56 protein-coding genes (2 of these 56 only partly in view) are annotated in these 54,850 nt (G+C 72.9%); 32 read left to right on the top strand and 24 right to left on the bottom strand.

Going from position 1 to position 54,850, the window contains the following annotated elements:
* From ACIP98_RS27540 to ACIP98_RS27530, 3 genes are all read left to right on the top strand, one after another.
* Positions 1–396 carry the 3' portion of a hypothetical protein gene (locus ACIP98_RS27540; protein ID WP_401978461.1) on the top strand. Its footprint begins 1,371 nt before the window's first position, so the window shows 396 of its 1,767 coding nt (coding positions 1,372–1,767); its start codon lies off the left edge, out of view; it ends in the stop codon at positions 394–396.
* A 25-nt stretch (positions 397–421) separates the two neighbouring features.
* A complete protein-coding gene (locus tag ACIP98_RS27535) occupies positions 422–2,395 on the top strand; it encodes a phosphocholine-specific phospholipase C (RefSeq protein ID WP_401978459.1) in 1,974 nt (657 codons plus the stop codon).
* Between the two features lie 156 nt (positions 2,396–2,551).
* A complete protein-coding gene (locus ACIP98_RS27530; protein WP_319663991.1) occupies positions 2,552–3,331 on the top strand; it encodes a GntR family transcriptional regulator in 780 nt (259 codons plus the stop codon).
* A 299-nt stretch (positions 3,332–3,630) separates the two neighbouring features.
* On the opposite strand, the gene ACIP98_RS27525 is transcribed toward ACIP98_RS27530, so the two are convergent.
* Positions 3,631–5,268 carry a phosphonate degradation HD-domain oxygenase gene (locus tag ACIP98_RS27525; RefSeq protein WP_401978457.1) on the bottom strand — a complete coding sequence of 546 codons (1,638 nt, stop codon included), beginning with the start codon at positions 5,266–5,268 and terminating at the stop codon, positions 3,631–3,633.
* 125 nt (positions 5,269–5,393) lie between these two features.
* On the bottom strand, positions 5,394–5,840 hold the full coding sequence (locus tag ACIP98_RS27520; RefSeq protein ID WP_319663989.1) for a MarR family transcriptional regulator: 447 nt from the start codon (positions 5,838–5,840) through the stop codon (positions 5,394–5,396).
* Positions 5,841–5,938: 98 nt separating this feature from the next.
* Between ACIP98_RS27520 and ACIP98_RS27515 the strand changes: the two genes are divergently transcribed.
* Positions 5,939–6,916, top strand: coding sequence for a zinc-binding dehydrogenase (locus tag ACIP98_RS27515; protein WP_401978456.1), 978 nt, complete (start codon positions 5,939–5,941; stop codon positions 6,914–6,916).
* On the opposite strand, the gene ACIP98_RS27510 is transcribed toward ACIP98_RS27515, so the two are convergent.
* The 3 genes from ACIP98_RS27510 to ACIP98_RS27500 form a co-directional block, all read right to left on the bottom strand.
* On the bottom strand, positions 6,906–7,610 hold the full coding sequence (locus ACIP98_RS27510) for a TMEM175 family protein (RefSeq protein ID WP_319663986.1): 705 nt from the start codon (positions 7,608–7,610) through the stop codon (positions 6,906–6,908). The two genes, ACIP98_RS27515 and ACIP98_RS27510, sit on opposite strands and share 11 nt — an antisense overlap.
* A 93-nt stretch (positions 7,611–7,703) precedes the next feature.
* On the bottom strand, positions 7,704–8,843 hold the full coding sequence (locus ACIP98_RS27505; RefSeq protein ID WP_401978454.1) for a homoserine O-acetyltransferase: 1,140 nt from the start codon (positions 8,841–8,843) through the stop codon (positions 7,704–7,706).
* Between the two features lie 5 nt (positions 8,844–8,848).
* The gene (locus tag ACIP98_RS27500) at positions 8,849–10,210 is read right to left on the bottom strand and encodes a bifunctional o-acetylhomoserine/o-acetylserine sulfhydrylase (RefSeq protein WP_319663985.1); all 1,362 of its coding nucleotides are present in this window, start codon (positions 10,208–10,210) and stop codon (positions 8,849–8,851) included.
* 648 nt (positions 10,211–10,858) lie between these two features.
* On the opposite strand from ACIP98_RS27500, the gene ACIP98_RS27495 reads away from it, so the two are divergent.
* The 3 genes from ACIP98_RS27495 (at position 10,859) to ACIP98_RS27485 (ending at position 12,679) form a co-directional block, all read left to right on the top strand.
* Positions 10,859–11,209, top strand: coding sequence for a hypothetical protein (locus ACIP98_RS27495; RefSeq protein ID WP_401978452.1), 351 nt, complete (start codon positions 10,859–10,861; stop codon positions 11,207–11,209).
* A 281-nt stretch (positions 11,210–11,490) separates the two neighbouring features.
* Positions 11,491–12,492: a hypothetical protein gene (locus ACIP98_RS27490; RefSeq protein WP_401978450.1), complete on the top strand. Its 1,002-nt coding sequence runs from the start codon at positions 11,491–11,493 to the stop codon at positions 12,490–12,492.
* Between the two features lie 55 nt (positions 12,493–12,547).
* Positions 12,548–12,679 carry a hypothetical protein gene (locus ACIP98_RS27485; RefSeq protein ID WP_401978449.1) on the top strand — a complete coding sequence of 44 codons (132 nt, stop codon included), beginning with the start codon at positions 12,548–12,550 and terminating at the stop codon, positions 12,677–12,679.
* Positions 12,680–12,727: 48 nt separating this feature from the next.
* Here the strand turns inward: ACIP98_RS27485 and ACIP98_RS27480 are convergent, their stop codons facing one another.
* A complete protein-coding gene (locus ACIP98_RS27480) occupies positions 12,728–13,012 on the bottom strand; it encodes a helix-turn-helix domain-containing protein (RefSeq protein WP_401978447.1) in 285 nt (94 codons plus the stop codon).
* 77 nt (positions 13,013–13,089) lie between these two features.
* Here ACIP98_RS27480 and map point away from each other — a divergent pair, with 77 nt between their 5' ends.
* A complete protein-coding gene (map, locus tag ACIP98_RS27475; protein ID WP_319663977.1) occupies positions 13,090–13,857 on the top strand; it encodes a type I methionyl aminopeptidase in 768 nt (255 codons plus the stop codon).
* A 27-nt stretch (positions 13,858–13,884) separates the two neighbouring features.
* On the opposite strand, the gene ACIP98_RS27470 is transcribed toward map, so the two are convergent.
* A complete protein-coding gene (locus ACIP98_RS27470) occupies positions 13,885–16,227 on the bottom strand; it encodes a glycosyl hydrolase family 65 protein (RefSeq protein WP_319663976.1) in 2,343 nt (780 codons plus the stop codon).
* Positions 16,224–16,967 carry an HAD family hydrolase gene (locus ACIP98_RS27465; RefSeq protein ID WP_401978445.1) on the bottom strand — a complete coding sequence of 248 codons (744 nt, stop codon included), beginning with the start codon at positions 16,965–16,967 and terminating at the stop codon, positions 16,224–16,226. Before ACIP98_RS27465 ends, ACIP98_RS27470 begins: the two co-directional genes overlap by 4 nt.
* 152 nt (positions 16,968–17,119) lie before the next feature.
* Here ACIP98_RS27465 and ACIP98_RS27460 point away from each other — a divergent pair, with 152 nt between their 5' ends.
* Positions 17,120–17,722 (top strand): GNAT family protein, encoded by a 603-nt coding sequence (locus tag ACIP98_RS27460; protein WP_319663974.1) that lies wholly within the window; start codon positions 17,120–17,122, stop codon positions 17,720–17,722.
* Positions 17,723–17,746: 24 nt separating this feature from the next.
* On the opposite strand, the gene ACIP98_RS27455 is transcribed toward ACIP98_RS27460, so the two are convergent.
* The 4 genes from ACIP98_RS27455 to ACIP98_RS27440 all read right to left on the bottom strand — a co-directional run bounded on the left by ACIP98_RS27455 (position 17,747) and on the right by ACIP98_RS27440 (position 20,669).
* Entirely contained in the window at positions 17,747–17,941 is a 195-nt protein-coding gene (locus ACIP98_RS27455) for a DUF4236 domain-containing protein (RefSeq protein ID WP_319663972.1), read from the bottom strand.
* Positions 17,942–18,425: 484 nt separating this feature from the next.
* The gene (locus ACIP98_RS27450; RefSeq protein ID WP_319663971.1) at positions 18,426–18,896 is read right to left on the bottom strand and encodes a VOC family protein; all 471 of its coding nucleotides are present in this window, start codon (positions 18,894–18,896) and stop codon (positions 18,426–18,428) included.
* Positions 18,897–19,015: 119 nt separating this feature from the next.
* On the bottom strand, positions 19,016–19,900 hold the full coding sequence (locus tag ACIP98_RS27445; RefSeq protein ID WP_401978442.1) for a DUF3626 domain-containing protein: 885 nt from the start codon (positions 19,898–19,900) through the stop codon (positions 19,016–19,018).
* A gap of 76 nt (positions 19,901–19,976) precedes the next feature.
* Positions 19,977–20,669: an FCD domain-containing protein gene (locus ACIP98_RS27440; RefSeq protein ID WP_319663969.1), complete on the bottom strand. Its 693-nt coding sequence runs from the start codon at positions 20,667–20,669 to the stop codon at positions 19,977–19,979.
* Between the two features lie 207 nt (positions 20,670–20,876).
* Here ACIP98_RS27440 and ACIP98_RS27435 point away from each other — a divergent pair, with 207 nt between their 5' ends.
* From ACIP98_RS27435 to ACIP98_RS27410, 6 genes are all read left to right on the top strand, one after another.
* The gene (locus ACIP98_RS27435; protein WP_319663968.1) at positions 20,877–21,461 is read left to right on the top strand and encodes a hypothetical protein; all 585 of its coding nucleotides are present in this window, start codon (positions 20,877–20,879) and stop codon (positions 21,459–21,461) included.
* Positions 21,462–21,463: 2 nt separating this feature from the next.
* Positions 21,464–22,135, top strand: coding sequence for a DUF5987 family protein (locus ACIP98_RS27430; protein WP_401978441.1), 672 nt, complete (start codon positions 21,464–21,466; stop codon positions 22,133–22,135).
* Positions 22,132–23,784: an FAD-dependent oxidoreductase gene (locus ACIP98_RS27425; protein ID WP_401978439.1), complete on the top strand. Its 1,653-nt coding sequence runs from the start codon at positions 22,132–22,134 to the stop codon at positions 23,782–23,784. The genes ACIP98_RS27430 and ACIP98_RS27425 overlap by 4 nt, the downstream gene beginning before the upstream one ends.
* Before the next feature lie 308 nt (positions 23,785–24,092).
* Positions 24,093–24,629 (top strand): GNAT family N-acetyltransferase, encoded by a 537-nt coding sequence (locus ACIP98_RS27420; RefSeq protein WP_319664023.1) that lies wholly within the window; start codon positions 24,093–24,095, stop codon positions 24,627–24,629.
* A gap of 33 nt (positions 24,630–24,662) precedes the next feature.
* Entirely contained in the window at positions 24,663–25,616 is a 954-nt protein-coding gene (locus ACIP98_RS27415; protein ID WP_401978437.1) for a MerR family transcriptional regulator, read from the top strand.
* 169 nt (positions 25,617–25,785) lie between these two features.
* Positions 25,786–26,709, top strand: coding sequence for an SAM-dependent methyltransferase (locus tag ACIP98_RS27410; RefSeq protein ID WP_401978436.1), 924 nt, complete (start codon positions 25,786–25,788; stop codon positions 26,707–26,709).
* A gap of 39 nt (positions 26,710–26,748) precedes the next feature.
* Here the strand turns inward: ACIP98_RS27410 and ACIP98_RS27405 are convergent, their stop codons facing one another.
* Together ACIP98_RS27405 and ACIP98_RS27400 are read right to left on the bottom strand one after the other, a co-directional pair.
* A complete protein-coding gene (locus ACIP98_RS27405) occupies positions 26,749–28,428 on the bottom strand; it encodes a glycosyltransferase family 39 protein (protein ID WP_401978434.1) in 1,680 nt (559 codons plus the stop codon).
* A 97-nt stretch (positions 28,429–28,525) separates the two neighbouring features.
* Positions 28,526–29,806 carry a M48 family metallopeptidase gene (locus ACIP98_RS27400; RefSeq protein WP_401978432.1) on the bottom strand — a complete coding sequence of 427 codons (1,281 nt, stop codon included), beginning with the start codon at positions 29,804–29,806 and terminating at the stop codon, positions 28,526–28,528.
* 146 nt (positions 29,807–29,952) lie between these two features.
* On the opposite strand from ACIP98_RS27400, the gene ACIP98_RS27395 reads away from it, so the two are divergent.
* From ACIP98_RS27395 to ACIP98_RS27385, 3 genes are all read left to right on the top strand, one after another.
* Positions 29,953–30,201 (top strand): hypothetical protein, encoded by a 249-nt coding sequence (locus ACIP98_RS27395; RefSeq protein ID WP_401978430.1) that lies wholly within the window; start codon positions 29,953–29,955, stop codon positions 30,199–30,201.
* A gap of 157 nt (positions 30,202–30,358) precedes the next feature.
* Positions 30,359–30,706 (top strand): hypothetical protein, encoded by a 348-nt coding sequence (locus tag ACIP98_RS27390; RefSeq protein WP_401978428.1) that lies wholly within the window; start codon positions 30,359–30,361, stop codon positions 30,704–30,706.
* 9 nt (positions 30,707–30,715) lie between these two features.
* Positions 30,716–30,982 (top strand): DUF4235 domain-containing protein, encoded by a 267-nt coding sequence (locus ACIP98_RS27385; protein WP_401978427.1) that lies wholly within the window; start codon positions 30,716–30,718, stop codon positions 30,980–30,982.
* A 28-nt stretch (positions 30,983–31,010) separates the two neighbouring features.
* Here the strand turns inward: ACIP98_RS27385 and ACIP98_RS27380 are convergent, their stop codons facing one another.
* Positions 31,011–31,769, bottom strand: a complete 759-nt coding sequence (locus ACIP98_RS27380; protein WP_401978426.1) for an MBL fold metallo-hydrolase — start codon at positions 31,767–31,769, stop codon at positions 31,011–31,013.
* A 143-nt stretch (positions 31,770–31,912) separates the two neighbouring features.
* Here ACIP98_RS27380 and ACIP98_RS27375 point away from each other — a divergent pair, with 143 nt between their 5' ends.
* Positions 31,913–33,184 (top strand): heparan-alpha-glucosaminide N-acetyltransferase domain-containing protein, encoded by a 1,272-nt coding sequence (locus ACIP98_RS27375; protein WP_401978424.1) that lies wholly within the window; start codon positions 31,913–31,915, stop codon positions 33,182–33,184.
* A gap of 98 nt (positions 33,185–33,282) precedes the next feature.
* Here the strand turns inward: ACIP98_RS27375 and ACIP98_RS27370 are convergent, their stop codons facing one another.
* A complete protein-coding gene (locus ACIP98_RS27370) occupies positions 33,283–33,951 on the bottom strand; it encodes a response regulator (RefSeq protein WP_401978423.1) in 669 nt (222 codons plus the stop codon).
* A gap of 213 nt (positions 33,952–34,164) precedes the next feature.
* Here ACIP98_RS27370 and ACIP98_RS27365 point away from each other — a divergent pair, with 213 nt between their 5' ends.
* Positions 34,165–35,235 (top strand): PP2C family protein-serine/threonine phosphatase, encoded by a 1,071-nt coding sequence (locus ACIP98_RS27365; protein WP_319663954.1) that lies wholly within the window; start codon positions 34,165–34,167, stop codon positions 35,233–35,235.
* 31 nt (positions 35,236–35,266) lie between these two features.
* On the opposite strand, the gene ACIP98_RS27360 is transcribed toward ACIP98_RS27365, so the two are convergent.
* Entirely contained in the window at positions 35,267–36,727 is a 1,461-nt protein-coding gene (locus tag ACIP98_RS27360) for a dihydrolipoyl dehydrogenase family protein (RefSeq protein ID WP_401978421.1), read from the bottom strand.
* Between the two features lie 222 nt (positions 36,728–36,949).
* Here ACIP98_RS27360 and ACIP98_RS27355 point away from each other — a divergent pair, with 222 nt between their 5' ends.
* Positions 36,950–37,405 carry a DUF3662 domain-containing protein gene (locus ACIP98_RS27355; protein WP_401978420.1) on the top strand — a complete coding sequence of 152 codons (456 nt, stop codon included), beginning with the start codon at positions 36,950–36,952 and terminating at the stop codon, positions 37,403–37,405.
* Here the strand turns inward: ACIP98_RS27355 and ACIP98_RS27350 are convergent.
* Complete coding sequence (locus tag ACIP98_RS27350; RefSeq protein ID WP_401978418.1) at positions 37,332–38,273, bottom strand: YihY/virulence factor BrkB family protein; 942 nt, start codon at positions 38,271–38,273, stop codon at positions 37,332–37,334. The two genes, ACIP98_RS27355 and ACIP98_RS27350, sit on opposite strands and share 74 nt — an antisense overlap.
* A 199-nt stretch (positions 38,274–38,472) precedes the next feature.
* On the opposite strand from ACIP98_RS27350, the gene ACIP98_RS27345 reads away from it, so the two are divergent.
* On the top strand, positions 38,473–38,742 hold the full coding sequence (locus tag ACIP98_RS27345; RefSeq protein WP_319663949.1) for a hypothetical protein: 270 nt from the start codon (positions 38,473–38,475) through the stop codon (positions 38,740–38,742).
* Between the two features lie 157 nt (positions 38,743–38,899).
* On the top strand, positions 38,900–39,043 hold the full coding sequence (locus ACIP98_RS27340) for a hypothetical protein (protein ID WP_319663947.1): 144 nt from the start codon (positions 38,900–38,902) through the stop codon (positions 39,041–39,043).
* Between the two features lie 168 nt (positions 39,044–39,211).
* On the opposite strand, the gene ACIP98_RS27335 is transcribed toward ACIP98_RS27340, so the two are convergent.
* Positions 39,212–40,039: an aldo/keto reductase gene (locus ACIP98_RS27335; protein ID WP_401978416.1), complete on the bottom strand. Its 828-nt coding sequence runs from the start codon at positions 40,037–40,039 to the stop codon at positions 39,212–39,214.
* A gap of 296 nt (positions 40,040–40,335) precedes the next feature.
* Here ACIP98_RS27335 and ACIP98_RS27330 point away from each other — a divergent pair, with 296 nt between their 5' ends.
* Both ACIP98_RS27330 and ACIP98_RS27325 read left to right on the top strand, forming a co-directional pair.
* Positions 40,336–41,559: an MFS transporter gene (locus ACIP98_RS27330; RefSeq protein WP_319663945.1), complete on the top strand. Its 1,224-nt coding sequence runs from the start codon at positions 40,336–40,338 to the stop codon at positions 41,557–41,559.
* A 94-nt stretch (positions 41,560–41,653) separates the two neighbouring features.
* The gene (locus ACIP98_RS27325) at positions 41,654–42,661 is read left to right on the top strand and encodes an aldo/keto reductase (protein ID WP_401978414.1); all 1,008 of its coding nucleotides are present in this window, start codon (positions 41,654–41,656) and stop codon (positions 42,659–42,661) included.
* 87 nt (positions 42,662–42,748) lie between these two features.
* Here ACIP98_RS27325 and ACIP98_RS27320 read toward each other — a convergent pair whose 3' ends face one another.
* The 4 genes from ACIP98_RS27320 to ACIP98_RS27305 all read right to left on the bottom strand — a co-directional run bounded on the left by ACIP98_RS27320 (position 42,749) and on the right by ACIP98_RS27305 (position 45,549).
* Positions 42,749–43,168, bottom strand: coding sequence for an SRPBCC family protein (locus ACIP98_RS27320; RefSeq protein WP_401978412.1), 420 nt, complete (start codon positions 43,166–43,168; stop codon positions 42,749–42,751).
* 66 nt (positions 43,169–43,234) lie between these two features.
* On the bottom strand, positions 43,235–44,254 hold the full coding sequence (locus ACIP98_RS27315) for an aldo/keto reductase (RefSeq protein WP_319663942.1): 1,020 nt from the start codon (positions 44,252–44,254) through the stop codon (positions 43,235–43,237).
* A gap of 160 nt (positions 44,255–44,414) precedes the next feature.
* Positions 44,415–44,879: a MarR family transcriptional regulator gene (locus ACIP98_RS27310; protein ID WP_319663941.1), complete on the bottom strand. Its 465-nt coding sequence runs from the start codon at positions 44,877–44,879 to the stop codon at positions 44,415–44,417.
* Positions 44,880–44,964: 85 nt separating this feature from the next.
* A complete protein-coding gene (locus ACIP98_RS27305; protein ID WP_401978410.1) occupies positions 44,965–45,549 on the bottom strand; it encodes an ester cyclase in 585 nt (194 codons plus the stop codon).
* Between the two features lie 126 nt (positions 45,550–45,675).
* Here ACIP98_RS27305 and ACIP98_RS27300 point away from each other — a divergent pair, with 126 nt between their 5' ends.
* Complete coding sequence (locus tag ACIP98_RS27300; RefSeq protein ID WP_319663939.1) at positions 45,676–46,290, top strand: TetR family transcriptional regulator; 615 nt, start codon at positions 45,676–45,678, stop codon at positions 46,288–46,290.
* Positions 46,291–46,504: 214 nt separating this feature from the next.
* Entirely contained in the window at positions 46,505–47,605 is a 1,101-nt protein-coding gene (locus ACIP98_RS27295) for an NADH:flavin oxidoreductase/NADH oxidase (RefSeq protein WP_319663938.1), read from the top strand.
* A gap of 420 nt (positions 47,606–48,025) precedes the next feature.
* On the opposite strand, the gene ACIP98_RS27290 is transcribed toward ACIP98_RS27295, so the two are convergent.
* The gene (locus tag ACIP98_RS27290) at positions 48,026–48,820 is read right to left on the bottom strand and encodes an SDR family NAD(P)-dependent oxidoreductase (RefSeq protein ID WP_401978408.1); all 795 of its coding nucleotides are present in this window, start codon (positions 48,818–48,820) and stop codon (positions 48,026–48,028) included.
* 304 nt (positions 48,821–49,124) lie between these two features.
* On the opposite strand from ACIP98_RS27290, the gene ACIP98_RS27285 reads away from it, so the two are divergent.
* The 5 genes from ACIP98_RS27285 to ACIP98_RS27265 form a co-directional block, all read left to right on the top strand.
* Positions 49,125–50,420, top strand: a complete 1,296-nt coding sequence (locus ACIP98_RS27285) for an extracellular solute-binding protein (protein ID WP_319663935.1) — start codon at positions 49,125–49,127, stop codon at positions 50,418–50,420.
* On the top strand, positions 50,417–51,319 hold the full coding sequence (locus ACIP98_RS27280) for a sugar ABC transporter permease (RefSeq protein ID WP_319663933.1): 903 nt from the start codon (positions 50,417–50,419) through the stop codon (positions 51,317–51,319). Before ACIP98_RS27285 ends, ACIP98_RS27280 begins: the two co-directional genes overlap by 4 nt.
* A gap of 53 nt (positions 51,320–51,372) precedes the next feature.
* Positions 51,373–52,137 (top strand): carbohydrate ABC transporter permease, encoded by a 765-nt coding sequence (locus tag ACIP98_RS27275; RefSeq protein ID WP_401978475.1) that lies wholly within the window; start codon positions 51,373–51,375, stop codon positions 52,135–52,137.
* Positions 52,138–52,311: 174 nt separating this feature from the next.
* Entirely contained in the window at positions 52,312–54,588 is a 2,277-nt protein-coding gene (gene yicI / locus ACIP98_RS27270) for an alpha-xylosidase (protein WP_319663931.1), read from the top strand.
* A 45-nt stretch (positions 54,589–54,633) separates the two neighbouring features.
* Positions 54,634–54,850, top strand: the 5' portion of a protein-coding gene (locus tag ACIP98_RS27265; RefSeq protein WP_319663928.1) for a LacI family DNA-binding transcriptional regulator. It continues 794 nt past the right edge of the window; 217 of the gene's 1,011 nt are visible here — the first part of the coding sequence; its start codon is at positions 54,634–54,636; its stop codon lies off the right edge, out of view.

The following is a 54,850-nucleotide window of genomic DNA, read 5'->3' as shown; positions in this document are numbered from 1 at the left end:
CCGGTCGTCCTCGCGGCCGGCCTCGCCTCGCCCTCCCACCTGGACTGGACAGCCAGGACGGCCGACCAGCACGGGGGAGTGGGCCGCCTGCGCTGGCCCGTCACCGGGACCCTGGAGCAGGCCGGACTCGTCGACGCCTTCCGCGCCGTCCACTCCGACCCCGTCGCCGTGCCCGGCACCACATGGTCCCCCGTCAGGCCGCAGCGCGACGGCGGCACCGGAGCCGAGCCGCAGGACCGCGTCGACCAGGTCCAGTACGCGGGCCCGCTCCGCGTCGTCGAGGCGCACAGCCTCGTCACCGGCTGGCCCCGGCCCGTGCCCGGCACGGCCGCCAACGGCTGGCCCTCCGACCACGCCGCCGCCGTCGTCACCTTCTCGCTGTCCGCCCGCGGCTGACCCGAACGAACCGAAGGACCACCCCATGACCCAGTTCAGCCGCCGCGCCTTCATCGGCACCGCCGCCGCCGGGGCTGCCGCCGCAGCCGTCGGACTGCCCGGCACGGCCGAGGCCGCGAGCCACGACGACCGGGACGGCAGCATCGCCGACGTCAAGCACGTCGTCATCCTGATGCAGGAGAACCGCAGCTTCGACCACTACTTCGGCACGCTGGGCGGTGTGCGGGGCTTCGGCGACCGCCAGGCCGTCGTGCTCCCCAACGGCGACTCCGTGTTCCGCCAGCCGGACCGCAGCCGCTCCGAGGGCTACCTGCTGCCCTTCCGGATGGACACCACCAAGTACAACGCCCAGAACGCGGGCGGCCTCCCGCACGACTGGGACACCGGCCACTCCGCCGTCAACAACGGCTCCATGGACAAGTGGGTCTCCGCCAAGGGCGAGCGCACCATGGGCTACTTCAACCGCGAGGACATCCCCTACCAGTACGCCCTCGCCGACGCCTTCACCCTCTGCGACGGCTACTTCTGCTCCTTGAACGGCCCCACCGACCCCAACCGCCTCTACCTGTGGACCGGCACCGCCGGCCCCGGCGTCGACGGCACCACGGGCCCGTGGACCGACAACACCCCGGTCACCGGCAACCCGGTGGCCGACTGGACGACGTACGCGGAGCGGCTGGAAGAGGCCGGCGTCAGCTGGCGTGTCTACCACAACCCGGACGGCTCCGACGACCGCTACGGCGACTACGACGACAACGCGCTGTCGTACTTCAGGCAGTTCCACGCGTTCCCCAAGGACGACCCGCGCTACATCAACGCCATGACCAAGTTCGACCCCACGGCGTTCGACAAGCACTGCAAGGACGGCACCCTGCCCACCGTCTCCTGGCTGGTGGCGCCCTACCTGTTCAGTGAGCACCCGTCGGCCGGCCCCGACTACGGCGCCCACTGGGTCGACACCGCGCTCCAGTCGCTGTTCTCCAACCCCGAGGTCTGGAAGCACACCGTCTTCCTGGTCATGTACGACGAGAACGACGGCTACTTCGACCACGTCATCCCGCCGATGCCCGAGCCGGGCACCAAGGACGAGTTCGCGAACGGCAAGCCGATCGGCCTGGGCAGCCGGGTGCCGCTGTGGGTCGTCTCGCCCTGGTCGCGCGGCGGCTGGGTCAACTCCCAGGTCTTCGACCACACGTCGGTGGTGCAATTCCTGGAGCGCGTGACCGGTGTGCGGGAGCCCAACATCTCCGAGTGGCGGCGCACCGTCTGCGGCGACCTCACCAGCGCCTTCGACTTCACCAAGCCCGACTACAGCATCCCGGCCCTGCCGGACACCGTCGCGCTGATGGCGAAGGCGGACGCCGGCAACTCCCTGCCCGGCGTCAAGATCCCCACCGCGCAGGCCATGCCGGTGCAGGAGGAGGGCGAGCGTCCGCACCGCCCGCTGCCCTACCTGCCGTGGGCCGACGTCACCGTCGACCGGGCCACCGGCAAGGTCACCTGCACGCTGACCAACGACGGCACCGTGGGTTACCACTTCACCGTGCTGCCCAACGTCGCCCTGCCGCGCGTCGGCACCCCGTTCACGGTCCAGCCGCACTCGTCCCGCACCTATGTGTGGGACGCGGCGGCCACCGACGGCCGCTACGACTTCTCCGTGCACGGCGCCGACGGCTTCGTCCGCCGCTTCGCGGGGATCGTCGTCCGCGACGGCCAGGACGACGTGGCCGCGCCGCTCGTCGCCGCGACCCTGCGCCGCGCCGACGACCCGGGGCACACCACGGTCGAGCTGGAGCTGCGCAACGAGGGCGGCTCCGACGTGGCCTTCACCGTCACGCCCAACGACTTCTCCGGCGAGGAGGAGACCGTCTGGGTCCGGGCCGGCCACAACGACACCGTGAAGTGGCGCACCGACGAGGGCCGGTACGACGTGACCGTCACCGCGGGCACCGGCACCCGCTTCGTCCAGCGGTACGCGGGCACCGTCCACGCCGTGTGACGCGACTCCGCAGGGGGCCCGTCCGGGGCGGTCGCCCCGGACCGGCCCCGCGGCACGCCCCACCTGGGCCCGGAGCCGCGGGTCCGGCCGGATAGGGTCGGTCCGTGGCCGGCCGCACTGCCGGTCCGGTGGACACGAGACCGGCCGGGAGACACGTTGCGTGAGGACCACGGCGGCGGCGACAGCGACCTGCGGTACCGGAGGGTCGCCGCCGAGCTCCGCGCGGCGATCATCACCGGTGAGTACGCCTCCGGCGCCAAGCTGCCCCCCGAGGGCACGCTGGCCGAGCGCTACGGGGTCTCCCGCGGCACGGTGCGGCACGCGCTGGCCGTACTGCGCTCGGACGGCCTGGTCACCTCCCGGCGCGGCACCCCGCGCACGGTGCTCGGCGGCCCGCGGTCGCAGAGCTTCTCCGAACTGCTGAGCTTCACCAACTGGGCGCGTTCCCTCGGCGAGACGCCGGGCGGCCGGGTCGACCGGGTCGTGCGGCGCCCGGCCGAGCCCGAGGAGGCCGCGCAACTGGGCCTGGAAGCGGGGGCGGAGGTCTACCTCGTGCTGCGGGTGCGGACCCTGTCCGGAGAACCGGTGATGGTCGAACGGTCCGTCTACCCCGCCCGAGTGGGCGCCCTGGTGGCCGAGCTGGCGCCCGACGTCGTGTCGCACACCGAGGCCCTGGTGGGTCACGGGGTGCTCTTCACGGACGCCGACCACACCATCGACATCGCATGGGCCGACGAGGACGACGTCCGGCTCCTGCAGTGCCCGACCGGCCAGGTCCTGCTGCGCGAACGGCGCCGCACGACCGATCCGGCGGGCGCGCCGGTGGAGTGGTCGGAGGACCGCTACCTGCCCGGCACCATCGCGTTCACGGTGCACAACTCGGTGGCCGCCTCGACCCTGGGCCGCCAGCACAGCCCGCGCACCGAGAAGGCCTGATCGCCCCCCGCCGCCCCGGCCCCGCGAGGGGCGTCTGCCGTGGGGCCCCGTAGGGGCGCGGGGAACTGCGCGCTCAGCCCGCGCGGACCCGTACGCGACCCACGGGCCCGGCCCCGCGAGGGGCGTCTGCCGTCGGGCCCTGAAGGGGAGCGGGGAACTGCGCGCTCAGCCCCCGCCGACCCGCACCCGGCCCACGGGCCCGGCCCCGGAAGGGGCGTCCGCCGTCGTGCCCCGTAGGGGAGCGGGGAACTGCGCGCTCAGCCCCCGCGGACCCGCACCCGGCCCACCGGCCCCGCGGTCTAGCCGCGCACCAGCGCGGCGAGCAGAGGGACGAAGTGCTCGAACGGCGGGGTGAACGCGTCGGGGTCCTTCGCGGCCTCGTCCCAGCGGCGGACGGCGACCGCGTCGGCCGCGCCCGGCAGCGCGGCGAAGGCGGCCGCCTGCTCCGGCGCCATCGGGCCGCCCTGGACGGCCAGCGTGTGCTTGGACGCCTCCGACAGCCGGTCGTGGTACCCCGGTTCGACCGCGCACAGGTAGCGCTTGGCGGCGACGTGCAGCCGCACCGGCTCGGTGACCTCCGGTCCGAACCACCGGGCCAGCAGGTCGGCGCCGGTGTGGCTGTGCCGGTTGTCGGTGCCGTCCATCAGGTCCTGCCCGGTGACCTCGCCCGCGAAGTGCCCGACGTCGTGCAGCATCGCAGCCGCCACCAGGTGCGGCGCGGCGCCGGCGGCCTCGGCCCGGGCGCCCGCCTGCAGCATGTGCTGGGCCATGGAGACCGACTCGCCCAGGTACTCCGCCGATCCCGCGCCGGCGAACAACTCGGCCAGCGGCTCCAGGGTGTCCGCGCGCCGCAGCACGGCCAGGCTGCCGGCGAGGCCGTCGAGGTCGGCGTAGCAGCCCTGCAGGTGACGTGCCCCGTCCGCGGCGAAGGCGGTACGGGCGTGCAGCAGACGGGTGTTGTCGAACACCAGGCAGTCGCCGGGCGAAAGGCGCAGGTCCAGCTGCAGTTCCGGTCGGAGCAGCAGCTCCGCGAAGGTCCGGTACGCCGCGTAGAAGGCCTCGAGCTCGGCGGCCGGAAGCCGCAGGGCGCCGATGGAGCGGTTGTTGAAGCGCACCTCCCGCACCCGGCCGAGGGCGTCCGTGCCGATCAGGGGGCGGTCGGCGCGCAGCTCGGTCCCCGCGTCGCGGAAGACGAACGGCACGGGCGTCCGGCTGAGGACGGCGAACGCCTCCGGGTCCTCGCGGCGCAGCATCGCGGCCGCGGCGAAGCCGTCGACGAGGCCGGAGTCACCGCCCTCCGCGTCGTTGACCAGGCAGTGCAGCAGCTGGATCGTCGGGACGGGGTCGCGGTACGGGTTGTCGGTGTGCGGCGTGATGGCGACCGAGGTGAAGGCGAGGTTGTTCGGGTCGGGCTCGACGCGGACGTCGAAGAGCTTGCCGTAGTTGGTCTCGCGGACGAAGCCGAAGGTCTCCGCCACGGCGAGCACCTGCCCCTCGCGCTCCGGCACCCGGTGCAGCAGCATGAAGCCGAGCCGCAGGACGGACTCCAGCAGGCGTGCGCGCAACCCCGGTTCGCCCAGGTAGGCGTCCCAGTCCGCCTCGGGCAGCCGGCCGGACAGATCGCGGGCCCGCCACAGCTCCTTGCCGTGCTCGGTGCGCCGGTCCCCGTACGAGGTGCCGCCGGGCCGGTGGGCGGCGAGCCAGGCCACGGGGTAGGCGGACCGGTGACCGTCGGGCGCCCAGACGACCTCGACCGCGGGCCCGGCGGCGTCGCCGGTGACGTCGGTCGCCGTCTCGACCCGCAGCCCGTCGGGCAGGGCGCCGATCTGGAAGAGCTTCTGGCCCGACCGCGGGTCGCGGCAGTCCGTGCAGGGGCAGTTGTCGCGCAGCCACATCGCGGGCAGCTCGTCGACCGGGAAGGCGGTCAGGGGGGTCATGTCTCTCTCCTCGGCAAAGTTGTATAGCCAACTTCTCCGACCGTCACAGGGCGACGCGACCGGGGAGTGGCCATTGGGTGGCCGGGGGGCGAACCCCCGCCGACTCGCCGTGCGCGGTCGCCCGGTCACTGTCCGGCGGCGTCCAGGAGCTTGGTGGCCACGATGCGGAGGAGGGTGTGCTCGACGGGTGTCAGGCCGGCCGTCAACGCCGCGACGTGCTGCTCCATCTCGTCGGTGCACCGGCTGCCGAGCTCCCGCCCGAGCGGTGTGAGGCCGACCAGGACGCCGCGCCCGTCGTGGGGCGAGGGCAGTCGTTCGACCAGCCCGCGCTTCTCCGCGCGGCTGACGAGTCCGGTCATCGAGGACTTGTCCAGGCCCAGATGGCGGGCGAGTTCGAGCATGCCGGGCCGGCGGTCGCGCAGGATGCCGAGCAGCCGGACCTGGGGGAGCGAGAGGTCGTGCTCCGCGGCGACGCGCGACAGGGCGCCCTGGATCAGGAACGACAGCTGGGCGAGGGCGTCCAGCGTGTTCTGCGGTCCCTCGGTGAGGTCCGGTTCGCGGTTCTGGGTCATGGGCTGCCTTCGCTTGACATGGTACGTGGCGCAAACTAAATTCAAAGTAGTACGTGCAACAAACTATCAGTGCCCGCTGGCCGTCCAGGAGGTTTTCCATGCGCGCCGCCGTCGTCCACTCCTTCGACGCACCGCCCCGCTACGGCACCGTCGCCACCCCAGAGCCGCGCGGGGAGCACGAGATCCTCGTCGACGTCCTGGCCGCCGGGCTCCACCCCCGGGTGCGCTCCGGCGCCGACGGCAGCCACTACACCTCGGAAGGCGTCCTGCCCCTGGTCCCGGGCATCGACGCGGTCGGCCGCACCCCGCGGGGCGAACTGTTCTACTTCGTGGCCCCGGACGGCGCGACGGGCACCATGGCCGAACGGGCCGTCGTCGACCGCCGCCGCGCCGTCACCCTGCCCGCGGGCACCGACCCGGTCGCGGTGGCCGCCGCCATGAACCCCGCCATGTCCTCGTGGGTCGCTCTGCGCCGGCGCGCACCCCTGCGGCCCGGCGCCTCCGTCCTGGTCCTGGGCGCCACCGGCAGCGCCGGACGGCTCGCCGTCCGGATCGCCCGACACCTCGGCGCCGCCCACGTCGTGGCCGCCGGCCGAGACCCCGAACGTCTCGCGCTGCTCCTCGGCCTCGGCGCCGACGAGACCGTCCCCCTCCGCGGCGACCCCGAGAAGACCGCAGACCACCTCGGGCGCGCCGCCGGTGACGTCGACATCGTCCTGGACTACGTCTGGGGGCCGGCCACCGAGCACGCCCTGCCCGCTCTGCTGACCGCTCGCGCCGAACGCGCCAGGCCCCTCGCCTGGGTCCAGATCGGCTCCGTCGCCGGGCCGGACATCACGTTGCCCTCGGCCTTCCTGCGCGGCGCGAACCTCCAGCTCATGGGGAGTGGCCAAGGCTCGGTCAGCACCGCCGGCATCCTCGCCGAACTCCCCCTGCTCGCCGAACTCATCACCTCTGGCACCCTCGCTGTCGACACCCTTCCCGTCCCGCTCTCCCGGGTCGAGCAGGTCTGGACCGCGCCGGAGGCGCCCGGGCAGCGTGTCGTGCTCACCCCGGACGGGGGACTCAGCGCTTGAAAACGCCGAAGAGGCGGCCGGCCGGTCCTTGGTGAAGGCCCTCACTGGTGAGGGCGTGATAGAGGATCACCACGCCGATGCAGACCATCCCGACGACCGGGCCGACGAACCACCCGCCCACCCCGCAGACCACGTAGAGGACGAGGCCGGTCAGCGGCCGGATCCGCTGCGCCCGGAGGTAACGGGGCGGAACGCCGGGCTCCACCAGGGCAGGACGGTGGCACAGATACGTGAACACCCCCCACCACGGCGCCGACATGACGGCGGCGACCAGGGCGTACAGGACCACCGCGACCCGCTGGTCGTCCGCGCCTCCGCCCTTGGCCAGGGCGTCCCCGAGAACCGCGGTGGGAAAGGGCACGATCACGGTGCTGAACAGGATCGCGAGGTTGATCCACAGCAGGCCGCAGTCCATCCGGCGGATCCGCCGGAAGAGCGCGTGGTGGTTGAGCCAGATCACGCCCACATAGACGAACGAGACGACGAATGCCACATAGGCGGGCCACTGCGCGACCAGGGCCGACGCGAGGTCACCGGACCGGAAGTCGTGGTCGTAGAGGTCGAGCACGAGCAGCGTGATCACGATGGCGAACACGCCGTCGCTGAAGGCCTCGACCCGTCCGGTGTCCGTCAGCCGCGTGCCGTCGTCGTCGGACGCGCCCGACGGCTGCTCACGATCCGCTGCACTTGCCACATAGCGGATCTTACGGACCGTGCGGACCAGGACACCGTGCACCGCGCGGTGCGAAGGCCGCGGACCGGCGCCGCAGGCCGGGGCCGGCGGGGACTAGCCGAGCAGTTCCCGGACGAGCGCGGCGACCTGGTCCGTGGCGATGAGGAAGCCGTCATGGCCGTGCGGGGAGTCGATCACCCGCAGGCGGTCCGCGGCCGGGATGCCGGAGGCGAGTGCGTGCTGCTGGGGGAGGGGGTAGAGGCGGTCGGAGGAGACTCCGGCGACGAGGGTGTCGGCGGTGACGCGGCGCAGGGCGGAGGCGATGCCTCCGCGGCCGCGGCCGACGTCGTGGGAGTTCATGGCCTGCGTCAGGACGACGTAACTGGCCGCGTCGAAGCGCTGGACGAGCTTGGCGGCGTGATGGTCGAGGTAGGACTCGACCTGGTAGCGGCCGCCGCGCGACGGGTCTTCCGCCTCCTGAGGGGAACGCCCGAAGCGGACGGTCAGCTCCCGCTCGCTGCGGTAGGTGACGTGTGCGAGCCGACGGGCCAACCCCAGCCCCGCGTGCGGACCTTGGCCCGGGGCGGCGTCGTGGTAGTCGCCGCCCCGCCAGTGCGGGTCGTCGCGGATGGCGTGCAACTGGACGTTCGCCCAGGCGATCTGCTCCGCGCTCGCCGCCGGCGGGCAGGCGAGCAGCAGCAGCGATCGGGTGCGTTCCGGATACGACACCGCCCACTCCAGCGCCCGCATCCCGCCCATGGAACCGCCCACGACGAGGGCCCACCGGCCGATGCCCAGCGCGTCCGCCAGATCCGCCTCCGCGGCGATCTGGTCGCGCTGCGTCAGGTACGGGAAGGCCCCGCCCCAGCGCCGGCCGTCCGGCCGGAGGGAGGAGGGCCCGGTGCTGCCCTGGCACCCGCCCACGACGTTGGGCGCCACGACGAACCAGCGGCCGGTGTCCAGCGCCGCGCCGGGCCCGATCAGCCCGTCCCACCAGCCGGGTGTCGGGTGCCCGGGCTCCGCGGGTCCCGCGGCGTGGCTGTCCCCTGTGAGGGCGTGCAGCACCAGCACCGCGTTGGAGCCGTCCGGCGCGAGGCGCCCCCATGTCTCGTACGCGACGCGCACCCCCGGGAGTTCGCCGCCCGACTCCAGCGGCAGCGGCTTCTCCCGTGCGTGCCACCTGCGGCGGCCGGGCGGGTCCCCCTCCCGCCAGGCCCCGGAGGCCGGCGGGAGGGGGACCGCGGTGTCGGTCACGGCGTTCAGGACGCGGCCTTGGCCGCGCGGAAACCGGCCTCCAGGTCGGCCTTGAGGTCGGCGAGGTTCTCGATGCCGACGGACAGGCGCACCAGGCCCGGCGAGGTGCCGGTGGCCGCCAATTGCGTGTCGTCCAGCTGGCTGTGGGTCGTGGACGCCGGGTGGATGATCAGGCTGCGCACATCGCCGATGTTGGCGAGGTGGCTGAAGAGTTCGACGGCGTCGACGAACCGCTTGCCCGCCTCGACCCCGTCCCGCAGCTCGAAGGCCAGCACCGCGCCCGCGCCGCGCGGCAGATAGCGCTGCCCCGCCTCGTACCAGCGGTTCGACGGCAGTCCCGGGTAGTGCACCGCGGCCACCTCGTCACGCCGCTCCAGCCACTCGGCCAGGGCCTGGGCGTTGGCGGAATGGCGCTCGATGCGCAGGCTCAGCGTCTCGATGCCCTGGAGCAGCAGGAAGGCCGAGTGCGGGGCGATCGCCGGGCCGAGGTCGCGCAGCAACTGCACGCGCAGCTTGACGGCGTAGGCCCCCGGGCCCAGCGCCGGCCAGTAGCGCAGGCCGTGGTAACTGGGGTCGGGCTCGCTGAAGTCGGGGAAGCGCCCGGCGTGGGCGCCGAAGTCGAAGGTGCCCCCGTCCACGACGACCCCGCCGATGGTCGTGCCGTGTCCGCCGAGGAACTTGGTCGCCGAGTGCACCACGATGTCCGCGCCGTGCTCGATCGGCCGCAGCAGGTACGGCGTGGGCACCGTGTTGTCCACGATCAGCGGCACGCCCGCCTCGTGCGCCACGTCCGCGACACCCCGCACGTCGAGCACATTGCCGCGCGGATTGCCCAGCGTCTCGGCGAACAGCGCCTTGGTTTCGGGGCGGATCGCCGCGCGCCAGGCGTCCAGGTCGTCCGGGTCGTCGACGAACGACACCTGGATGCCGAACTTCGGGAGCGTGTGCCGGAAGAGGTTGTACGTGCCGCCGTACAGCGAGGTGCTGGAGACGATGTGGTCCCCGGACGAGGCCACGTTGAGGATCGCCAGCGTCTCCGCCGCCTGACCCGACGACAGCGCGACCGCCGCCACGCCGCCCTCCAGCGCCGCGACGCGCTGTTCGAGCACGTCCTGGGTCGGGTTGTGGATCCGGGTGTAGATGTTCCCCGGCTCCGCGAGCGAGAAGAGGTCGGCGGCGTGCTGCGTGTCGCGGAAGACGAACGAGGTCGTCTGGTAGATCGGCGTGGCGCGGGCCCCGGTGGCGGGGTCGGGCGCGGCGCCGGCGTGGATCTGCTTCGTCTCGAACGACCACGCCGAGGTGTCCGGCCCCGCCGGGGCCTCCTCCGGGGTGTGCCCCGCGGTCACGGAGTCGATGGGCTGGCTCATGATTCTCCCTTGGTGCGCGTACGGGAATGTGCGGGCGTGCGGGCATGCCGACGGCGTACGCGAACGCGGGAATCGTCCCGGGACGGGCAGCCGAAGGCCCGGATGATCAGCGGCCGGAAGGGAAGCGGCGGCAGGACGCCGGAAAGCGCGGCGTCAGCGCGCGGCGCGACAACTCATGCTGGTGACGCGCACGTAGTCCACGTGGCGTCGGCTCACAAGCACGGTCATGACGCCAGGTAACCACAACGCGGAGCAGCGCACCAGCGAATCGCCTGTGTTGTACCGGCCCCGTGGCTTCGCGTGCGGGCGGAATGCCGGGCTTCGGCAGAGCCGGATGTCGCCACAGGCAGGCGGACGCCCTCCGCGTTGACAGGCCGCGGCCGCCAGTGCTCTTATTGCTTGCGCACGCACTAAAAGTCAGGTGGACGAGGTCCTCCTCGGCAACCGCCTCCTCTGCTCCATGGGTCCCGGAGCCGAGGCCGGTGCACGCGAACGGCCGGCCACGGGCGACTCGCGGCGCACCGGAACCCCGACGGGCCGCCCCGGCCCGGGGCAGTTCCCCGCAAGCCTCCTCCCGGCTCCCCCTCGCTGCACAGTCACGTGCGGTCCGACAGAGCCGTGCACTCTCCGATGAAAAGAAGGAAGAACATGAAGCGCGCCCTCACCTCACTCGTCCTGGCAGCTGGTCTCGCCGCCGGCGCCGGCCTGGCCGCGGTCGCGCCGGCCTCCGCGGCCTCGGCGGCTGACAGCCGCTCGTACTGGTACACCGGCCAGAACTTCTCCGGCACCCAGATCGCCCTGAACCCGGATAATGAGGAAACTGCCTGGCTGCCCGCGATCCACTCGGTGATCAACCACACCAGGGTGAACTACCTGGGCTGGAACGGCAGCGGCGGCAGCTACTGCTTCTGGAGCGGAGGCTCGTGGGGCTACGTCGGGCAGCCGTTCTCCGACGCGTCTTACCACCAACTCGCCGCCGCCCGCTCGTACGGCTGCTGACCCGACACGACACCCCGTGCCGCACGGCCACGGGTCTCTCCCACCGCGCCGGTGAGGGGCGTCCGCAGTCGGGAGCCGCTCCTGTCCGGAAGGCTCCCGGCTGCTCCACGCCACCACCGCACTCCGATGAACCACCTACTGGAAACCTCATGGCTGAACGAGCAACCGATACCCTGCGAGGGACCCGGCGCCTCCCGAGGATCCGCGGATCGCGAAAGGCCGTCGTCCCAGCCGCACTGTTCGTCGTGGGCGCGGCTGCCGGAGTGCCGCTCTGGGGCGCCGTGACCCATGCTTCCGACGTTGCGCCCGCCGCCGTCACGCAGGCCGAACTGCGGCGCACGGTGGCATCGTTGCTGCCCGCCGGCGACATCTCCTGGGAGACCGCGCCGGTCGCCTCCGGCCGCGGCCGGAACCCCTCCGCGTCGCCCGTCGTGACGCTGCGGTTCGACGACGGCAAGGGCGCGGCCAGGCTGATCGTCGGCCTGGACCGCCTGCCGGCACCCCGGCCGACGGGCACTTTCGACTGCCCCGACCGCGCCCACCACCCGTACGGCACATGCGCCGTACGCCGCCTCGACAACGGCGCTCGTCTCGTCTTGACCCAGGACCGTAGCGGCCTTGGCTCCTATGGTGTGGAGATGCGGGACGCCTCGCTGGTCACGGCCGACGAAAGCGGCCGGGTTCGCATCCACGAGCTGAACGCCGCGCCGGGAGCCGGCGACGTCCCCACCCGCCGGCACCCACCGCTGGACCTCGACCGCCTGGCGGCCCTCGCGTCGTCCTCCGTCTGGGAACCGCTGTTGGAGCGACTGCCACGCCCCGCCGGGCTCGCCGCCTCCCCCTCCGAGCCGGTGCGGACCCGTCGGGACATTCTCGCCGTGCTTCTGAAGCACCTTCCCGCCGGCGTACGCGCCCTGTGGACCGCGGGGGCGGAGAAAGGGTACGCCGAGGCACTGCTGGATGACGGGCACGGACAGGCCCTGATAGACGTCACCGTACAGAAGTGGGCCGGAGACCAGGGAGCGTTGACGCCGATCTTCGCGAACGCCCGCCGGGAAGCGGACGGCACCAGGATCGCTACGCGCCGATTCACTCCCGCCGGCGGAGGCGAGAACTGCGTCGAATGGGACACCGACATCATCACCGCCGACGGACTCCGAGTCGTCGTCAGTCAGTTGAACGCGCCGGCGTACGGACTGCCTGCGAACAGGAAGACTTCCCCGCTGTCCCCGCGGGACTCGCTCAGGATCGCCATCGACCCGGAGTTCACCGGTGACCGCTGACCACCGCCGCTGCACGGGCCCGATGGTGAACGCCACGAAGAGTCCCTCATCGCACGTGGACAGACCGCCACCGGCACCAGCCGCGCCCGTCCGGCACGCCGAGATCGCCACCGAATGGGCAGGCCACATCCCCCAGCAGATCGTCTTCCTGCCGACGGCTGTGGAGGAGACGGCTGCACGCGGCTGAAGCCGGCTCGGGGGTGACCGGCCGCTCGGCCGGGCCCCCGCAGGGCCCTCAGGCCGAAAGCGCCCGCCCCGCGTCCCCCTCGCCGGGGTCGGTGGCCGCGCAGGCCGCGACCAGGACGTCGAGGGAGATGCCGAGGGCCGTGGCCAGGGCCGCGACCGTGAAGAAGGCCGGGGTCGGGGCGCGGCCGGTCTCGATCTTGCGCAGGGTCTCCGCGGAGACTCCCGCCGCCGCGGCGACGTCCACCATGCTGCGGTCGCCGCGGGCCTCCCGCAGCAGCGCGCCGAAGCGCTCGCCGCGTTCGCGTTCCCACGGGGTCAGGGGCGTTCTCACCATGACCGTGATACTAATACCGGTATAAGTATTGGGTCACGTCGACCCCCCGAGGAACGCCCGAGAAGAGGACACGGCACATGGTGGAGATCAAGACCGATGCGGCCCTGGAAGCCATGCGAGAGGCCGGCCGCGTGGTGGCCCAGGCGCTGGCCGCCGTACGGGAGGCGGCCCGCGTCGGCGTGTCGCTGCGCGAGCTGGACGAGGCGGCGCGGGCCGTCCTGGACGCCGCGGGCGCGCGGTCCCCGTTCCTCGGGTACCGCCCGTCGTTCGCGCCGACGCCGTTCCCCGCCGTCATCTGCGCGTCGGTCAACGACGCCATCGTGCACGGCATCCCGGACGGCTACCGCCTGCGCGACGGCGACCTCGTCAGCATCGACTGCGGCGCGGAACTCGACGGCTGGACCGGGGACGCCGCGACCAGCTTCACCGTCGGCACCCCGCGCCCCGGCGACCTGGAACTGATCGACGCCACGCAGCGCGCGCTGGACGCCGGGATCGCCGCGGCCACGGTGGGCAACCGCATCGGCGACATCTCGCACGCCATCAGCAGCGTGGTCCGCGGGGCCCGTTGCGGCATGCCCCGGGACTTCGGCGGCCACGGCATCGGCCGCCGCATGCACGAGGACCCCCACCTGCCCAACCACGGGCGGCCGGGCCGTGGCTTCCCCCTGCGCCACGGCCTGACCCTGGCCATCGAGCCGATGCTGATGGCCGGCGGCCACGACGGCTACCACGCCGCCGCCGACGGCTGGACCCTGCGGACCGACGACGGCAGCCGGGCCGCCCACATCGAGCACACCGTCGCCATCACCGAGGAGGGTCCCCGCATCCTCACCGCGCTCTGAGCCGCCCCCTGAACCACCCGCCCCGTCTCAGCGCCGCGCCGGCCGGCGGCCCGGCGGCTGCTCCGGCTCGGGACGCGCGGTCACCGCCGGCACGGAGCGGCTCTCCGGACCGTCGGTGGACACCGTCAGCGACTCGTCGAAGTGCCGGATCTCCAGCGGGTCGCCCTCCAGCAGCGTGTACGTGGCCACCGAGTCGGTGATCCCGACACGCAGCCGGCGCCCCAGCACCTGCACCGTGAAGGCCAGCCGGCGCACCTTCTCCGGCAGCCGCGGGGCGAAGCCGACCCCGCTCGCATTGCGCCGCATCCCGCCGAAGCCCGCGACCAGGGCCATCCACGTGCCGGCGAGGGAGGCGATGTGCAGCCCGTCGCGGGTGTTGTTCTCCAGGTCCTTCAGGTCCATCAGCGCGGCCTCGCCGAGGTAGTCGTACGCCAGCCGCAGATGGCCCACCTCGGCGGCGATGATCGCCTGGACGCACGCCGACAGAGAGGAGTCCCGGACGGTGAGCGGTTCGTAGTACGCGAAGTTGCGTGCCTTCTGCCGCTCGTCGAAGCAGTCGCCCCGTACGAACATCGCCAGCACCAGGTCCGCCTGCTTGACGACCTGCTTGCGGTAGAGGTCGAAGTAGGGGAAGTGGAGCATCAACGGGTACTGGTCGGGGCGGGTCGCCGAGAAGTCCCAGGCTTGGTGCCGGGTGAACCCGGACGACTGCTCGTGGACGCCCAGGGAGCTCTCGTAGGGCACGGTCATGGCCTCGGCGGCGTCCCGCCAGGCGGCGGTCTCCTCGTCGTCGACGCCGAGCGCCGTGCCCTGCTCGGCGTGGCGCTCGACCGCGTCGGCGGCGTGGCGCAGGTTCGACTGGGCCATGAGGTTGGTGTACGTGTTGTCGTCCGCGATCGCGCTGTACTCGTCCGGGCCGGTGACCCCGTCGATGTGGAACCGGCCGTGGTGGTCGTGGTGGCCGAGCGAGAGCCACAACCGGGCCGTCTCGACGAGCAGTTCCACACCGGTCTCGCGCTCGAAGTCCTCGTCGCCGGTGACCGCGACGTAGCGCACCACGGCGTCGGCGATGTCCGCGTTGATGTGGAAGGCCGCGGTGCCGGCCGGCCAGTAGCTCGATCCCTCGGAGCCGTCGATCGTCCGCCAGGGGAACGCGGCGCCCGCCAGCCCCAGTTGCCCGGCCCGTTCCTTGGCGGCGGGCAGCGTCGCCTGCCGCCAGCGCAGCGCCTCGGCGACGGCATTGGGGGAGGTGTAGGTGAGCAGCGGCAGCACGAAGCTCTCGGTGTCCCAGAACGAGTGGCCGTCGTACCCCGACCCGGTCAGGCCCTTGGACGGGATCGCGCGCTGCTCGGCGCGGGCGCCGGCCTGCAGCACGTGGAAGAGGGCGAAGCGCACCGCCTGCTGGATCTCGGCGTCGCCGTCGATCTCGACGTCGGCCCGGGACCAGAAGGAGTCCAGGTACTCCCGCTGCTCGTCGACCAGGCCCTGCCACCCGGTGCTGCGGGCGCCGGCGAGAGCGGCCTCCACCTGGTCCCGGACCGCCGGCAGCGAGCGCACCGCGGACCAGCCGTAGGAGACCATCTTCTCCATGCGCAGCGTCTCGCCGGGGGACAGGTCGCAGGTGACGGTCAGGCGGCTGGTGTCCGGGAGGCTCTCGCTGTACATCTTCGTCGACTGCGGGCCGTCCACGCTGTGGTCGGCGGCGGCCCCGACCCGCAGCCCGGTGACCGCGGTGCGGTGCACCAGCCGCAGCCGGGTGTTGAGCGCCACGTCCTCCTCGGGCACCAGCGGGGACTCCAGCACGGCGGAGACCCGGGGGTCGCCGGAGACCGTCGGCAGTTGCTCGTTGGCCACCAGTTCGGACTGGACGACGAGGCGGACCGTGGAGTCCACGGCCTCCACCTCGTACAGCACGGCGGCGATGGACCGCTGGGTCAGGGAGACCATCCGGGTGGAGCGGACCCGCACCGTGCAGCCGGCCGGCGAGGTCCACTCACAGGTGCGCTGCAGCAGGCCGCTGCGGAGGTCGAGCACCCGCTCGTGGGAGCGCAGCCGCCCGTAGCGGACGTCGAAGGGCTCGTCGTTGACCAGCAGCCGGATGAGCTTGCCGTTCGTCACGTTGATGACGGTCTGGCCGGCCTCCGGGTAGCCGTAGCCCGCCTCGGCGTACGGCAGCGGATGCCGTTCGTGGACGCCGTTGAGATACGAACCGGGAAGTCCGTGCGGCTCTCCCTCGTCGAGGTTGCCGCGCCAGCCGATGTGCCCGTTGGACAGGGCGAAGACCGATTCGCTCTGCGCCAGCACGTCGAAGTCGAGCCCGGTCTCGCGCAGCGTCCACGGCTCGACCGTGAACGCGGAGTGGGTGATCACGCGTTGTCCTCCAGCAGCTCCGCGAGGTCCTGCACCACGATGTCGGCGCCGTGCTCGCGCAGCGCGTCCGCCTGGCCGACCCGGTCCACTCCCACCACGTACCCGAACCGCCCGGCGCGGCCCGCGTCCATGCCGGCCAGCGCGTCCTCGTAGACGACCGCGGCGCCCGCCTCGACACCGAGGTCGCGCGCCGCCTCCAGGAAGGTGTCGGGGTGCGGCTTGCCCGGCAGTTTGCGCTCGGCGGCGACGATGCCGTCGATCCGGACGTCGAAGAGGTCCTCGATGCCGACGGCGACCAGGACGTCGCGGCAGTTGGCGCTCGAGGAGACCACCGCGGTACGGAGCCCCGCGGCGCGCACGGCGTGCACATAGCGGACGGAGCCCTCGTAGGCCTCCACGCCCTCCGTGCGGATCTTCTCCAGCAGGATCGTGTTCTTGCGGTTGCCGACCCCGTTCACCGTGTCGCGCTCGGGCGGGTCGTCGGGCGCCCCCTCGGGCAGCTCGATGCCGCGGGAGGCGAGGAAGGTGCGCACGCCGTCGGCGCGCGGGCGGCCGTCCACGTACTCGTCGTAGTCGGCCACCTTGTCGAAGGGGCGGAAGTCCGCGCCGTCGCGGCGGCGCAGGAAGTCGTCGAACGTCTCTTTCCAAGCGGCGGCGTGGACCAGCGCGGTCTTGGTCAGTACACCGTCGAGATCGAAAAGGCAGGCCCGGATGCCCTCCGGGAGACCGGTCTTCGTCATGCAACCCGCCTCCCCGCCAGGGGACCCCGGCATGCCTGCCGGGGCCGTCTACCAGCCGGACGCGGGAGCGCCGGTCGGCCGTACCGGCGGAAGACCGTGCGGGAATCCGCGACCGGGTGCCGTCGCGGGCCCGATCGGATTAGCCTCCGGACATGGCAGTACGCTTCCCTGCTTCCGTCACCATCGACGGCCGGTACGCACGGCTGGTACCGCTGTCGCGCAGCCACGTCCCGGACCTCTACCAGGCGGCCCGTGGCGACGAGCAGGTGTGGCGCTGGCTGTCGACGACGCCGCCGCGGTCGGCCGCCGAGATGGGCGCCATCGTCGACCAGCGGCTCGCCCAGGCGGCGGCCGGCGAGGCGGTCGCGTTCTCCGTGGTGCCCCGGGCGACCGACCGCCCCTCGGGCTGGGCGGCGTACATCCGCATCGCGGCCGCCGACGAGCGCGTCGACATCGGCTGGAGCTGGCTCGACCCCACGCTCTGGGGCACCCCGGTGCACCTGGAGACCCACTTCATGCTGGTCTACTACGCCTTCGAGGACCTGGGCTTCGGACGTGTGCAGTGGCGGCTGGACGACCTCGACCTGCCCACGCAGGACGCCGTCAGCCGGATCGGCGGCATCCGCGAGGGAGTGCTGCGCCGCCACCTCCGGCGCGTCGACGGCACGTGGCGCGACACCGTCTACTACTCCCTCGTCGCGGCCGAGTGGCCGGCGGTCAAGGAGCGCTGGATGTCCGGCTGGATCCTCGAGTGACCGCGGCCACCGCGCTCACCGCCGTCACCGCCGCTTGCGGCGCGTGGTGCGCCGCCAGGAGAACGGGCCCGGCAGGTCGACGGACTCGGTGCGGTCCCCGCGCGTGTTCACGGTGTGGCTCGCGTGCGGGCCGCCGGTCGTGATCGACAGCGACTTCTTGTTGATGTTGAGACGGACGCCGGGCAGGATCCGGAACGACTTGCGGAAGTTCAAAGGCATGCGAGCACTCCTCATGACAGTACGGAACGTGACGTGGTCGTGTGCTGACCGCCTGCCCCTCCGGGGGACTTTCATGACCGATGATGTGTCAGAACCGTTCCGGACCACCGCCGATGGCGGGGCCGCGACCCGCGGCAGCCGGCCGCCGCCGCGTTCGCCCGCGTTCGCCCGCATGTGACCGCGCGCACGGCCCCGACGGGGCCGTCCGTTCTCCTGTGCGGACCGTGCCGGGGGCCGGTCCTTCGGTGGCCGCCGGCGGGGGGTGGCCGCGGCGCGGCCGGTCCCGGTCTTGGCGGGGCGGGGCGATGCCCGGTGGAGGGCGGCGGGTGGGCTCGCGGCCGGGTGGGTTGTCGTGGTGTTCGGCGCTGCTGCGGCGGGCTCGGGTGGGCCGGCTTCGTCTCCCCGTCCGGGGCTCACGGGTGCGGCGTGCGTCCGCCGCCAGCCGTGCCGGGGGCCGGCCGGCGGGGGGCCCGGACGGGGGGCGTCACCACGCGTAGGCGCGGTTCATGATCAACTGTGCGACGACGGGTTCGAGCCGCGGATGGGCCACCATCACCGTGAGGCCGTTCGGGTCACGTCCCTCGACCACCGTGCGGCCGTCGACCGTGGTGGTCTCCACGTGCGCGTCGCGCTCCCGCAGCAGGCGCTCGCACCGGCTCAGGTCCTCGGGGTCCCGCGCGGTCCACACCGTTGCCTGGACGCCGACGCCGCCGAGCGAGTGCTCGCCGCGCGGCATCGCACGCAGCACCACCATCGAGCCCCCGGCGTCCGTCAGCAGCAGTGCCGTGGTGTCCCGGGTCGCGACCTCCATGCGCAGCAGGTCGCCGTAGAACGCGGCCGACTGGTCCAGGTCGCGTACGTAGATCACGAGCGCCGACAGCCGGGGCCTCTCGTCGGCGGGGTCCTGGCCCCCGAGGGGGGCGGGGGTGCCCGTGTGCGGCGACGAAGGCGTCATCGGGGCTCCCGTCTCATCGGCCCGTACGGAACGGCGGCCGGTCGCGGGGATGCGGCCGGTGCCCTCTCCACGCTATCCGGCTCCGCGCCGGGTCGCCCCCCGCGCGCGCCCGCGGACGCTCAGGCAGGCCGGCAGCACGTGGTCGCCGCCTCGCAGGCGGCACCCTCCGGGGCCCCGAAGCGCGCGAGCACGTGCCAGAGCCGCTTGAGCGCCTGTGGGTCGTGGCGGCCGGTACGGGCGGCGTCCCCGATCATGCGCGGGTCGAGGATCCCGCCGGCGGACACGGTGACGCCGAGGTCGGTGTACTCCCGGCCGCGGTAGTCCGCGTGGCGCACCAGGTGCTCCGTGGTCAGCCGGAAGCCGCCGTGCCACTCGACCGGGCAGGGCAGCCGGCGGGCCGCGGCCTCCACCGCGGTGCCACGGAAGGACGGGTCCAGCACCAGCGCCTCCACGTCCCCGTCCAGCACGACCGGGCCGTGGACCTGGGCCTCGATGTGGCCGTCCAGGGTGTCCAGCCCGTCGGCCGCCGCCGGCTCCAGCAGCGCGAAGCGGGCCGCCACCGCGAAGAGCTCCGGTTCCGTGGAGCTGTCCGGATAGCAGAACGTGGTCCGGTCCAGCGTCCGCGGACCGAGCCGGAAGTGGCACGACCCGAAGCGCGGCGCGCCGCCGGCCGGGTCCCGCCGGTGGTTGAGCGCCCCGTACACCGGGCGCGCGTGGGCGGGGGCGCGGTCGTAGGCGCCGCCGAAGATGCGGCTCTCCCAGCGCCACCGGTCGCCGCCCGGGTGGGCCGTCAGCCCCCCGTTGCCGGTGCCCGTCACGAACTGCGAGCGGTACACGCCGTCCTGGGCGATCCGCTCCAGCGTCGTCATGCCGCCCGCGTCCCGGTCAGGATGGAAGTTGAGCGTGAGACGGAGGCTCGGGTCGACCGGGCCGCCCGAGGAGCGGGCGGCGACGTGGCGCAGGGCGTGCTCCTGCGGTGTGCGGACGGGGGCGCCGGCGTTCATCGCCACAGTGTGCCCGGGCGCGGGACAGGCCGCACCGGGGTTTCCGGGAGCCCGGGGCGGGGCCGGCGACGCCCGGTCAGGGCGTGTCGAGTGCCTCCACCATGATCCGGCGGGTCTCGTCCAGGTACGTCCCCGCCGCCGCCCGCGCGGCCGCTGCGTCCCCCGACTCCACCGCCGAGACCAGGGGTTCGAGGCGTGCGGCGGCCTCGGCGGGATCGCGGAAGGGCGCGACGAGCCGGGCGCGCAGGGGGAGGTAGGCCGCGAAGAGGGTGTTGGTCAGCAGGACGTAGACGCGGTTGCCGGTGGTGTGGGCCAGCGCGCGGTGCACCTCGGCGTCGGCGAGTTGGGCCGCGTCCGGGCCGGGGGCGTCCGCGACGGCGGCCAGCAGCTCGCGCAGCCGGGCCCGTTGGCCCGCCGTCCCGGCGACCGCGGCTCGCTCGGCGATGAGCGCTCCCACACCGGCGCGGACCTCGAAGATGTCGGCCAGCCAGCCGGGATTGTGGCGGACGAGCATCGGCAGCAGATCGGCGCCGCCCAGGCGGAGGTAGTCGCGCACCCGGGTGCCCACACCGTGCCTGGTCTCCAGCAGGCCGACCTGGGTGAGCCGCCCGAAGGCGTGCTTCACGGTGGTGCGGGTGACCCCGTAGCCCTCGGCGAGGCGCTGCTCGGGCGGCAGGAGGGCGCCGGCGGGGTGCACTCCGCCCAGGATGTCGTCCTGGAGGCGGCGCTCCAGGACATCGACGAGGCTCTCGCGGGTCAGTGGGTCCACCAGGGGCCGTCCTCTCGAGCAGGCGTACCGAACGTGCGGCGTGCGGTCCCAGCCCAGCCGCCCAGGGGCGGTGCGTCAACACACAGAGGCAGTGGATGAGCCACTGATTCAGTGAGTCTCTGTACAACCTCTTGCCCTGACGTCACGTCAGGTGCATGCTGCGGTGGTGCCCCCGGCCCGTCCCCCACTGACCACCGGAGTGTGCCCGTGACCCTGTTCCCGCGCCCCGCCCGCCTGTTGACGGTGGTCGCCGCCGCCCTCACCGCCCTCACCGTCGCCGCGGGCCCCGCCGCAGCCACGGCGCCCGAGCCCTACACCGAGCCCGCCTTCGCCGGTTCCTGCACGTGGCACTCCTACGGCGAGGGCGAGACACCCGACCCGTGGCTGTGGCTCACCGAACCGGTGTGCGTCGAGTACGCCAAGCGCGACATCACCTTCGACAACGGCGGCGCCGTCCGCTTCCTGCTCGCCGAACCCGCCCGCTTCGCCCTCGCGCTCCCGGTCTGCCGCTACTACCAGCGCGACCACTGGAGCGTGCAGTCCACCACCGGTGCGGTCCCGTACGTGACGTGGAACGGCCGCTACTGGTTCGACAAGCGCGACCGGCGGGCCGCGATGCGGCTGACGGACTTCCAGGTCAACGGCGTCAGCGCCGGCATCGGTGACGTCGTGACCGCGCTGCGCCCGCGGCTGCCCGAGGTGGCCGATGTCCTGGCCGCGTACGGCGACGAGGCCGGCGAGACCGGTCTGGCCGTCACGCTCCCCTTCAGCCTGTTCTGCCCGGCGCGGTAGCCGTGGACGCGGGCATCGACCGCCGCGCCGTGCTGCGCGGACTCGCCGCCGCCGTAGCCGCCCTGCCTGTCCTGGGCGCCGGGGCGGCGACGGCGGCCGCCGCGGCCGCGGCCGCGCCATCGTCCTACGGCTCCTGGCCGGTCTCCACCCTGGAGGCGTTCGCCGACACCCTTGTGCCGGGGGAGCGGCGCGGACCCACCGACCGGGCCGTCGCCGGGGCCGCCGCGGGCCCCGGCGCCGTGCAGGCAGGCGCCGTCGCGCTGCTGACGGCGCCCGAACTCCCCCTGGCCCCACTGCTGCCGGGCATCGCCACGCTGCTGGACGCCCGCGCCACCGGGTACGCCGTCACGCACCTCATCCTGCTGCCCCTGGACCGCCCGCCGTTCGTCGGGCTGGGCTTCGAGCACCGTACCGCCGTGACCGCGGGGCTTTTCCAGCCGGACGACCCCGACCGGCCGATCTGGCAACTGCTGTCGTTCCTCGTGGGGCTCGCCTTCGACACCGCCGCCCACCTGCACACCGCGCAGGCCCTGGCCGACGGCCACCCCGGGCTGACCTGGATCGGCTTCCCGGCCCCCGGCCCGGACGGCCTGTGGCGCTTCCCCGAGCACTCGTACGGCAGGGCCCTGGCCGCCCCCCATCCCGCCACCACGCTCTCCGGGAGCCCCGCATGAGCCCGCAGACCACCGATGTCCTCGTCGTCGGCAGCGGCTTCGGCGGCGCCATCCCCGCCTACCACCTGGCCGCGGCCGGCGCCCGCGTCACCGTCCTGGAACGCGGACCCCGGCTCGCCACCGAGGAGTTCAGCCACGATCTGAACCTCGGGGCCTATCCCCGGATCGTCGACGTCATCAAGGGCGACGGCATATCCGTGGTGGCGGGCAACTGCGTCGGCGGGGGCAGCGTCGTGTACTTCGCAGCGTCGCTGCGCGCGCCGTCCTTCGTCTTCGGGCGGCGCCACCCCGCCGGGCGCCGGCTGTGGCCCTCGACCATCACCCGCGCCACGCTGGACCCCTGGTACGACCAGGTGGAGCAGGCACTGCCGGTGACCCGGCTGGACTGGACCGACGTGTCCTACGCGGGCGGTGTCCTGGCCGCCGCCTGCGACCGCGCCGGGCACACCTGCAACCCGGTGCCGGTCGCCGTGGACCGCGCCCGCTGCACCGACTGCAACTGGATGCTGTCCGGCTGCCGTTTCGGCGCCAAACGCTCCATGCTGCTGAACTACCTGCCCGCGGCGGAGGCCCACGGCGCGGAGATCAGGCCGCTGCACGAGGTCCAGCTCGTACGGCCGTCCACCGAGCCCGGATACCGCTACGCGGTCGACTGGACGACCCTCGACGGCGGCGACTACACGTGCCCCACGGGGGTGGGCACGATCCACACCAGGACCCTGGTCCTGGCCGCCGGCGCCGTCGGCACCCCGGTGCTGCTGCAGCGTTCGGCCCCGCTCCTCGGCGGTGTCCCGGCCGCCGTCGGCGGGTGGTTCTCCGGCAATGGCGACCGCGTCAGCGTGGCCGAACTCGACGAGGGCAAGGTCCGCTCGCTGCTCGGCCTGTCCCGCAGTGACACCGTCGCGTACCAGGCCCTGCCCATCGGCATGCCGATCACCTCCGCCTCCTACGACCGACTGGACGCCGCGGCGCCGGAGTTCTCCCGTTTCACGCTGCAGCAGATCTACTTCCCCACGGTCACCAACACCCTCGCCCGGACCGCGGCGGGGCTGTGGTCCGGTGCCGACAAGAAGCGGATGCGGGCGCGGTGGCGCTCATGGCTGACCGTGCTCGCCATGACGGAGGACGAGGCCGAGGGCCGCTTCGGCGCGCCACCGCTCACGGGCAGCTTCACGCGCCTGGCCAACGGGATCGGGCTGGGCACCATGCGCTTCACCCCCGGCGCCGGCACGCGCCGCGGCTGGGACGCCGCCGACGCCCACACACGGTCGATCCTGGAGAAGGACGGCCTGGCGACCGTGCGCCCCTGGGACGAGCACGTCACGGGGACGGTGACCGCGCACCCCCTCGCATCGTGCCGCACCGGGGACTCCGCCGCCCTGTCCGCCCTCGACGACCTGCACGAACTCCGGTCCCACCCCGGCATCTTCGTCACCGACGGCTCGGCCGTGCCGACCTCCCTGACCGTGAACCCCTCCCTGACCATCGCCGCCCTCGCCGAACGCGCCTGCCCGGCGATCGCGGCCCGCTGCGCCCAGTCGGGCGTCGCGCTGCGCTACGCGCCGAGCGATCCCCTCACCGGGCGGGCCCAGGGCGGCGCCGTCGCCTACGCGGCGCGGGAGCTGGCGGCACGGGCCGCGCTCGGCTGACCGGTAGGGCGCGGCGCCGGTGACCGGGCATGATCGGTGCCATGGGCATCGTGGAAAACGTGGCGGAGCGGGTCGCCGCCGGGCATACCGTGGAGTTCGGCTGCCCGGACGGGGCCGCGCCGCCGCTCCGCGCCGGACAGCGGGTCGTCGTGGCACCGGTCGACCCCACGTGGATCGCGGCCGGGGACGTCGTCCTCGTACGGGATGCCGGCGCCGCCGGGTTGCACCTGGTGACGGCCGCGGACGGGGACGGCCCCCGCGTGCGCTCCGGCGCAGGCGAGGGGACCGGCGCCGGGCGGGTCGTCGGCGTGTGCGTCGCCGTCGACGGCGCGCCGCGCTCCGCCCGCCTCGACCTGCTCCCGCTGCGTGCCGGCCACGCGGAGGAGATGGCCCGCGTCCTGTCCGACCCGGCCCTGCACACCTTCACCGGCGGCCGCCCCGACACCCCGGGTGAACTGCGCGCCCGCTACGGGCGCGTGCTCGCCGGTTCCCCCGACCCGGCCGTCTCCTGGCTCAACTGGGTGCTCCGGCTGCGCGACGAGGGGTGCCTCACCGGTTACGTCCAGGCGACGATCTCCCCGGGAGCCGCCGGCCCCGAGGCGGAGATCGCCTGGGTCGTCGGCACTCCCTGGCAGGGCCGCGGCCTCGCCCGGGAGGCCGCCCGCGCCCTGACCGGCTGGCTCGACTCCCGCGGCGTCCGCACGATCGTCGCCCACATCCACCCCGACCACCGCGCCTCCGCCTCCGTGGCCGAGGCCTGCGGACTCACCCCCACCGGCCGCTGGCACGACGGCGAGCGCCGCTGGCAGCGCGAAGTGCCGGAGGGCATCCCGGAAACCGCTTGAGTCTCCCCCAGGGGGAGACGGGAGGGTGGGGGCATGGACGACGGCACACTCCATTCCATCGGCGACCTGGCCCGGCGCACGGGACTGACGGTCAAGACCGTCCGGTTCTGGTCCGACCGCGGGATCGTGGTCCCCACCGGCCGCAGCGCGGCCGGCTACCGGTTGTACGGGGCGCGGGCACTCGCGCGCCTGGAACTGGTGCGGACGCTGCGCGACCTCGGAATGGACCTCGCCACGATCCGCAGGGTCGTGGAGAGGGAACTCACGCTGCCCGAGGTCGCCGCGGCCCATGCCGAGGCACTGGCGGCGCAGATCCGCGTCCTGCAGCTGCGGCGCGCCGTGCTGACGGCGGTGGCCGAACGCGGCTCCACACCCGAGGAGATGGATCGTTTGAACCGACTGGCCAAGCTGACCGAGCAGGAGCGGCGGCGGGTGATCGACGGCTTCCTGGACGCCGTCCTCGGCGGCCTCACGGACCCGGCGGTCGCCGGGATCCGCCGCACGCTGACGCCCGAATTGCCTGACGACCCCTCCCCGGAGCAGCTCCGCGCGTGGGTGGAACTGGCCGAACTGACCCAGGACGAGGGCTTCCGCACGAGGTTGCGCGCAATGGCGCGGGACCTGACGGCCCGGCGGCCCGAAGGCGGCGACGGACTGCCGCGCCGCGACCTGGTCGCGGTGGTCAGGGAGCGGATCGGCCCGGCGGTCGCGGCCGGCGTCGATCCGCTGTCCCCGGGGGCGGAGCCCTTCGTGGCATCGCTGACCGCCGGCTGCGCCGAAGCACTGGGCACCGCGGACGACGCGGTCCTGCGCGGCCGTCTGCCGTCCCTGCTGACGGCCGCCGACGACCCGGGCCGGGAGCGGTACGTAGCGCTGCTGGCGACGGTCAACGGCTGGCCGGCGCCCGGGTCCGCCGCTCCCGAACGGGACTGGTCACTGCGGGCCCTGGCCGCTCCCCGGGCCGGCACCGCAAGCCCCGCCCCGTAGCCGGGGACGCGCGGGTGGCCACCGGGCCGACGGCCGCCGTCGTCGTCGTGACCTGCGGGCACCGCCGTGACCGGCGGGGGACGCGGGGCACCAACTCACCGTCGGAAGCGCTAAGTTGTCTGTTGATCGGATCGATTTTTCGATTTCTCGAGTTTCAGGGGATGGTCCCATGGGCAACGACAGCCAGGCGTCCGCGGCCTACGAGTCCGCCGAGCAGCTCCGCAAGCGCATCGACACCACGCGGGCCCATCCCGCCCGCGTCTACGACGTGTTCCTCGGCGGCAAGGACAACTACCCCGTCGACCGCGACGCCGCCGCGGCCGCCCTCGCCGCCAACCCCCGCGGCCACCTCGACGTCCGGCACAACCGGGACCTCCTGCGCCGGGCGGTGAACCACCTCGCGGGCGAGGTGGGCATCCGCCAGTTCCTCGACATCGGCACCGGTCTGCCCACCCAGGAGAACGTCCACCAGATCGCCCAGCGGATCACCCCCGACGCCCGTGTGGTGTACGTCGACAACGACCCCGTCGTCCTCGCGCACGCCCGTGCCCTGCTCGCCTCCAGCCCCGAGGGCAGGACCGACTACATCGACGCGGACCTGCGCGACCCCGCCGCCATCCTCGAACAGGCCGCCCGCACCCTCGATTTCGAGCGGCCGATCGCGCTCGTGCTGGTGGCCGTGCTGCACTTCGTCGAGGACGACGAGGCGTACGGAGTCGTCAAGCACCTCGTGGACGCGCTGCCCTCGGGCAGCTACGTCGTCCTCACCCACCTCACCTCCGACCTGAACGCCGAGCAGATCGCCAAGGTGGCCAAGACCTACCAGGACCGGGGCTTCTCCTTCGTGCTGCGCCCGCACGACGAGGTCCTGCGCTTCGCCACCGACAACGGCCTCGAGCTCGTCGAGCCCGGTCTCGTCCCCGTGCACCACTGGCGTCCGGACCACTCCCCGGACACCGGCGCGTCCACGGCGGACATGGACCCGGCGTTCATCGAGGGCCTGGACGACATCGACAAGATCCGTTACCACGACATCAACGACGTGACGGACGCCGACATCAACGTCTACGGCATGGTGGCCCGCAAGGCCTGACCGGTCCCGACGAGCGGCGCCGGGCGCACGGCCCGGCGCTCAGCGGCGGTAGAGCGTGATCGAGTGCCCGACCTCGTCGATCGCGGTCGCCCCCTTCAGCAGCGCGGCGAGCCGTCCTTCCGCCTTGGCGGCCGAGGAGTCCGAGACGACGAGCAGTCCGTGCACCTGCTCCGGGGGCACGGTCAGCGGGTCGCGTGACGCGATGCCGTAGTACGACGGCACGCCGCTGCCCTTGTAGACCAGCCAGACCGTTTCGCCCGGATGACGTTCTCTCAGGCGGTCGGCGAGCCGTCCCAGGTCCTGGCCCCAGTCGACGTTCGAGTCGTGCAGGCGCAGATGCGTCCGCGCGGGACCGCCGAAAGCCTCGTTGGAGTACGGGAGGTAGTAGGGGAACGTCCGCAGCGAGCTGACCGCGACGAAGGCGACCAGCGCGGCAGCCGTCACGTGGACCCACCGCCGTCGCACCGCGTTGACCCCCGCGGCCGCGACCGCCCCGAACACGGGCATGAACACCGCGTAGCGGACGCCCAGGTCCCGCGACCCGGTCATCGCCGCGGCCAGCAGCACCAGGGGCGGCAGCAGCAGGTACGCCGCCGCGGGCCGCAGCCGGGGTACGGCGACCAGCGCCGCCGCACCGGCCGCCCACAGGGCCGTCATGCCGAGCGGGGTCTTCACCAGCAGCGCCGCGGGCAGGTAGTACCACAGCGCCCCGCGATAGTGCCGGCCGAAGAGGAAGCCGTCCCACGTGGCGTTCTCGAAGCCGAACTGCAGCCGCACGCCGTCCCGGTAGGCCTCCGGGAACGGCAGCAGCGACGTCACCAGGCCGCGCGGTCCGTGGACCGCCGGCACCCCGCCCGGCGTCGTCCACCGCAGCCGCGGGTCCACCGCGAGATAGGCGGCCCAGACCACCGCCACCGCGACCAGCCCCACGCCGGCCGCCGCCGCGAGGCCGCGCCCCCACCGCCGGCGCCTTCCCTGGTCGACGGCGACCAGGAGCAGCACCACCGGCACCGCCGCCAGCATGCTCATCTTGGTCGCCAGCGCCGCCCCGAGCGCCGCACCGGCGAGCGGCAGCCACCGGCGCGGCCGTCCGCGGGCGCGCCACAGGCACCAGGCCGAGGTCAGCGCGAAACCGGCCGCGGGCACGTCCAGGGTGGCCAGCGACCCGTGCGCGACGACGTCCGGCGAGAAGGCGTACAGCGCCAGCGCCACCAGTGCCCCCGCGGGACCGAACAGGTCCCTCGCGAAGGCCAGGACGACCAGCCCGAAGAGCAGCGTCAGCACGATCACCGGCAGGCGCGCCGCGAGCATCACCCGCCACGGGTCGTTGCCCGATTCGTACAGGACGCGGCGCCCCAATTGCGTCTGGTCCCCGGTGAAGCCCCGGTCCAGGTGCACATCCGCGAACGCCAGCCCGCTCTCGATCACGAGCTTGCCCAGCGGCGGGTGCTCGGGGTTGAAGCGCAGGCTGTGCTCGCGCAGGTAGACCTCCGCCGTGCCCACGTAGACGGGTTCGTCGATGGTGGGGGTCTGCTGCACGGCGGTCGTCACCATCGCGACCGCCATCTGCGCCAGCAGCGCGACCACGGCCAGGACGAACAGCCACCGCCGGAGCCGGGGCCGTGCAGGCGCCGCCGTTCCGGGCTCCGGTGCGGCAGGCGGCGTCCCCGCCGCGCCCGGGGCGGTCAGGGGGTGCTGTGGTCCTGGCCCTGGTCTCATCGCTCCCGTACCCCGTGCCGTGCCGCGCGCACAAGACCGTCCCTGTGCCTCACCGTCCCGCATCATGGCACGCGGCCCGGCGGCGCACGGCGGCTTCTCAGCCGTTCAGCACCTTCCTGCCGAGCTCCCGGCGCGCCGGGTCGAGCCCCGCGTCGATCTCCTTCTCCCGCGCGACGTCCGTCACGACGCCGGCCTGCCGCTGCTCCCGGACCGCCAGCGCGGCACGCCGCAGGTGCGTCGGCGGGTGGGTGCTGTTCTCGGCGTGGGCGGTCAGGACGGACAGCCGGCGCCGCCGTTCGACCTCGTGCGGGGGGATCGAGTCCGTGTACTCCCTCAGCTGTTCCCAGACCGTCTCGGCGGGCTGCCGGCCGACGGTCCTGCCCCGGTGCACGGTCCTGGCCGAGACGCCCTGCCGGTGCAGCCAGAACGTTGCGGTGTCGGCCAGCAGCAGGAAGTCCACGACGTCCATGGCCGCCGCCGAGGAACCGATCCGCGCGGCGAGGTCGTCCGCGAGGTACTCGGCCTGCTGGGAGGCGCGCAACGTCAGGTGCTCGAGCAGGCGCAGCAGCAGGAGCGCGGCGTAGGCGGGAGGGAACATCGTCAGCCGTGCGGCGGTCGCGATCAGCCCCATGCCCCGGGTGTCGTCCGTCGGGCGCAGCAAGGCGTACCACTGGGCGAGCGTGCCGAGCGCGGAGCCCACGAACAGCCCTTGGCGGGTGTCCCCGTTGACCAGATGGCCGAACTCGTGGCCGAGCAGGGCGATCCGCTGCTGCGGGGTGAGCGGCTCCCACAGCCCGAGCCCGATCCTCAGCACGATGCGGCGGCGCAGGCCCACGACCTGGACGGAGGCGTTCACGTCAGCGTCCACGACGACCACGTCGGCCCGCGGCGCCCCCAGGGCGCCGGCGACCTCGTCCAGCAGCCCGTACAGCGCGGGCGCGTCGCCGCGGTATACCCGCACCCCGTCCCGGGGCAGCGCGTGCAGCCTCGGGCGCATCAGCCACGCCAGGGCCAGCAGCATGATCCCCAGCACGCCCAGGAAGACCACGTCCCAGCCCGTCACGACGAGCCACAGGCCGCTCGCCGCCACCGCGAGCGTCAGCAGGTGGACCACTCCCGCGAGCGCGTGTGCCGCGGCGTACGTGGTGCCGCGTCCGGGCCGCGGCGGCTGTGCCGACGTCATCCGGCCGAACAGCTCCTCGCCGTAGGCCCGCGACAGTCGCCGCCGGAACCGGTCGACGCGGCCGGCGTCCTCCCCGGCCTCGTCGGCACCGCCCCGCACGTTCCACGCGCACCCCACGCACCACACCACGAACCGGTGGTCCGACGGCAGTTCCGCCCCGCACTGCGGGCACCCTCCGTGCACGTCGTTCCCCACCCCTGCCTGCCCCTCCTCTTGATCACCCCTGGCCAGCCGAGCGTAGGGGACGCCGCGGGCACGGACCGCGCCAGGGCCCGGGTGCGGGAGCGAGGTTCACCCCTGGTCGGCTGTCCCGTCCTTGCCCGGCAACGGAACATGGCGGCATGAGCCGTGACGAACTCCCCGCCGAGGGACACCACGAGGGGGTCCGTGACCTTGTCGCGCGGATCGCCGAGCGCCATTGGGACGCCGTACGACGCCACGACGAGGACGAGTTGACGCAGGCTGCCGGCGAGGCCGCGTCCGACCTCGGAGCGGACATCGCCCACCCCGGCGCGGGGCACGGGCCGGCCGGCCACGACGTCGAGGCCGGCCTCGGCAGGGAGAAGGAGCCGCCCGCACCGCGCCCGTGACGTGGCCCCGGGCCGGGCCGCCCGCATGCCGTGCCCACACAGGGGTAGCCGGGCGGTGAGGGCCGAGAGGCGGGGACCATCCGCTGACGATCCATCAGCATCGCGGAGCCCGCGGCGCGAGGGCCGGTTCGGCCGGGATCACGGAAAGGGCGGAGCGATGACGGACAAGCACGAGGCGGGCGGGGCGGCGTCGGCCCCGACGCCCGACCAGTTGCGCGAGGACGCGGTGCGCGCCCGGGAGGAACTCGGCGGGATCGCCGCGGAGTCCGGGGCCCGCGGGCACGAGCGCGTGGCGGCCGCGCGGCGGCAGATCGACGAGCGGACGGCGCAGGCCAAGGACAAGGCCGCCCGGGCGTTCAGGCGGGTCCAGGAGCGCACCCCGGAGCGCTTCCGGCAGCAGGCGGAGGAGGCCGCTTCGGCGGCGGGTCGCAACCGCGGGCAGATCCTCGCCGTCGTCTCGGGGTTCGTGCTGATCTTCCTCGTCGTGCGCCGCACCAGGCGGTGAGCGCCGGCCATGAGGAAGTCCAGGATGGTGTACCGGCCGGTGGGCCTGGCCCTCGGCGCGCTCGGCGGCGCCGTGGCCGGCGCCCTGTTCACGAGGGCGTGGAAGCTCATCGGACGCGAGAGCGAGGCCCCCAAGGCCACCGACGAGGACCGTGCGTGGCGGGAGGTCCTGATCGCCGCCGCCCTGCGCGGCGCGATCTTCGCCACTGTCAAGGCCGCCGTCGACCGGGGCGGCGCGGCCGGCGTGCGGCGGCTGACCGGCACCTGGCCCGGATGACCCGGACGGCCGCGCGGGCGCGGGCGGGCTACGCCCCGTCCTCGTCCGTTCTGCGCAGGTAGGCCCGCGCGACGTCGCGCAGTCGCGCCCGGTCGAGGCTGCGCCCGTGCCCCGGGTGCACGACGGACACGTCCAGCCCGCACAGGAACTCCAGGCTGCGCCGGTAGGCGGCCACGTCGGACTCGGGCAGATCGTCCACCAGGTACCCGTCGTAGACGACGTCACCGGAGTACAGCGCGCCGGTGTGCTCCTCCAGCAGCGCGACGGACCCGGGGGTGTGCCCCGGCAGGTGCAGGACGGTGAGCGTCCGGCCGCCGAGGTCGATGCGGTCCCCGTCCTCCACCGGGTGGGTCAGCGTCACCGCGCCGACGCGGTACGCCGCCGGGTCGTAGCCGGGTTCGGGGAGCGCGTCGATCATCACGTCGGGGAAGTCCGCCCCCACGTCCTCGGTGCCGAGCAGGCGTGCGAGTTCGGGCCCGTCCAGGCTCGCCGGGACGCCGGCCGCCAGGGCGGCGGCGTCGGCGGGGTGCCCCGCCCGCTCGCGGAACTCGTACGCCCCGCCGACATGGTCCAGGTGCGCGTGGCTGAGGACGACCAGCGGATCGCGGGCGAAGAGCGCGGGTACCGCCTCGCGCAGGGCGACCACGCCCAGTCCCGCGTCCACCACGACGTCGCGGTCCGTGCCCCGCAGCCACCACACGTTCGACCTGAGGATCTCGTGGACGTGTGGCTCGCTGAGGCGGACGAGGCCGTCGCCGAACCGCAGTTGCTCGAACCAGGGGCTCATGCCGGCCCATTGTGCCCGGAGCGCGTCCTGCCCGTGGCGCCGGGTCCCGCCAGGCGGCGGGGGGTGGGCACCTCCGCCCGGCGGGGCAGGACCGGACGCCTGCCGGATACCGGTGGGCGGCCCCGGCCGGGGATGATCGAGGCATGGCGCACGATGTTCTCTTCACCGTGTCGGCCCCGGGGCGACCGGTAGCGGAGCGGGCGGCTCCCACCGGCGCCCCGGTAGGCACCGCCGGAAACACGTCGGTGGGCCGCATGGTGGGTGTGGACCTCGCGCGCGGCTTGGCGGTCCTCGGAATGTACGCGGCCCACGTGGGCCCCGATCCTTCGGTAGGAGGGTTCCAGGGCCGGCTGATGGAGGTGGCGCAGGGCCGGTCGTCGGCCCTCTTCGCTTTCCTGGCCGGCTTCTCCATCGTCCTCATCACCGGGCGGCGGGTCCCCGCCACCGGCCGTGCCGGCCGGCAGGCGGTCGTCCGGGTGGCGGTCCGCGCGGTGATCCTGGCGGCCCTGGGTACCGCGCTGACCATGCTGGGCACCTCGATCGAGGTGATCCTCGCGTACTACGGCGTGTGCTTCCTGCTCGTTCTGCCGCTGCACCGGCTGCGCCCCGCCGACGTCGCGGCGATCGCGGCGGTCAGCGTGCTGGTGCTGCCCCAGGCCCTCTTCGTGGTGCAGCGCTCGATCGATCAAGGCTCGTGGGCGGAGGCGGTCACGCGGCACGACCTCCTGGCCCACGTCGGCGGCACGGACGGTGTCATCGGGCTGATGTTCACCGGTGACTATCCCGTCCTCGCGTGGGTGCCGTTCCTCATCGCCGGCATGGCGGTTGCCCGTCTCGACCTCAGGTCGGCGGCCGTTCGTGCGCGGCTGGCGATGACAGGTGGAGCGCTGGCCCTGGTCGGCTACGGCGGATCATGGCTGGCGCTGCACCTGATTCCCGGCGTGGTGCCGGGAATCTCCATGTTCGGGGTGGACGCGGAGCACGGCGGCGCGCGGTCGGCCTGGTGGTCGGACGCCGCGGGCTTCCCGAGCGGCGACGGTGACTCCACGTCGTGGCTCTGGGCGGCCTCCCCGCACAGCGAGACCACGCTCTCGGTGATCGCCGGCACGGGTGTGGCGCTGCTGGTGCTCGTCGGGTGCACGGACGTCGTCGAGCGCGGGCGCGCCGTCCGGCGGGTGGCGACGCCGGTGATCGCGGTCGGCTCCATGTCGCTGACCTTCTACGTCGGGCACATCCTCGCCATCAAGGCACTGGGCCTCGACCTCGACGACCTTCCCGGCCCGCCGATGGGGGTCCTTCTCGCGTTCGTCGCGGCCGCGCTGCTGCTGGCCGTGGTCTGGTCGTCCTTCTTCCGGCGGGGCCCCCTGGAGTACGCCCTGAACAGGGCGACCCGCGTCAGCCGCTACGTCGCCTGAGTCCCGGCCCGGGCGGGCCGTCGCGGCCGTCGCGGCCGGCGGGGCCAGGACCGGCGCCACGTCCGCCGGCCGCGGCCGCAGCCGTCGGCGCCTCGGGCTCACGGCGCGCGCCCGTCCCCGTGCCGGTGGCGCAACAGCCCCGCGCGTTCGGCCAGGAGCGCGGCCTGCACCCGGCTGCCCACCCCCAGCTTGGTGAGGATGGCGCTGACGTGGTCCTTGACCGTGCCGGTGCTCAGGTGCACCCGGGTGCCGATGTCGGCGTTGGACAGCCCCTCGGCGACCAGGACGAGCACGTCGCGCTCCCGGTCGGTCAGCGCGGCCACCGCGTGCGCCGCGCTGACCTGCTCCTCGCCCTCCAGGTAGCCGTCCACGACAGTACGGGTGACCTCGGAGGCGAGCACGACCCCACCCGCCGCCAGGTTCCGCACCAGGTACGCCAGCTGCTCGGGGTCGGTGTCCTTCAGCAGGAAGCCCGCCGCCCCGGCCCGGAGCGCGGCGGCGACGTACTCGTCGGTGTCGAACGTGGTCAGCATCGCCACCACCGGGGGCGTGGGCATCCGGCGGATCTCGGCGAGGATCGTGAGACCGTCCACATCGGGCATCCGGATGTCGAGGAGCACGACGTCCGGACGCAGCTCCTCCACCGCCCGCAGCGCCCGTCCCCCGGGCACCGCGGCGACCGTCTCGATGTCGTCCGCCGCGTCGAGGATGTGCTGGAATCCCGTGCGGATCAGCGCCTCGTCGTCCACGACCAGTACCCGGATCATCCTCGATCCCTACCCCGCACCGCCGGGAGAGCTGCCGGGTATGGTGCATTTCGTCGGGAAGAGAATGTTTGGTCTCTTTGTTGCATGGCCTGCACCATGGTTGGTGCCGGTGCGCGGCCGGCCGGGTCCGGGGCGGAGAGGAGAGCCAGGATGTGGGCGTGGTGGCATGGCGGGCCCCGTGGCGCGGGGGACCGCGGGACCGCCGGGCGGCGCGTGTGCGACTACGTCCTCACCGCCGTGGCCGCCCTGCTGATCGTGGCCGTTCCGGTGGCGGACCTGTTCCTGCCCATGAACATCCACATCGCGCACGTCCTGGTGGTGCCGGTGGCGCTGGTCGCCGCCTTCGCCGGGCCCCTGCGCGGCGCCCTGACCGCGCTGCTCGCCGTGCTGGCGCTGATCGCCGCCGCCGTCGAACGCGATGCCCTGACCACGGAGAACGTCCTGGTGCAGCTGGCGTCGCTGGTGCTGGTGTCGGTGCTGCTGGTGGTCTTCGCCCTGTCGAGCGAGCGGGGACGGCACGAGCTCGCCGGCGAGCGCCGGATCTCGGAGGCGGCCCAGAGAGTCGTCCTGCGGCCGCTGCCCGGCCGCTCCGGACCGCTGACGATCGCCTCCGCCTACCGCTCGGCCGACGACGGCGCCCGGGTCGGCGGCGACCTGTACGCGGTAGCGCGCACCGCGAACGCCACCCGCCTGCTCATCGGGGACGTGCGCGGCAAGGGACTGAACTCGCTCGGCGAGACCGAGACCGTGCTCGGCGCCTTCCGCGCCGCGGCCCACCGCCAGGAGCCGCTGCCGGAACTGGTCGCCTCGCTGGAGGGCAGCGTGCGCTGGGGCCTGGCGGAGTTCTGCGACACACCGGCCGAGGCCGACGTGGGGGAGCGCTTCGTGACGGCCGCCGTCGTCGAGATCCCCGACGACGAGCCGTTCGTCCACGTGGTCAGCTGCGGCCACCTGCCCCCGCTCCTGCTGCACGAGGGCCGGGCGACCCTGCTCGACGTGGCCGAGCCCGCCCCGCCGCTCGGCCTCGGGGCCCTGGCCGAGAGCACGTACGCCCCCAGCACCTTCCCCTTCGTGGGCGGTGACCAGCTGCTGCTCTACACCGACGGGCTCACCGAGGCCCGCGACGCCGAGGGCGGCTTCTACCCTCTGGTGGAACGCGCCGCCGGGCTGACCGGCTCCTGCCCGGCCACCCTGGTGCAGGAGGTGACCCGGGACCTGCTGGGCCACGCCCACGGGCCGCTGGGCGACGACATGGCCGTCGTGGCCCTCCGGCGCGAGCACTGACGCCCGCGCCGCCGGCCGTCCCGGCTCCGGCTCATTCCGCGGCGTAGGCCTCCAGCAGCCGCAGCCACACCTCGCTGATCGTGGGGAAGCACGGGACGACGTGCCACAGCCGGTCGACCGGGACCTGCCCGGCGACGGCGACCGTCGCGGAGTGCAGCAGTTCGCTGACGGCGGGCCCGACGAACGTCACACCGAGCAGCCTGCCGGTGTCCTCGTCGACGACCATGCGGACCCGCCCCGGGTAGCCGTCGGCGTACAGTTGCGCACCCTTCACCACGCGGCCCGTGTCCACGTCCACCGTCCGCACCCGGTGCCCGGCGCGCTCCGCCTCGGCCGCGGACAGGCCCACCGCGCCCGCCTCGGGGTCGCAGAAGAACACCTGCGGCACCGCGTGCACGTCGGCGGTGACCGCGTGCGGGCCCCACTCCGCGGTGTCCAGCTGCCGGCCCGCCGCGAGGGCGCCGATCGCGGCGCCCGCGATACGCGCCTGGTACTTGCCCTGGTGGGTCAGCAGGGCATGGTGGTTGATGTCACCGAGCGCGTACAGCCACCCGCCGTCGACATCGCGGACCCGGCAGCTCTCGTCGACGTCCAGCCACGCGCCGGGGGCCAGGCCCACGGTGTCCAGGCCGATGTCGTCGGTCAGTGGCAGCCTGCCGGTGGCGTAGAGGACCTCGTCGGCCTCCAGGGTGTCGCCGTCGTCCAGGGTCACCGTGACCGGGCCGGTGCCACCCGGCCGGGACAGTGCCGTCACCGCCACCCCGGTCCGGATCATCACACCCGCCTCGGCCAGCCCGACGGCGACCATCTCTCCGACGAACGGCTCCATGCGCGGCAGCAGGCCGCTGCGCCGTACCAGCAGCGTCACCTGCGAACCGAGCCCCTGCCATGCGGTGGCCATCTCCACCGCGACACCACCGCCGCCGACGATCGCCAACCGTGGGGGCACCGTGTGGGAGTCCGTCGCCTCGCGATTCGTCCACGGCCTCGCCTCGTCGATCCCGGGGACGGCGGGCAGCGCGGGCCTGCTGCCGGTGGCGACGGCGACGGCGTGCCGGGCGGTCAGCACACGCGGCTCGCTCCCGGAGACGTGCACGGCGACCCGGCGCGGTCCATCCAGCCGCCCGTGGCCGCGCACCAGTTCGGCGCCGATGCCGTGGACCCAGTCGGCCTGACCGTCGTCCTTCCAGTCCGTGACGAATCCGTCACGGCGGGCGAACGCGCCGTCGGCGGCCACCGGCGCGGTCACCGCCTGCCGCGCGCCGTCGACCCGCCGGGCGTCGGAGACGGCGATCACCGGCCGCAGCAGCGCCTTGCTGGGAACACACGCCCAGTACGAGCACTCGCCCCCGACCAGTTCGCGCTCCACCACCGCCACGCTCAGCCCCGCCGCCCGGGTCTTCTCGGCCACGGTCTGACCGACCGGGCCCGCGCCGACGACCACCACGTCGAAGGTGTCCTGGGCCGCCGCTCCCTGCGCTGCATCGCTCATTCGACTGCTCCCGGTGTCTGGTTCCGCGGACTCGGCGATCGGCGCGCGGACGAACGCTCTTCCCGGGTGCCGCCCGCGGGTGCCGTCGCTTCCGTCGCTTCCATCGCAGCACACCTCTCATCGGGTCGCAGTTCCGGCTGTTCGTCCCGCCGCACCGCCGGTTTCCGGCCGTGGTCGCGGCACGACGGCATCAGGCCCGGCCGCCCGGGCAGGCGCGACGGCATGGGGATGCTGCGACGCTGGGAAAGGGCGATCGAGCGCTGGGAGCACGCGCTGTACGCCAGGGCCTTCGACCACGAGCCGGTGGAACTGCTCGACGCGTTGCGACGCGAGTGCGACGACCGTGCCGTGGTGTGCAGTGCCAGCCGGGTGGTGGTGCCCAACGTCTACACCGTCGAACTGGCCGTCGCCGTGCACGAGGAACTGGGCCAGGACCGCGGCCGCGTGGGGGAGGCCCTCACCGACGCGCTGCAGCGCCACGCCGAACGCCGGGACTACGAGTGGGCGGGCCCGCTCACGGTGCGTGTCACCGGTGTCACGGCCCAGCTGCCCAACGGCCGTTACCGGGTGGTCAGCAGCCCGATGCGGCAGATCAGGGCCGACGTCATCGCGCCGCGTCCCGGCGGCCGGCGGCGCACGGGGCCCCGCCCGGCCGGTGGCGCCGCAGCTCCGCGTTGAAGTGCGCGCCACTGAGCAGCGCGAGGTTGGACACCCACAGCCACATCAGGAAGACCACCGTGCCGGCCAGCGGCCCGTACAGCCGGCTGTACGTCCCGACGTGCGCGACGTACAGCGTCAGCACGGGGGTCGACGCGAGCCACAGCAGCACCGCGAGCACACCGCCGGGCAGCATCACCCGCACCGGGCGCACCTGCGGCGGTCCGGACCGGAACAGGACCAGCACCAGCAGCGTCGTCAGGCACAGCAGCAGCGGCCACTTGACGACGTTCCACGCGGTCACCGCCACCGCTGACACACCGAGCAGTTCACCTGACCGCCGGGCCAGCCGGCCCGTGAGCATCAAGGTCAGCGGGCCCAGCGCGAGCAGCGTCAGCAGCACCGAGGCCGTCGCCGCGATGCGCGGCGCGGCACGCCAGGACGGCCGGTGGTCGCGCACCCGGTTCATCGCGTGCAACGCCCGCCGGAACACGGCCAGATAACTGACCGCCGACCACAACGCGGCCGTCCCGCTGGTGACCGCCAGCACCCAGGCGGCCGACCGCTCCCGCGCCACCCCCCGCATCGTGCGCGCCAGCATCTCCCCGGACCCGGCAGGGGCGAGGGCGCTCACCCGCGCGATGAGGTCACCCGTGGCCGACGCGTCGGCCAGGCCGATGACCGACACCGTCAGCAGCATGCCGGGGAAGAGCGTCAGTACGCCGTAGTACGTGAGGGCGGCGGCCTTCTCCGAGGCGTCCTCGTCCCAGAGCGCCACCGCGGTGCGGCGCGCCACGGTCAGCAACTCCGCGGCCCGGTAAGGGCGGTCCTGCGATCGCGGGCTCCCGGTCCCGTGGAGCCCGCCCGCCGCACTTCGCTGCTCCACCATGGCGTTCCCGTCCGCTCCCGCTTGGTCCCGGGCGGGCCCGTCCCGCGTGACGCGTCTGCCCGGACCGGGGGGCGACATGCGCCGTTTCCCCGACTTCGACCGGCACCGCGGCGGGGTTCACCCATGGAGACGATCCTTGGAATAACCGGTGCACGAGCGGGGCAAGGGTGGTGACGAAAGCGAAAGGGAGTGATTCTTCGTGGATTTGAAGATTCGCAGGCTCGTTTTCTGCGCGGCACTGGGCGGCGGCGTGCTCGGGGCCCTCATCGGTGCCGTGACGGCGGGCAGCATGTTCAACGCCTTCTTCGCCGCACTGTTGTGCGCCACGGCCGCGGTCGCCGGTGTTCTGCGCTGGAGCGAGCACGGCGGGTCGCGCGGCCGCCCGGCACGCCGCGCCCGCCGTCCGGATCAGATCCCGCACCAGCGTCGCGTCGGACACGTCGGCGGACAGGACGCGCTGCGCTGGTGAGCGGGGGCGAGGGGCCGGCACGGACCGTGCCGACAGGCGCCTGACGACGGCGGGCCGCCGCGGGCGTGGCGGCGGCCGGACATCGTCGGCGGGGGAGTGCCATGGAACGCGCGGCGGGGGGAAGGCGCGTGGGCAACCCCACGTGGAGGAGGCCCCGATGATCGCCGCACTCGTGCTCGGACTGCCGGTGTTCCTGCTGGGTCTGCTGCTCGTGCTCTCCGCGGTGGAGGACCGGCTGTTCAGCCAGCCCGCCGCCCAGCCGCCCGCCGGGCCTCCCGGCGGCGTCCCGCCGACGCCGTAGGGGGACGGCCGCCGGGGCCCTGTCGTCACGAACGCTCCCGGCTCCGCTGGGGGAGCTCCCGGGCACGGCGTTCCACCGGCTCTCGGCCCGGGGGAGTTGCCGAGTCGTCCGGGTGGCCCGGCCACGAGATCGGCCGACGACTCCCCGCCGTGGCGTGTACGCGGGCGGTCAGTTGAAGGTGTCGGGGTCCGGCCCGATGCGGCCGCCGTCGTCGAGGGCGTCGATCGCGGCGATGTCGGAGTCGGTGAGGTCGAAGCCGAAGACGTCGAGGTTCTGGCGGATGCGCTCGGGCGTCACGGACTTCGGGATCACGATGGTGCCGTGCTGCAGGTGCCAGCGCAGGATCACCTGGGCCGGCGTCCTGCCCAGGCGGTCGGCGATGGACGTGACGGCCGGGTCCGCCAGCAGCGCGCCCTGGGCGAGCGGGCTCCACGCCTCGGTCGCGATGCTGTGCCGCGCGTGGAAGGCGCGCAGCTCGCGCTGCTGCAGCCGCGGGTGCAGTTCGACCTGGTTGACCGCCGGGGTGACGCCGCTCTCGTCCATCAGGCGCCGCAGGTGCTCGGGCTGGAAGTTGGAGACACCGATGGCGCGCGCCCGTCCCTCGGAGCGGATCTTCTCGAAGGCGCGCCAGGTGTCCGGGTAGCGGTCGTGGGCGGGTGCGGGCCAGTGGATCAGGTACAGGTCCACGTGGTCGAGGCCGAGCCGGGCGAGGGAGGCGTCGAAGGCGGCCAGGGTGCTGTCGTACCCCTGGTCGGCGTTCCACAGCTTGGTGGTCACGAAGAGCTCGTCGCGGGGGATGCCGGAGGCCGCCAGGGCCTGGCCGACGCCGGCCTCGTTGCCGTAGATCGCCGCGGTGTCGATGCTGCGGTAGCCGCTCTCCAGAGCGGTGGTGACGGCTGCGGCCGTCTCCGCGTCGGGCACCTGGAAGACGCCGAAACCGAGCTGCGGCATGGTGACGCCGTTGTTCAGCGTGAGGTGGGGGATGGGTGTCGTCATGGCGCTGATCCTTTCGCGTCACGGCCGGCCGGGGCCGTGGGAGCGAGTGCGGACGGGTGAACGTCCGGGCGGAGGGGGGAACCTTCCGCGCTTCGGGCCGTCACGCTAGTTGCGTACGCCAGTATTTGCAAACGCGGCATATGTGAGAGGGTGGGCAGGCTGCGTGCGCCGCGCATGAGTGCCGCGAGAACGCCGAGCCTGCACGTTCCGGATGGCCCGCGTTTGACGTTATGCGGCGCCTGCAAATATTGTGGACGCCAGCTAGGCGCCATCGCAATCTTTGAGAGGTCCCCACCATGCCCATCGCGCTCCTGGCCCTCGCCATCGGGGCCTTCGGGATCGGAACCACCGAATTCGTGATCATGGGCCTGCTGCCGCAGGTCGCCTCCGACTTCGGCGTGTCCGTACCCACTGCCGGCCTCCTGGTGACGGGCTACGGCCTCGGCGTCATGATCGGCGCGCCGATCATGACGCTGCTGGGCACCAAGGTGTCCCGCAAGAACATGCTCATGCTGCTCATGGTCCTGTTCGTCCTGGGCAACCTGGTGTCCGCGTTCGCCCCGGTCTTCGGCGTCATGCTGGCCGGCCGCATCCTGGCCTCCTTCACCCACGGAGCCTTCTTCGGCATCGGCTCGGTGGTCGCCGCCGAACTGGTCGCGCCCGAGAAGAAGGCCCGCGCCATCGCGCTGATGTTCACCGGGCTGACCGTGGCGAACGTCGTCGGTGTGCCGCTGGGAACACTCATCGGCCGGAGCGCCGGATGGCGGGTGACCTTCGTGCTCGTCGCCGCCCTCGGCGTCCTCGGCCTGGCAGGCGTCGCCAAGCTGGTCCCGGACCTGCCCAAGCCCGCGGGGGTGAGCCTGCGGCACGAACTGCGCGCCTTCCGCAACGCCCAGGTCGTCCTGGCCATGGCGATGACCGTGCTGGGCTTCGGCGGCGTCTTCGCGGCCATCACCTACATCGCGCCGATGATGACCGACGTGGCCGGCTTCGCCGGTTCCTCGATCACCTGGCTGCTCGTCCTGTTCGGCGTGGGCATGGTCGTCGGCAACCTGATCGGCGGCAGGTACGCCGACCGGGCCCTGATGCCGATGCTCTTCACGGCGCTCGGCTCCCTGGCCGCCGTGCTCGCCCTGTTCACCCTCACCGCGCACAGCCGGCCCGCCGCCGCCGTGACGGTCTTCCTGATCGGCGCCCTGGGCTTCGCGACCGTGCCGCCGCTGCAGAAGCGGGTCCTCGACCAGGCGTCCGGAGCTCCGACCCTGGCCTCGGCCGTGAACATCGGCGCCTTCAACCTCGGCAACGCCCTGTCCGCCTGGCTGGGCGGCATCGTCATCGCCGCGGGGCTCGGCTACACCGCGCCCAACGTGGTCGGCGCGGTGCTCACCGGCTCCGCCCTGCTGCTGGCCGTGGTCTCCGCCGGCCTCGACCGGCGCCGGGGCCACGCCGGCGGCGGCCGCAGCCGGGTCGTCGCCGACTCCCAGGGCCACGAGCAGCCCGCGCTCGCCGCCCGGCACTGACCCCACCGACGCCGGCGGGTACCGCGCCCGCCAACCCCCTGTCCGCGCAATCCCGCGATCCCCCGCGACCCCCGCAATCCGAGAAGGAACCCCCATGGACTTCACGCGCATCCTGCCCGACCGGATCGGCTTCGGCACCGCCCCGCTGGGCAACATGTTCCGGGCCATCCCCGAGGACGAGGCCGCCGCCACCGTGCAGGCGGCCTGGGACCAGGGCATCCGCTACTACGACACGGCGCCGCTGTACGGGGCGGGCCTGGCCGAGATCCGGCTCGGCGACGCCCTCGCGGACAAGCCGCGCGACGAGTACGTCCTGAGCACCAAGGTCGGCCGGATCATCCTCGACGAGGTCGACCCGGCCGCGCGCGAACTGGGCGAGAAGGGCAACCTCTTCGAGCACGGCCGCCCCCATACGATCGTCAACGACTACACCGCCGACGCCACGCTGCGCTCCGTCGAGGAGAGCCTGAAGCGCCTGCGCACCGACCGCGTCGACATCGTGTGGGTCCACGACATCGCGCAGGACTTCTACGGCGACGCGTGGCTGGAGAAGTTCGAGGAGGCCCGCACCGGCGCCTTCCGCGCCCTGTCCCGCCTCCGCGAGGAGGGCGTCATCAAGGCCTGGGGCATCGGCGTCAACCGCGTCGAGCCCCTGGAGACCACCCTCGACCTCGACGAACCGCGCCCGGACGCCTTCCTGCTGGCCGGCCGCTACACCCTGCTCGACCACGAACGGGCCCTGCAGCGCCTGATGCCCGCCGCCGCGGCGGCCGGTGTCGGCATCGTCGTCGGCGGCCCGTACAGCTCCGGCGTGCTGGCCGGCGGGCGGCACTTCGAGTACGCGGAGGCCTCGCCGGAGATCCTGGCCAGGGTCGGGCGGATCAGGGACCTCGCGGACCGGCACGGCATCGGCGTCAAGGCCGCGGCCCTGCAGTTCGCCCTCGCCAACCCGGCGACCGCCGCCGTGATCCCGGGCGCCACCAAGCCCGGCCGCATCGCGGAGGACCTGGCCGCCCTCCGTGAGCCGGTCCCCGCCGCCTTCTGGCAGGACCTGCGCGCGCAGGGCCTGGTCGCGCGGGAGGCCCCGCTGCCCGCGGCCTGACCGCGGGCGTGCGGCGCGGCGGGCACCGGCGAGCACACACCGCCGGTGCCCGCGGCGCTCCGGGACGGTCCGTGGCGGTCGCGCGCGTCAGCCCGAGAGGGCCTTCAGGAGGCCGTCCAGGCCGTCGCGGTAGATCCCGGTGAAGAGGGCGATCACGTCGTCGTCCTCGACCCCCTGCGGGACGAACCGGCCGGACCACTGGACCTCCGCCGCGTCCTTCGCGCCGGGGACCTCGTGCACCCGCAGCGTGGACAGGTAGCCCGTGACGGGGAAGGGGCTCGCGTCGAGGGTGTAGGAGTAGGACCGCTGCTGCGCGTCGAAGGCCAGCAGGCGTTCGACGACGACCTCGCCCTGGGAGGTCGTGAGCCGGCGGACCCGGCCGCCCTCCAGGAGGACGCAGTCCGGGATGGTGGGGATCCAGTCGGGCAGGGAGCCGAAGCCGCCGATCAACCGCCACACGTGCGCGGGGGAGGCGGGGACGACCTGACTCGTCGAAGTCGATGCCATGGGTGTTCTCCTGGTGTCGTCGGCGGACGCGTGCGGAGGGTGACGCTGCGGCCGCAGGGCGCGGATTCAGGCGCCGCCGGGGAGCGGTGCGACTGGGCTGACGAGTCCCGCCGCGCGCAGGTCGTGCCAGAACGCCGCCGGGATCTGCTCCCGCGCCGCGGCGATGTCCTCGGTGATGCGGCCCGGCCGGGTCGCCCCCGGGACGACGGCGCACGCGACCGGGTGGGCGAGCGAGAACTGCAGCGCCGCCGCCTTCATGCCCACGCCGTGCCGGTCGGCGATCTCCTTGATCCGCCGGACCTTGTCGCGCACTTCCGCGGAGGCGGGCCGGTACTCGAAGTGCTCCCCGCCCGCCAGCACCCCGGAGCTGTAGGGTCCCCCCACGACCATGCCGAGGCCCTGCTCCTGCGCGGTGGGCAGCAGTCGCTGGAGGGCGCGCTCGTGGTCCAGGAGGGTGTAACGGCCCGCGAGCAGGAAGCCGTCGGGCTGAGGCTCCGCCAACTCCAGGGCCAGCTCGATGGGTTCGACGCGATGGGTGCCGATGCCCCAGGCCTTGATGACGCCGTCGTCGCGCAGCCGGGTGAGCACCCGGAAGGCGCCGGTGCGCGCTTCGTCGAACTTCTGCAGCCATGCGTCGCCGTGGAAGTCCTGCGCGATGTCGTGGACCCACACGATGTCGATGCGGTCGGTGCCCAGTCGCTTGAGGCTGTCGTCGAGCGAGCGCTCGGTGGCCTCCGCGGTGTACTCGGTCACCATCGTCAGGTGCCGTCCGTGCTCGAACAGGCCTTCCTTCTCGCCCAGTTCCTGTTCGCGCGCCCCCGGGTCCTCCCTCTCGTCGAAGATGACCCGCCCGACTTTCGTGGACAGCGCGTAGGTGTCCGAGGGCTGCCGGGACAGGAGTTCACCCAGGCGCAGCTCCGCCAGACCCGCCCCGTAGAACGGGGCCGTGTCGTAGTAGCGGATGCCCTGGTCCCAGGCGGCCCGGAGGGTTGCCCGCGCCTCCCCGTCCGGTACGGCGCGGAACATGTTGCCCAGTGGGGCGGTGCCGAAGCCGATGCGGCCGGGAAGGATCGAGGCGAGCCTCATGACGGGTCCCTTCAGCGGTGTCGGACAGTCCAGCCTGACACGGCGGAACAAACGACCGCAAAAGGGATGCCATGCTGAGTGCGCCCCGAACGGCGCCGCTTCTCACGGTGAGTTGAGGCCGGTCGCGCAGCGCGACCGGCCTCGGTGATCCTCCGCGGGCTCAGACGGACGCCGGGAGGTGCAGCCCCTCGACCGTCCTGACCAGCGGGGCCAGGTTCGGGTTCTTCGCGGCCTCGTCCAGCGCGTCGCGCAGCGCCGCGTCATTGGTCGGCCGGGCCTCGGCGAGCAGTGCCAGGCCGGGCTCCGTGACGTCGGTGTAGATCCCGCGCCGGTCGGTGACGCACAGGTAGCGGCTGAGGAGCCCCCGGTCCTCCAGGCGGGTCACCAGGCGCGTCGTCGCGCTCTGGCTGAGCACGACGGCCTCGGCCACCTGCTTCATCTGGAGGTGGCCGCCCGGTCCGTCGTGCTGCCGGCTGAGGACCTCGAGCAGGGAGTACTCGCGCACGCTCAGCTCGTGTCCCGCCTGCAGGGCGCGCTCGATGTGCGCCTCGATCCTGCCGTGCAGCGCCGAGAGGGCGTACCAGCTCTGCGAGAGCCCGGTCAGGGCCGGATCCGTCGCGGTCATCGCCGCCTCCCGATGATCTACGTCTGCAATAATTAACGTCTGCAACTATTGTGGACGTCACGCTGCCGTGACGCAAGCACCCTGGTCAGCCCCGGTGGGCGGCCGCGCTGAAGCCGTCCAGCGCCCGGGCCGCCTCGGCCGCCGCGTCCGTGACCTCGGCCGCGGCGCGCGCGGCGCGGCCGGAGATCTTCCAAGCGGCGACGCGCAGCGCGACGGCCGGCGAGGGCGGGAAGACCCCGAGCTGGCCGAGCATCGTCAGGTCGTCGCGCAGGGCCTCGTGCCGGACCACCTTGCCGTCGCGGATGTCGAGCAGGTGCACCTGCTCGAAGTCGACCTCCCGCCCGGTGGGCGGCACGGCCTGGTCGAGCGCCCCGTCCTTGAAGCGGACGAAGGGGCCCGTGTGCCGCCCCTGCATGCGCAGTCGCACCCACACCTGGTGGTCGTTGACCGCGACCCCGGCGAACGGGAAGCGCAGGCCGTCGAAGGCCGACCGCAGCCACGCGCCCGAGGCCAGGGTGCCGGCGGGGCCGGGGATCGCGCAGGCCGCGGGGGCGACCGCGGCCTCGCGGTTGTGGTTGTCCGCGCCGACGACCTCGGCGGCCAGGGCGGGATCGCCCGTCTCGAGTATCCGGAAGAGCCCGTGTGCCAGTTCCACGGCGTCCATCGCCATCGTCGTGTGCCTTTCGCCCGCGTCGGGTGGGTTCGGTGGCGCGGGGTGTTCGAACCGCGCATATTGAGGTTACAAACCACCGATTGAATAGGTCAATGTCGTGATCATTTTGGCTAGGATGGTCCGGTGACCCAGAAGCGCGCATACGTCTCCCCCCTCCGCGAGCAGGCCGCGGCGCGCACGCGCGCGCTGATCCTCGACCGGGCCTCGGCGCTCTTCGCCGAGCGTGGCTACGGGCGCGTCACCGTCGCGGACATCGCCGCGGCGGCCGGCGTGGCGGCGAAGACGGTGTTCGCCAGCGTGGGGAGCAAGGGCGACATCCTCGACCGGATCGTGGACGCGGCCGTCGTGCAGTCGGGGTACGGGGACGCCGTCGCCCATGTGCTCACACTGCGCACGCCGGCCGAGGCGCTGCGGGCCGTCGCGCACGGCACGCGGGCCGGGAACGAGAGCCAGTTCCGGGTCCACGAGGCCATCCACAAGGCGCTGCCGGTCCACGAGAACGGCGAGGCGCTGTGGGAGCGGGCCACCACCGCGTACCGGGCGGCGCTGCGCACCGTCGCCGTCCATCTGCACGGGCTCGACGAACCGCCGCGCCACTGCGCCGTCGAGGAGACGGCCGACCTGCTGTGGTTCTGGTTCGGGCCCACCGGCTGGCGCACGCTCGTCGTCGAGAACGGCTGGCCCTGGGGGCGGGCCGAGGACATGCTGCACCGCACCGCTGTCGCCACTCTCTACTGATCGCTCTCCGCCGGACCGGCCGCTCCCCTCCGGCTCCTCCGCTCCCCTCCGGCCGTGGCGGCGGCTGTGATCGGCGCCGCGAAAGCATGCGTTTGCATCTATGGGCGTCTGCAATTATTGTAGTGGCTTGTAAGGCGCTGTTGCACTGATATGGCGGCCTGGACGCCCGCGCCAATGCCCCAGGCCCCCCGACGCCATCAGAGGAGACACCCGCGTGACCACCCTGTTCGAGCCGTACACCCTCAGGTCGCTGACCGTCCCCAATCGCATCTGGATGGCGGCCATGTGCCAGTACAGCGCGGCACCGGACGGCCCTGACGCCGGCGTGCCGAACGACTGGCACTTCTCCCACCTCTCGGCCCGCGCGGCCGGTGGCACGGGCCTGATCATCACGGAGGCCACCGCCGTCAGCGCCGAGGGCCGGATCAGCCCCTACGACCTCGGCATCTGGAACGACACCCAGGTCGCCGCGTTCCGGCGGATCACGGAGTTCCTGAAGTCCCAGGGCACCGTCCCCGGGATCCAGCTCGCCCACGCCGGCCGCAAGGCCTCCACCGAGCGCACCTGGGTCGACCGCGGCGCGCCGATCCCGCCCTGGGAGCCGCACGGCTGGATCCCGGTCGGACCGAGCCCGCTTCCCTTCGCCGAGCACTCGACGACCCCCGTGGAGCTGACCGCCGAGCGGATCGCGGAGATCGTCCGGGAATTCGCCGACGCGGCCCGCCGGGCGCTTGCGGCCGGTTTCCAGGTCGCCGAGATCCACGGTGCCCACGGCTACCTGATCCACCAGTTCCTCTCGCCCCACAGCAACCGGCGCACCGACGCGTACGGCGGCTCCTTCGAGGGCCGTACCCGCTTCGCCCTGGAGGTCGTCGACGCGGTCCGCGCCGTGTGGCCCGAGGAACTGCCGCTCTTCTTCCGCACCTCCGCGACCGACTGGCTCGCCGAGAACGCGGACGACCACCGCGAGGGCTGGACCGGCGAGGACACCGTCCGCTTCGCCAAGGAACTGCAAGCCCGCGGCGTTGACCTGCTGGACGTCTCCACGGGCGGCAACGTGCCGGACGCCAGGATCGAGGCCGTTCCCGGCTATCAGGTGCCCTACGCCGAGCGCGTGCGCAGCGCGACCGGCATGCCGGTCGCGGCCGTCGGTCTGATCACCGAGCCCGAGCAGGCACAGGCCATCGTCGCCTCGGGGCGCGCGGACGCCGTACTCCTGGCCCGGGAGCTGCTGCGCGACCCGTACTGGGCCCGGCACGCCGCGCAGAAGCTCGGCGGCGAGGTCGGCACTCCCGTCCAGTACCACCGCGCGTAGGGCGGTACGGGACGGCGCGGAGCGGCGAGGGGTGGGGCGCGTGATGCGCCCCGCCCCTCGTGTGTGTTCCGGCGAGCCGCCGCGGCATGCGCGACGCGGCGTCGGCGGTCACCGTGGGAGTATCCGTATCCGCACCTTCGCCCGACCGAGAGGGACGGCGATGGAGTGCGGGAAGCCGGCAGCGTCCCGCCCGCGGGTGTCGCCGACGGCCGGCACCCCACCGAGTGGCCGGAGCCGCCGGCGGGCAACCCCGGCGCGGCCCAACTGGAGCCGACGGCCCAGGACATCGACCGCCTGGACGAGGTCGTGCACCCGAACTCATCCGTGCCCACCGGCACCAGGCCAATCTGGTCCCCTCGCGGTTCGGCGAGCCGGAGGACCTCGCCCCGCCGGGGCCCGCCCGCTGACGCACCGCCGCCGTCAGGGCAGGATCGCGTCCACGTAGCCGCCGTCGACCCGCAGCGCGCCGCCGGTCGTCGCGGACGCGAGGTCGGAGCTGAGGTAGACCACCATGTTGGCGATCTCCTCGGGCTCGATCAGCCGTTGCAGCAGGGACTGCGGACGGTGCTCCCGCATGAAGACCCGCTGCGCCTCGTCCCAGGGCAGGTCCGGGTCGACCAGTTGGCGGACGAAGTCCTCGACGCCCGCCGTGTGCGTGGGGCCGGCGATCACCGAGTTCACGGTGACGCCGGTTCCGGCGGCCTTCTTGGCGAAGCCGCGGCCGACGGCGAGCAGGGCGGTCTTGGACATGCCGTAGTGGATCATCTCGGCGGGGATGACGACCGCCGAGTCGCTGGCCACGTACTGGACGCGGCCCCAGCCGCGTTCGACCATCCCCGGCAGGTAGTGGCGGGTGAGGCGGACCGCGGCGAGCACGTTGACCTCGAAGTAGCGCCGCCACTCGTCGTCGGTGATGTCGAGGGCGTCCACCGCCCCGAAGATGCCGAGGCTGTTGATCAGCACGTCGAGGTCGGGCAGGGCCGCCAGTACGCGGGACGTCCCGTCCTCGGTCGCCACGTCGGCACTGACGGGCACGAAGTCGCCGTCCGGGACCTCGACTTGGAGCCGTTCGACCGCTTCGTCGACACGCTTCGACGTCCGTCCGTTCACCCCCACCCTGGCGCCCGCGCGGGCGAGGCCCGCGGCGACGGCGGCTCCGATCCCCTGTGTCGATCCGGTGACCAGCGCGGTGCGTCCCGTGAGGTCGATGCGCATGTCCGGCTCCCTGCGATGTCGACGGCCCCGATGACCGCTCGCGTACCCGGTCAGGGCGCGGGCAAGCGCTTCGCCACCTCCTGAGGATGCCCCAGGGAGGTCATCGCGGGTGGCCGGGGTGGCTTAGGTGCCGCTCACCTGCTGCCGGACGCTCGCCGGAAATGGCTGGTCGTTGATTTGTTAACACCATTGACATAGGACCCGGCCCTGCATACGGTCCTGCGTCGAAGCGCTTCGACGCGTCGCATCGAATCCATTCGATGGGCGCCTCTCCGTTCGTACAGCCCAGGTGGAGGTCACTTCAATGTTGAAGGTGCGCAGACCGGCAGCTCTCGCGGCAGCTGCCCTGGCGGGCGTCCTGCTCATCACGTCGTGCGGCAGTTCCGGCGGCAGCGAGGAGGGCGACGGCAAGACCCTCAAGCTCTGGCACTACGAGGCGCCGAACAGCGCCATGGGCGTCGCCTGGGACCAGGCGATAGCGGAGTTCAAGAAGTCGCACCCCGGTGTCAAGGTGGAGTTCGAGGCCAAGGGCTTCGAACAGGTCCAGAAGACCGCCTCGATGGTGCTCAACTCCAGCAACGCCCCCGACGTCATGGAGTACAACAAGGGCAACGCCACCGCCGGCCTGCTGGCCAAGCAGGGCCTGCTCACCGACCTCACCCCGCAGGTCGCCAAGTACGGCTGGGACAAGCTGCTCAGCCCCAGCGTGACGACCACCAGCCGCTACGACGCCAAGGGCGTCATGGGCTCCGGGAACTGGTACGGCATCCCCAACTTCGGCGAGTACACGATGGTGTACTACAACAAGGACCTGTTCCAGAAGAACGGCGTCAAGGTCCCCACCACGTTCGACGAGTTCGAGCAGGCACTGGCCGCCTTCAAGGCCAAGGGCATCACCCCGCTCGCCAACGGAGGCGCGGAGTACCCGGCCCACCAGTACCTCTACCAGCTGGCGCTGACCAAGGCCGACCGCAGCTGGGTCGACGCCTTCGAGCTCTACAAGGGCAAGGCCGACTTCCACGACGCCGCCTGGACGTACGCCGCCAACACCCTCTCGGACTGGGTGAAGAAGGGCTACATCGCCAAGACCAGCAGCGGCGCCAAGGCCGAGGACGCCGGTGTCTCCTTCATCAGCGGCAAGTCCCCGATCTTCTTCTCCGGCAGCTGGTGGTACGGGCGCTTCCGCGACGAGAACAAGTTCCAGTGGGGCTCGTTCCTCTTCCCCGGCAGCAAGCTCACCCTCGGCTCCGGCGGCAACCTCTGGGTCGTCCCGAAGAACGCCAAGAACAAGCAGCTGGCCTACGACTTCATCGACATCACGATGAAGAAGGGGATCCAGAACACCCTCGGCAACAACGGCGGCGTGCCCGTCGCGGCCGAGCCCACGGCGATCACCGACCCCAGCTCCAAGGAACTGATCGAGAACTTCAACAAGGTCTCCTCCCAGGACGGTCTGGCCTTCTACCCGGACTGGCCGGTCCCCGGCTTCTACGACGTGCTCGTCTCCGAGACCCAGAAGCTGATCACCGGCAGCGGGAGCCCCGACGAGGTCCTCGACGGGCTGCAGAAGGCCTATGACGCGGGTGCGCCCACGTCATGAGTGCCCGACCCCTCCGGCTGCGCAACCCGTACGCGCTGTACCTGATCCCCGGTGTCATCGCCTTCCTGGCGGTCATCGTCGTGCCCTTCGTGATGAACATCTATTTCAGCTTCACGCACTGGCAGGGCGTCGGCTCCCCGGCATGGGCGGGCCTGGACAACTACCGGGAGCTGATGAAGGACTCTCGCTTCTGGGAGTCCTTCCGGCACAGCCTCGCCATGGTCGTGGCGATGGCGGTCGTCCCGACCGCTGTCGGCCTCGTCGTCGCCGCGACCCTGTTCGACTTCATCGGCAAGCACTTCGGATCGAAGCTGGCCAGCGTGCTGCGTGCCTGCTTCTACCTGCCCCAGGTCCTGCCCATCACGGTCGCCGGCATCGTGTGGAGCTGGATCCTCGCCCCCGAGAACGGCTCCCTCAACGAGGTGCTCAAGGCGGTGGGCCTGGGCTCGCTCCAGCAGGACTGGCTGGGCGACCCGAAGTTCGCGCTCTGGAGCGTGATGGCCGTGATGGTGTGGGTGCAGCTGGGCTTCCCCGTCGTGATCTTCATGGCGGGACTCCAGCGGGCCGACCCGGCCCTCTACGAGGCGGCCGAGCTGGACGGGACGAACTGGTGGCAGCGCTTCTGGCACGTGACGCTGCCCCAGATCCGCCCCGAGATCTACGTGGTGATGCTCTGGTGCACCATCGCCGCCCTCAAGGTCTTCGGCGCCGTGTACGTGCTCACCAAGGGCGGTCCGGCCGACGCGACCATCGTCCCGTCGTACTTTTCGTTCGCCACGTTCTTCGAGAAGACCGACGTCGGCTACGGCTCGACGATCGCGACGGTGCTCACCCTGATCATCCTGGCGCTGACCATGGTCGGCCTGCGCTTCCAGACCCGCGCGGAGGACGCCCAGTGACCGCGGCAAAGCGCTACCCCGTACTGGTGGCGATCATCCTCGGCGCGATCTTCATGGTGCTGCCGCTCCTGATCGTGCTCAACAACGCGCTGAAGTCGCCCGCCGACTACTCCGCGCACGGCCCGCTCGCCCTGCCCCACGGCATCCACTTCGACGCGCTCTCCGACTTCTGGACGCGGGTCGACTTCGGGCAGATGCTGGTCAACTCGGTGCTGATCTCCGGCCTGGTGGCCGTCTTCGGCGTGGTCCTGTCGGTGCTCAACGCGTACGCGATCGGCATCGGCAGGATCAGGGGACGCGCGTGGATCCTCGCCTTCTTCGTGCTGGCCAACGTGCTGCCGCAGGAGGCCCTGGTCTACCCGCTGTACTACCTGTCCAAGCAGGTCGGCCTCTACGACACCCGGGTCAGCCTGATCATCGTCTTCAGCGTCATCCAGGCGGCGTTCGGCACCTACCTGCTCTCCTCGGTGCTGGGGGCCTTCCCCAAGGAGGTCATCGAGGCCGCCCGGATCGACGGCGCCAACAGCTGGCAGATCCTGTGGCGGATGGTGGTCCCGATCAGCCGGCCCACCCTCGGCGTCCTGATGGTGTTCTTCTTCATCTGGACCTGGAACGAGTTCCTCCTGCCCCTGGTCATGCTGCCGTCGAACGACAACCAGACCGTCTCGGTCGCGCTCGGCGTCCTGCAGGGCCAGCGGCTGATGGACGCGACGATGACCAACGCGGCCGGCCTGCTCGGCGCGCTGCCCGCCATCGTCTTCTTCCTGGTCTTCCAGCGGACCCTGACCCGCGGCATCGCCGTGGGCGCGGTGAAGTGACCCGGCCGCCGGCCGCGACCGCCACCGCCCGCCCGCGGGGCGGCTGACCACCGTCCCGCGGGCCCGCCCCGCCGCTCTGCCTCCCGCCCTCCCTCCCCGGGCCGGAGGCAGAGCCCCCCATGCCTCCCACACGTACCGAGAACGCCGGTGGCATCCACCGGGAAAGGCATCTCCATGAAGTTCACCGACGGGTACTGGCTGCTGCGCGAAGGCGTCACGGCGGCGTATCCGGCAGAGGTCCTCGATGCCGTCCCCGGAAACGGCACGCTCCGGGTCCACGCACCCACCCAGCACATCCGGCACCGCGGCGACACGCTCAAGGGCCCGGTCGTCACCGTCGACTGCACCGCGCCGATGCCCGGTGTGATCGGTGTGCGCGTCACCCACTTCGAGGGCGGCGTCGAGACCGGTCCGCACTTCGAACTGCACGAGCAGCCGCACGAGGCCGTGGTGACCGTCGACGACAAGGAGGCCGTCCTCACCTCCGGCGAGCTGAGTGTGCGCTTCGCCCGCGACGGCGAGTGGCGGATGGAGTTCCGCGACGCCGACGGCCGCACCATCACCAGCAGCGACGCCAAGGCCATGGCGCTGATGAGCACCGCCGACGGCGGGCACCATGTCCGCGAGCAACTGCGCCTGAACGTCGGCACCTCCGTCTACGGCCTCGGCGAGCGCTTCGGGCCGCTGGTCAAGAACGGCCAGACCGTGGACATCTGGAACGCGGACGGCGGCACCAGCAGCGAGCAGAGCTACAAGAACGTCCCGTTCTACCTGACCGACGCCGGCTACGGCGTCTTCGTGGACGACCCCGGCAAGGTCTCCTTCGAGGTCGCCTCGGAGCAGGTCTCCCGCGTCCAGTTCAGCGCCGAGCGCCAGCAGCTGCAGTACTACGTCATCCACGGGCCCTCGCCCAAGGAGATCCTGCGCAAGTACACCGCGCTCACCGGCCGGCCTGCCCTGCCGCCCGCCTGGTCCTTCGGGCTGTGGCTGACGACATCGTTCACCACCTCCTACGACGAGCAGACCGTCACCGGATTCGTCGAGGGCATGGCCGAGCGCGACCTGCCGCTGTCGGCCTTCCACTTCGACTGCTTCTGGATGCGCGAGTTCAACTGGTGCGACTTCGAGTGGGACCCGCGGGTCTTCCCCGACCCCGAGGGGATGCTGCGCCGGCTCAAGGAGCGCGACCTGCACATCTGCGTGTGGATCAACCCCTACATCGCCCAGCGCTCCCCGCTGTTCGCCGAGGGCAAGGCCGCCGGTTACCTGCTCAAGCGCCCCGACGGCGGCGTCTGGCAGTGGGACCTGTGGCAGCCCGGCATGGCCCTGGTCGACTTCACCAACCCCGATGCCTGCGCCTGGTACGCGGGCAAGCTCGAGGCCCTGCTCGACATGGGCGTGGACTGCTTCAAGACCGACTTCGGCGAGCGTGTGCCCACCGACGTCGCGTACTTCGACGGCTCCGACCCCGAGCGCATGCACAACTACTACACGCAGCTGTACAACAAGACCGTCTTCGACGTGCTGCGCAAGCACCGCGGCGAGGGCGAGGCCGTGCTCTTCGCCCGCTCGGCCACGGCCGGCGGCCAGCAGTTCCCGGTGCACTGGGGCGGCGACTGCGAGTCCACGTACGAGTCGATGGCCGAGTCGCTGCGCGGCGGCCTGTCGCTCGGCCTGTCCGGCTTCGGCTACTGGAGCCACGACATCGGCGGCTTCGAGGGGCTGCCCGACGCGGGGCTGTTCAAGCGCTGGACCGCCTTCGGCATGCTCTCCTCGCACAGCCGGCTGCACGGCTCCTCGTCCTACCGCGTGCCGTGGCTCTTCGACGAGGAGGCCGTGGATGTACTGCGCCACTTCACCGAGCTCAAGCTGAGCCTGATGCCCTACCTCTACGGGGCCGCCCACCAGGCGCACACCGAGGGCGTCCCGATGATGCGCGCCATGGTGCTGGAGTTCCCGGACGACCCGGGCTGCGCGCCGCTGGACCGCCAGTACATGCTCGGCGGCGACCTGCTGGTGGCGCCGGTGTTCTCCGCGAGCGGCGAGGTGTCGTACTACGTGCCCGAGGGCACCTGGACCCACTTCACGACCGGAGAGCGGGTCACCGGCCCGCGCTGGGTGCGCGAGACGCACGACTACCTCAGTGTGCCGCTGCTGGCCCGGCCCGGCGCCGCGATCCCGGTGGGCGCGGTCACCGACCGCCCGGACTACGCGTGGGCGGACGACGTGACCCTCCGGGTGTTCGAGCCCGCCGACGGCTCCCGGACCACCGTCCGGATCCCCGGCGAGAACGGCTCGGCCGCGGCCGAGATCACCGTCGTGCGTGACGGCGCCACGCTGCGGGCCGAGACCTCCGACGCCCGCTTCCCGTGGGGTGTCGAGGTGGCGGGCGGACCCTCCGCCCGTGCGGCGGCGGGCACGGCGGTTCTCACGCTGGACCTCTCCGTCTAGCCGTACAGGGGACAAGAGACAAGAGACAAGGGGCAAGGGAGTCTCATGGTCAAGATCACCGATGTCGCGCGGCACGCGCAGGTGTCGCCGAGCACCGTCAGCTACGCGCTGAGCGGCAAGCGGCCGATCTCGCCGGAGACCCGGGAGCGCATCGAGAACAGCATCCGTGAACTGGGCTACCGGCCGCACGCCGGTGCCCGTTCGCTGGCCAGCAGCAGATCACGGGTGCTCGGTCTGGTGCTTCCCCTGCGCAAGGGCATCC

Source organism: Streptomyces sp. NPDC088354, assembly GCF_044753585.1.
GTDB lineage: Bacteria > Actinomycetota > Actinomycetes > Streptomycetales > Streptomycetaceae > Actinacidiphila.
The sequence above is the reverse complement of the archived record's forward strand: the minus strand, read 5'-3'. Positions and strand labels throughout refer to the sequence as shown.

What these genes read in the sequence shown, in the direction of transcription:
- ACIP98_RS27515 (WP_401978456.1), top strand. Translation starts at nt 5,939, where the DNA reads ATGCGCGCCGCCGTCGTCCACTCCTTCGACGCACCGCCCCGCTACGGC.
- ACIP98_RS27350 (WP_401978418.1), bottom strand. Translation starts at nt 38,273, where the DNA reads ATGGTGGAGCAGCGAAGTGCGGCGGGCGGGCTCCACGGGACCGGGAGC.
- ACIP98_RS27380 (WP_401978426.1), bottom strand. Translation starts at nt 31,769, where the DNA reads ATGAGCCCCTGGTTCGAGCAACTGCGGTTCGGCGACGGCCTCGTCCGC.
- ACIP98_RS27305 (WP_401978410.1), bottom strand. Translation starts at nt 45,549, where the DNA reads ATGGCGATGGACGCCGTGGAACTGGCACACGGGCTCTTCCGGATACTC.
- ACIP98_RS27370 (WP_401978423.1), bottom strand. Translation starts at nt 33,951, where the DNA reads ATGATCCGGGTACTGGTCGTGGACGACGAGGCGCTGATCCGCACGGGA.
- ACIP98_RS27275 (WP_401978475.1), top strand. Translation starts at nt 51,373, where the DNA reads ATGGTGCTGCCGCTCCTGATCGTGCTCAACAACGCGCTGAAGTCGCCC.
- ACIP98_RS27330 (WP_319663945.1), top strand. Translation starts at nt 40,336, where the DNA reads ATGCCCATCGCGCTCCTGGCCCTCGCCATCGGGGCCTTCGGGATCGGA.
- ACIP98_RS27315 (WP_319663942.1), bottom strand. Translation starts at nt 44,254, where the DNA reads ATGAGGCTCGCCTCGATCCTTCCCGGCCGCATCGGCTTCGGCACCGCC.
- ACIP98_RS27460 (WP_319663974.1), top strand. Translation starts at nt 17,120, where the DNA reads ATGGCAGTACGCTTCCCTGCTTCCGTCACCATCGACGGCCGGTACGCA.
- ACIP98_RS27405 (WP_401978434.1), bottom strand. Translation starts at nt 28,428, where the DNA reads ATGAGACCAGGGCCAGGACCACAGCACCCCCTGACCGCCCCGGGCGCG.
- ACIP98_RS27455 (WP_319663972.1), bottom strand. Translation starts at nt 17,941, where the DNA reads ATGCCTTTGAACTTCCGCAAGTCGTTCCGGATCCTGCCCGGCGTCCGT.
- ACIP98_RS27395 (WP_401978430.1), top strand. Translation starts at nt 29,953, where the DNA reads ATGAGCCGTGACGAACTCCCCGCCGAGGGACACCACGAGGGGGTCCGT.
- ACIP98_RS27520 (WP_319663989.1), bottom strand. Translation starts at nt 5,840, where the DNA reads ATGACCCAGAACCGCGAACCGGACCTCACCGAGGGACCGCAGAACACG.
- ACIP98_RS27390 (WP_401978428.1), top strand. Translation starts at nt 30,359, where the DNA reads ATGACGGACAAGCACGAGGCGGGCGGGGCGGCGTCGGCCCCGACGCCC.
- ACIP98_RS27410 (WP_401978436.1), top strand. Translation starts at nt 25,786, where the DNA reads ATGGGCAACGACAGCCAGGCGTCCGCGGCCTACGAGTCCGCCGAGCAG.
- ACIP98_RS27335 (WP_401978416.1), bottom strand. Translation starts at nt 40,039, where the DNA reads ATGACGACACCCATCCCCCACCTCACGCTGAACAACGGCGTCACCATG.
- ACIP98_RS27280 (WP_319663933.1), top strand. Translation starts at nt 50,417, where the DNA reads ATGAGTGCCCGACCCCTCCGGCTGCGCAACCCGTACGCGCTGTACCTG.
- ACIP98_RS27495 (WP_401978452.1), top strand. Translation starts at nt 10,859, where the DNA reads ATGAAGCGCGCCCTCACCTCACTCGTCCTGGCAGCTGGTCTCGCCGCC.
- ACIP98_RS27450 (WP_319663971.1), bottom strand. Translation starts at nt 18,896, where the DNA reads ATGACGCCTTCGTCGCCGCACACGGGCACCCCCGCCCCCCTCGGGGGC.
- ACIP98_RS27290 (WP_401978408.1), bottom strand. Translation starts at nt 48,820, where the DNA reads ATGCGCATCGACCTCACGGGACGCACCGCGCTGGTCACCGGATCGACA.
- ACIP98_RS27525 (WP_401978457.1), bottom strand. Translation starts at nt 5,268, where the DNA reads ATGACCCCCCTGACCGCCTTCCCGGTCGACGAGCTGCCCGCGATGTGG.
- ACIP98_RS27285 (WP_319663935.1), top strand. Translation starts at nt 49,125, where the DNA reads ATGTTGAAGGTGCGCAGACCGGCAGCTCTCGCGGCAGCTGCCCTGGCG.
- ACIP98_RS27355 (WP_401978420.1), top strand. Translation starts at nt 36,950, where the DNA reads ATGGGGATGCTGCGACGCTGGGAAAGGGCGATCGAGCGCTGGGAGCAC.
- ACIP98_RS27535 (WP_401978459.1), top strand. Translation starts at nt 422, where the DNA reads ATGACCCAGTTCAGCCGCCGCGCCTTCATCGGCACCGCCGCCGCCGGG.
- ACIP98_RS27375 (WP_401978424.1), top strand. Translation starts at nt 31,913, where the DNA reads ATGGCGCACGATGTTCTCTTCACCGTGTCGGCCCCGGGGCGACCGGTA.
- ACIP98_RS27360 (WP_401978421.1), bottom strand. Translation starts at nt 36,727, where the DNA reads ATGAGCGATGCAGCGCAGGGAGCGGCGGCCCAGGACACCTTCGACGTG.
- ACIP98_RS27385 (WP_401978427.1), top strand. Translation starts at nt 30,716, where the DNA reads ATGAGGAAGTCCAGGATGGTGTACCGGCCGGTGGGCCTGGCCCTCGGC.
- ACIP98_RS27445 (WP_401978442.1), bottom strand. Translation starts at nt 19,900, where the DNA reads ATGAACGCCGGCGCCCCCGTCCGCACACCGCAGGAGCACGCCCTGCGC.
- ACIP98_RS27465 (WP_401978445.1), bottom strand. Translation starts at nt 16,967, where the DNA reads ATGACGAAGACCGGTCTCCCGGAGGGCATCCGGGCCTGCCTTTTCGAT.
- yicI (WP_319663931.1), top strand. Translation starts at nt 52,312, where the DNA reads ATGAAGTTCACCGACGGGTACTGGCTGCTGCGCGAAGGCGTCACGGCG.
- map (WP_319663977.1), top strand. Translation starts at nt 13,090, where the DNA reads ATGGTGGAGATCAAGACCGATGCGGCCCTGGAAGCCATGCGAGAGGCC.
- ACIP98_RS27480 (WP_401978447.1), bottom strand. Translation starts at nt 13,012, where the DNA reads ATGGTGAGAACGCCCCTGACCCCGTGGGAACGCGAACGCGGCGAGCGC.
- ACIP98_RS27425 (WP_401978439.1), top strand. Translation starts at nt 22,132, where the DNA reads ATGAGCCCGCAGACCACCGATGTCCTCGTCGTCGGCAGCGGCTTCGGC.
- ACIP98_RS27310 (WP_319663941.1), bottom strand. Translation starts at nt 44,879, where the DNA reads ATGACCGCGACGGATCCGGCCCTGACCGGGCTCTCGCAGAGCTGGTAC.
- ACIP98_RS27415 (WP_401978437.1), top strand. Translation starts at nt 24,663, where the DNA reads ATGGACGACGGCACACTCCATTCCATCGGCGACCTGGCCCGGCGCACG.
- ACIP98_RS27500 (WP_319663985.1), bottom strand. Translation starts at nt 10,210, where the DNA reads ATGAGCCAGCCCATCGACTCCGTGACCGCGGGGCACACCCCGGAGGAG.
- ACIP98_RS27320 (WP_401978412.1), bottom strand. Translation starts at nt 43,168, where the DNA reads ATGGCATCGACTTCGACGAGTCAGGTCGTCCCCGCCTCCCCCGCGCAC.
- ACIP98_RS27340 (WP_319663947.1), top strand. Translation starts at nt 38,900, where the DNA reads ATGATCGCCGCACTCGTGCTCGGACTGCCGGTGTTCCTGCTGGGTCTG.
- ACIP98_RS27325 (WP_401978414.1), top strand. Translation starts at nt 41,654, where the DNA reads ATGGACTTCACGCGCATCCTGCCCGACCGGATCGGCTTCGGCACCGCC.